Annotated in this window: 57 protein-coding genes and 2 pseudogenes (1 of these 59 running past the window's edge); 12 read left to right on the top strand and 47 right to left on the bottom strand. The window is 43.5% G+C overall.

Annotated elements, in window-relative coordinates; all coding sequences use genetic code 11:
- A protein-coding gene (hisG, locus tag QF06_RS15840; protein ID WP_015251138.1) for an ATP phosphoribosyltransferase crosses the window boundary here: on the bottom strand, positions 1–557 show its 5' portion. 85 nt of this gene lie to the left of the window's left edge; only the first 557 of its 642 coding nucleotides appear in the window; it begins with the start codon at positions 555–557; the stop codon falls past the left edge of the window.
- Complete coding sequence (locus QF06_RS15845; protein ID WP_041850485.1) at positions 550–1,725, bottom strand: ATP phosphoribosyltransferase regulatory subunit; 1,176 nt, start codon at positions 1,723–1,725, stop codon at positions 550–552. The genes hisG and QF06_RS15845 overlap by 8 nt, the downstream gene beginning before the upstream one ends.
- Before the next feature lie 250 nt (positions 1,726–1,975).
- On the opposite strand from QF06_RS15845, the gene QF06_RS15850 reads away from it, so the two are divergent.
- Together QF06_RS15850 and pelC are read left to right on the top strand one after the other, a co-directional pair.
- Complete coding sequence (locus QF06_RS15850) at positions 1,976–2,728, top strand: C39 family peptidase (protein WP_015251136.1); 753 nt, start codon at positions 1,976–1,978, stop codon at positions 2,726–2,728.
- A gap of 239 nt (positions 2,729–2,967) precedes the next feature.
- Complete coding sequence (gene pelC / locus QF06_RS15855; RefSeq protein ID WP_015251135.1) at positions 2,968–3,633, top strand: pectate/pectin lyase PelC; 666 nt, start codon at positions 2,968–2,970, stop codon at positions 3,631–3,633.
- A gap of 19 nt (positions 3,634–3,652) precedes the next feature.
- Here the strand turns inward: pelC and hprF are convergent, their stop codons facing one another.
- From hprF to hprK, 5 genes are read right to left on the bottom strand one after another with little or no spacing between them, the layout of a single operon-like run.
- Positions 3,653–4,171 (bottom strand): heptaprenylglyceryl phosphate O-acetyltransferase, encoded by a 519-nt coding sequence (gene hprF, locus QF06_RS15860; protein WP_003228107.1) that lies wholly within the window; start codon positions 4,169–4,171, stop codon positions 3,653–3,655.
- A gap of 3 nt (positions 4,172–4,174) precedes the next feature.
- On the bottom strand, positions 4,175–4,825 hold the full coding sequence (gene ppaX, locus QF06_RS15865) for a pyrophosphatase PpaX (protein ID WP_029318337.1): 651 nt from the start codon (positions 4,823–4,825) through the stop codon (positions 4,175–4,177).
- Positions 4,822–5,760 carry a nucleoside recognition domain-containing protein gene (locus tag QF06_RS15870; protein WP_017695286.1) on the bottom strand — a complete coding sequence of 313 codons (939 nt, stop codon included), beginning with the start codon at positions 5,758–5,760 and terminating at the stop codon, positions 4,822–4,824. The genes ppaX and QF06_RS15870 overlap by 4 nt, the downstream gene beginning before the upstream one ends.
- A 23-nt stretch (positions 5,761–5,783) precedes the next feature.
- Positions 5,784–6,593, bottom strand: a complete 810-nt coding sequence (lgt, locus tag QF06_RS15875; RefSeq protein ID WP_041850484.1) for a prolipoprotein diacylglyceryl transferase — start codon at positions 6,591–6,593, stop codon at positions 5,784–5,786.
- 13 nt (positions 6,594–6,606) lie between these two features.
- Positions 6,607–7,539, bottom strand: a complete 933-nt coding sequence (hprK, locus tag QF06_RS15880; protein ID WP_003228097.1) for an HPr(Ser) kinase/phosphatase — start codon at positions 7,537–7,539, stop codon at positions 6,607–6,609.
- Between the two features lie 181 nt (positions 7,540–7,720).
- Here hprK and nagA point away from each other — a divergent pair, with 181 nt between their 5' ends.
- The 3 genes from nagA to nagR are packed head-to-tail and all read left to right on the top strand — an operon-like array spanning position 7,721 to position 10,385.
- Positions 7,721–8,911 (top strand): N-acetylglucosamine-6-phosphate deacetylase, encoded by a 1,191-nt coding sequence (gene nagA / locus QF06_RS15885; RefSeq protein WP_041850483.1) that lies wholly within the window; start codon positions 7,721–7,723, stop codon positions 8,909–8,911.
- Positions 8,908–9,636 carry a glucosamine-6-phosphate deaminase gene (nagB, locus tag QF06_RS15890; protein WP_038829909.1) on the top strand — a complete coding sequence of 243 codons (729 nt, stop codon included), beginning with the start codon at positions 8,908–8,910 and terminating at the stop codon, positions 9,634–9,636. Before nagA ends, nagB begins: the two co-directional genes overlap by 4 nt.
- Before the next feature lie 17 nt (positions 9,637–9,653).
- Positions 9,654–10,385 (top strand): N-acetylglucosamine utilization transcriptional regulator NagR, encoded by a 732-nt coding sequence (gene nagR, locus QF06_RS15895; RefSeq protein ID WP_043940203.1) that lies wholly within the window; start codon positions 9,654–9,656, stop codon positions 10,383–10,385.
- A 19-nt stretch (positions 10,386–10,404) separates the two neighbouring features.
- Here nagR and QF06_RS15900 read toward each other — a convergent pair whose 3' ends face one another.
- The gene (locus QF06_RS15900) at positions 10,405–14,274 is read right to left on the bottom strand and encodes a lamin tail domain-containing metallophosphoesterase family protein (RefSeq protein ID WP_041850482.1); all 3,870 of its coding nucleotides are present in this window, start codon (positions 14,272–14,274) and stop codon (positions 10,405–10,407) included.
- Between the two features lie 164 nt (positions 14,275–14,438).
- Here QF06_RS15900 and QF06_RS15905 point away from each other — a divergent pair, with 164 nt between their 5' ends.
- Positions 14,439–14,900 (top strand): MarR family transcriptional regulator, encoded by a 462-nt coding sequence (locus tag QF06_RS15905; RefSeq protein WP_021480697.1) that lies wholly within the window; start codon positions 14,439–14,441, stop codon positions 14,898–14,900.
- Between the two features lie 38 nt (positions 14,901–14,938).
- On the opposite strand, the pseudogene cypX reads toward QF06_RS15905, so the two are convergent.
- Both cypX and pchC read right to left on the bottom strand, forming a co-directional pair.
- A pseudogene (gene cypX, locus QF06_RS15910) lies at positions 14,939–16,155 on the bottom strand (pulcherriminic acid synthase).
- A gap of 15 nt (positions 16,156–16,170) precedes the next feature.
- The gene (pchC, locus tag QF06_RS15915) at positions 16,171–16,917 is read right to left on the bottom strand and encodes a cyclo(L-leucyl-L-leucyl) synthase (RefSeq protein WP_021480699.1); all 747 of its coding nucleotides are present in this window, start codon (positions 16,915–16,917) and stop codon (positions 16,171–16,173) included.
- Positions 16,918–17,342: 425 nt separating this feature from the next.
- On the opposite strand from pchC, the gene pchR reads away from it, so the two are divergent.
- Complete coding sequence (pchR, locus tag QF06_RS15920) at positions 17,343–17,852, top strand: pulcherriminic acid biosynthesis transcriptional regulator PchR (RefSeq protein ID WP_041850480.1); 510 nt, start codon at positions 17,343–17,345, stop codon at positions 17,850–17,852.
- A 20-nt stretch (positions 17,853–17,872) separates the two neighbouring features.
- Positions 17,873–19,084: an MFS transporter gene (locus QF06_RS15925; protein ID WP_003228068.1), complete on the top strand. Its 1,212-nt coding sequence runs from the start codon at positions 17,873–17,875 to the stop codon at positions 19,082–19,084.
- A 27-nt stretch (positions 19,085–19,111) separates the two neighbouring features.
- Here the strand turns inward: QF06_RS15925 and QF06_RS15930 are convergent, their stop codons facing one another.
- Genes QF06_RS15930 through yvlA form a run of 4 tightly spaced genes read right to left on the bottom strand, consistent with a single transcriptional unit; the run spans position 19,112 to position 21,123 of the window.
- Positions 19,112–19,471, bottom strand: coding sequence for a phage holin family protein (locus tag QF06_RS15930; protein ID WP_003228066.1), 360 nt, complete (start codon positions 19,469–19,471; stop codon positions 19,112–19,114).
- A gap of 1 nt (position 19,472) precedes the next feature.
- Positions 19,473–19,670 (bottom strand): PspC domain-containing protein, encoded by a 198-nt coding sequence (locus tag QF06_RS15935; RefSeq protein WP_003228065.1) that lies wholly within the window; start codon positions 19,668–19,670, stop codon positions 19,473–19,475.
- A gap of 4 nt (positions 19,671–19,674) precedes the next feature.
- On the bottom strand, positions 19,675–20,772 hold the full coding sequence (locus QF06_RS15940) for a DUF4097 family beta strand repeat-containing protein (protein WP_014478112.1): 1,098 nt from the start codon (positions 20,770–20,772) through the stop codon (positions 19,675–19,677).
- A 24-nt stretch (positions 20,773–20,796) separates the two neighbouring features.
- A complete protein-coding gene (gene yvlA / locus QF06_RS15945) occupies positions 20,797–21,123 on the bottom strand; it encodes a protein YvlA (RefSeq protein ID WP_032726939.1) in 327 nt (108 codons plus the stop codon).
- A gap of 217 nt (positions 21,124–21,340) precedes the next feature.
- Between yvlA and QF06_RS15950 the strand changes: the two genes are divergently transcribed.
- Complete coding sequence (locus QF06_RS15950; RefSeq protein WP_003235419.1) at positions 21,341–21,571, top strand: hypothetical protein; 231 nt, start codon at positions 21,341–21,343, stop codon at positions 21,569–21,571.
- A gap of 198 nt (positions 21,572–21,769) precedes the next feature.
- On the opposite strand, the pseudogene QF06_RS15955 reads toward QF06_RS15950, so the two are convergent.
- The 4 genes and pseudogenes from QF06_RS15955 to QF06_RS15970 form a co-directional block, all read right to left on the bottom strand.
- A pseudogene (locus QF06_RS15955) lies at positions 21,770–22,321 on the bottom strand (flagellin); the annotation flags it as partial.
- Positions 22,322–22,413: 92 nt separating this feature from the next.
- Positions 22,414–25,287, bottom strand: a complete 2,874-nt coding sequence (gene uvrA / locus QF06_RS15960) for an excinuclease ABC subunit UvrA (RefSeq protein ID WP_003228057.1) — start codon at positions 25,285–25,287, stop codon at positions 22,414–22,416.
- Between the two features lie 7 nt (positions 25,288–25,294).
- Positions 25,295–27,280, bottom strand: coding sequence for an excinuclease ABC subunit UvrB (uvrB, locus tag QF06_RS15965; RefSeq protein WP_003228054.1), 1,986 nt, complete (start codon positions 27,278–27,280; stop codon positions 25,295–25,297).
- A 185-nt stretch (positions 27,281–27,465) separates the two neighbouring features.
- The gene (locus QF06_RS15970; protein ID WP_003228053.1) at positions 27,466–27,696 is read right to left on the bottom strand and encodes a CsbA family protein; all 231 of its coding nucleotides are present in this window, start codon (positions 27,694–27,696) and stop codon (positions 27,466–27,468) included.
- A gap of 445 nt (positions 27,697–28,141) precedes the next feature.
- Between QF06_RS15970 and QF06_RS15975 the strand changes: the two genes are divergently transcribed.
- From QF06_RS15975 to QF06_RS15985, 3 genes are all read left to right on the top strand, one after another.
- Positions 28,142–30,637: a PEP/pyruvate-binding domain-containing protein gene (locus tag QF06_RS15975; RefSeq protein WP_014481032.1), complete on the top strand. Its 2,496-nt coding sequence runs from the start codon at positions 28,142–28,144 to the stop codon at positions 30,635–30,637.
- A 75-nt stretch (positions 30,638–30,712) separates the two neighbouring features.
- Positions 30,713–31,282, top strand: coding sequence for a TetR/AcrR family transcriptional regulator (locus QF06_RS15980; RefSeq protein ID WP_003244088.1), 570 nt, complete (start codon positions 30,713–30,715; stop codon positions 31,280–31,282).
- A gap of 30 nt (positions 31,283–31,312) precedes the next feature.
- On the top strand, positions 31,313–32,647 hold the full coding sequence (locus QF06_RS15985) for an MFS transporter (protein WP_041850479.1): 1,335 nt from the start codon (positions 31,313–31,315) through the stop codon (positions 32,645–32,647).
- A 47-nt stretch (positions 32,648–32,694) separates the two neighbouring features.
- Here QF06_RS15985 and minJ read toward each other — a convergent pair whose 3' ends face one another.
- The 29 genes from minJ to degU all read right to left on the bottom strand — a co-directional run bounded on the left by minJ (position 32,695) and on the right by degU (position 57,645).
- On the bottom strand, positions 32,695–33,888 hold the full coding sequence (minJ, locus tag QF06_RS15990) for a cell division topological determinant MinJ (protein WP_041850478.1): 1,194 nt from the start codon (positions 33,886–33,888) through the stop codon (positions 32,695–32,697).
- Positions 33,889–33,966: 78 nt separating this feature from the next.
- Positions 33,967–34,320, bottom strand: a complete 354-nt coding sequence (swrA, locus tag QF06_RS15995; RefSeq protein ID WP_015251121.1) for a swarming motility protein SwrAA — start codon at positions 34,318–34,320, stop codon at positions 33,967–33,969.
- A 383-nt stretch (positions 34,321–34,703) separates the two neighbouring features.
- Positions 34,704–36,146, bottom strand: a complete 1,443-nt coding sequence (ctpB, locus tag QF06_RS16000; protein WP_043940205.1) for a carboxy-terminal processing protease CtpB — start codon at positions 36,144–36,146, stop codon at positions 34,704–34,706.
- Positions 36,147–36,285: 139 nt separating this feature from the next.
- Complete coding sequence (gene ftsX / locus QF06_RS16005; RefSeq protein ID WP_009968247.1) at positions 36,286–37,176, bottom strand: permease-like cell division protein FtsX; 891 nt, start codon at positions 37,174–37,176, stop codon at positions 36,286–36,288.
- The gene (ftsE, locus tag QF06_RS16010) at positions 37,169–37,855 is read right to left on the bottom strand and encodes a cell division ATP-binding protein FtsE (protein WP_003228039.1); all 687 of its coding nucleotides are present in this window, start codon (positions 37,853–37,855) and stop codon (positions 37,169–37,171) included. The genes ftsX and ftsE overlap by 8 nt, the downstream gene beginning before the upstream one ends.
- A gap of 233 nt (positions 37,856–38,088) precedes the next feature.
- A complete protein-coding gene (gene cccB, locus QF06_RS16015) occupies positions 38,089–38,427 on the bottom strand; it encodes a cytochrome c551 (RefSeq protein WP_021480707.1) in 339 nt (112 codons plus the stop codon).
- A gap of 48 nt (positions 38,428–38,475) precedes the next feature.
- Entirely contained in the window at positions 38,476–39,321 is an 846-nt protein-coding gene (locus QF06_RS16020; protein ID WP_041850477.1) for a YitT family protein, read from the bottom strand.
- A gap of 166 nt (positions 39,322–39,487) precedes the next feature.
- A protein-coding gene (gene prfB, locus QF06_RS16025) for a peptide chain release factor 2 (RefSeq protein WP_010886623.1) occupies positions 39,488–40,589 on the bottom strand; the annotation gives its coding sequence in 2 pieces (ribosomal slippage) (positions 39,488–40,516 and positions 40,518–40,589; 1,101 coding nt in all).
- A 69-nt stretch (positions 40,590–40,658) separates the two neighbouring features.
- Entirely contained in the window at positions 40,659–43,184 is a 2,526-nt protein-coding gene (gene secA / locus QF06_RS16030) for a preprotein translocase subunit SecA (protein WP_003228033.1), read from the bottom strand.
- 167 nt (positions 43,185–43,351) lie between these two features.
- The gene (hpf, locus tag QF06_RS16035; RefSeq protein WP_003228031.1) at positions 43,352–43,921 is read right to left on the bottom strand and encodes a ribosome hibernation promotion factor; all 570 of its coding nucleotides are present in this window, start codon (positions 43,919–43,921) and stop codon (positions 43,352–43,354) included.
- A 190-nt stretch (positions 43,922–44,111) separates the two neighbouring features.
- Positions 44,112–44,489, bottom strand: a complete 378-nt coding sequence (locus tag QF06_RS16040; RefSeq protein ID WP_032726950.1) for a DUF8042 domain-containing protein — start codon at positions 44,487–44,489, stop codon at positions 44,112–44,114.
- A gap of 9 nt (positions 44,490–44,498) precedes the next feature.
- The gene (gene fliT / locus QF06_RS16045) at positions 44,499–44,840 is read right to left on the bottom strand and encodes a flagella biosynthesis regulatory protein FliT (RefSeq protein ID WP_003242603.1); all 342 of its coding nucleotides are present in this window, start codon (positions 44,838–44,840) and stop codon (positions 44,499–44,501) included.
- Positions 44,837–45,238 carry a flagellar export chaperone FliS gene (gene fliS, locus QF06_RS16050; RefSeq protein ID WP_003243747.1) on the bottom strand — a complete coding sequence of 134 codons (402 nt, stop codon included), beginning with the start codon at positions 45,236–45,238 and terminating at the stop codon, positions 44,837–44,839. The genes fliT and fliS overlap by 4 nt, the downstream gene beginning before the upstream one ends.
- Before the next feature lie 21 nt (positions 45,239–45,259).
- A complete protein-coding gene (locus QF06_RS16055) occupies positions 45,260–46,756 on the bottom strand; it encodes a flagellar hook-associated protein 2 (RefSeq protein WP_014478123.1) in 1,497 nt (498 codons plus the stop codon).
- A gap of 17 nt (positions 46,757–46,773) precedes the next feature.
- The gene (flaG, locus tag QF06_RS16060) at positions 46,774–47,103 is read right to left on the bottom strand and encodes a flagellar protein FlaG (protein ID WP_009968250.1); all 330 of its coding nucleotides are present in this window, start codon (positions 47,101–47,103) and stop codon (positions 46,774–46,776) included.
- Between the two features lie 232 nt (positions 47,104–47,335).
- Complete coding sequence (gene hag, locus QF06_RS16065; protein ID WP_003228021.1) at positions 47,336–48,250, bottom strand: flagellin Hag; 915 nt, start codon at positions 48,248–48,250, stop codon at positions 47,336–47,338.
- A gap of 144 nt (positions 48,251–48,394) precedes the next feature.
- On the bottom strand, positions 48,395–48,619 hold the full coding sequence (csrA, locus tag QF06_RS16070; protein ID WP_033884178.1) for a carbon storage regulator CsrA: 225 nt from the start codon (positions 48,617–48,619) through the stop codon (positions 48,395–48,397).
- Positions 48,613–49,044 (bottom strand): flagellar assembly protein FliW, encoded by a 432-nt coding sequence (gene fliW / locus QF06_RS16075; protein WP_003228007.1) that lies wholly within the window; start codon positions 49,042–49,044, stop codon positions 48,613–48,615. The genes csrA and fliW overlap by 7 nt, the downstream gene beginning before the upstream one ends.
- A 20-nt stretch (positions 49,045–49,064) precedes the next feature.
- Positions 49,065–49,640 (bottom strand): DUF6470 family protein, encoded by a 576-nt coding sequence (locus tag QF06_RS16080; protein ID WP_041850476.1) that lies wholly within the window; start codon positions 49,638–49,640, stop codon positions 49,065–49,067.
- A 46-nt stretch (positions 49,641–49,686) separates the two neighbouring features.
- On the bottom strand, positions 49,687–50,583 hold the full coding sequence (gene flgL, locus QF06_RS16085; RefSeq protein ID WP_015714797.1) for a flagellar hook-associated protein FlgL: 897 nt from the start codon (positions 50,581–50,583) through the stop codon (positions 49,687–49,689).
- A 10-nt stretch (positions 50,584–50,593) separates the two neighbouring features.
- Positions 50,594–52,117, bottom strand: coding sequence for a flagellar hook-associated protein FlgK (flgK, locus tag QF06_RS16090; protein ID WP_003228001.1), 1,524 nt, complete (start codon positions 52,115–52,117; stop codon positions 50,594–50,596).
- Positions 52,118–52,135: 18 nt separating this feature from the next.
- Positions 52,136–52,618, bottom strand: a complete 483-nt coding sequence (gene flgN, locus QF06_RS16095) for a flagellar protein FlgN (RefSeq protein WP_014481048.1) — start codon at positions 52,616–52,618, stop codon at positions 52,136–52,138.
- 15 nt (positions 52,619–52,633) lie between these two features.
- A complete protein-coding gene (gene flgM / locus QF06_RS16100) occupies positions 52,634–52,900 on the bottom strand; it encodes a flagellar biosynthesis anti-sigma factor FlgM (RefSeq protein WP_014481049.1) in 267 nt (88 codons plus the stop codon).
- 80 nt (positions 52,901–52,980) lie between these two features.
- Positions 52,981–53,400 (bottom strand): TIGR03826 family flagellar region protein, encoded by a 420-nt coding sequence (locus QF06_RS16105; RefSeq protein ID WP_003227995.1) that lies wholly within the window; start codon positions 53,398–53,400, stop codon positions 52,981–52,983.
- Positions 53,401–53,473: 73 nt separating this feature from the next.
- Complete coding sequence (comFC, locus tag QF06_RS16110) at positions 53,474–54,196, bottom strand: comF operon protein ComFC (RefSeq protein ID WP_014481051.1); 723 nt, start codon at positions 54,194–54,196, stop codon at positions 53,474–53,476.
- Positions 54,160–54,456, bottom strand: a complete 297-nt coding sequence (gene comFB / locus QF06_RS16115; protein WP_003227989.1) for a late competence protein ComFB — start codon at positions 54,454–54,456, stop codon at positions 54,160–54,162. The genes comFC and comFB overlap by 37 nt, the downstream gene beginning before the upstream one ends.
- A gap of 59 nt (positions 54,457–54,515) precedes the next feature.
- Entirely contained in the window at positions 54,516–55,907 is a 1,392-nt protein-coding gene (comFA, locus tag QF06_RS16120; protein WP_041850475.1) for an ATP-dependent helicase ComFA, read from the bottom strand.
- A gap of 105 nt (positions 55,908–56,012) precedes the next feature.
- Complete coding sequence (locus tag QF06_RS16125; RefSeq protein WP_003227986.1) at positions 56,013–56,858, bottom strand: DegV family protein; 846 nt, start codon at positions 56,856–56,858, stop codon at positions 56,013–56,015.
- 97 nt (positions 56,859–56,955) lie between these two features.
- On the bottom strand, positions 56,956–57,645 hold the full coding sequence (gene degU, locus QF06_RS16130) for a two-component system response regulator DegU (protein ID WP_003219701.1): 690 nt from the start codon (positions 57,643–57,645) through the stop codon (positions 56,956–56,958).
- Between the last annotated feature and the right edge of the window lie 26 nt (positions 57,646–57,671).

The following is a 57,671-nucleotide window of genomic DNA, read 5'->3' on the forward strand; positions in this document are numbered from 1 at the left end:
GGGTTGACAATAAAGCGAGAGGTAATGTCACAAATGTGCTCCGTTTCAACAAGCCCATTTTCTTTCAGCGTCTGTCCTGTGGAAACAATGTCCACTATCCGATCTGCAAGCCCAATGAGCGGAGCCAGTTCAATTGAACCGTTGAGCTTAATAATCTCGACTTGTTCTCCCTGCTCTCTGAAATAACTGGAAGCCACATTCGGATACTTTGTCGCGATTCTTGGCGCTACGCCGCTCCAGTCTGTATTCGGAAGTCCGGCGACAGCTAAGTGGCATTTGCTGATTTTTAAATCCAGTACCTCATACACATCGCGTTCCTCCTCCAGCATGACATCCTTGCCCGCAATTCCGACGTCTGCCACGCCATGCTCCACATACGTAGTTACGTCCATCGGCTTCGCTAATATGAAACGAAGATTTTCCTCCGGCACATCGATGATCAGTTTTCTCGAATCTTCAAACTCCTCAGGGAGCCTGTAGCCTGCCTGCCTCAGCAGCCCTGCCGCTTCTTCAAATATCCGGCCCTTTGGCATCGCCATTGTGAGTAACTTACCCATTTTGCTCTTCCTTTCTGGCACCGATAAAATAATTGACGTTTGCAAAAGATTTTGTCATCTGGTCGATATTTTCTATTCCCGATAAATCTTGAAGAACCACTTTGTTCCCTTTCATGCGTTCTTCATTCGCATAAGCGATGGCTTGCGCCCGCTGCTCTTTGCTGAAAATAACAGCGTCTATATCACAAGATTCTTCTTTCATATGAAGGGCTTCAATCAGCCGGTCGATCCGAAGCCCGAAGCCTGTTGCCGGTGCAGGTGAATCAAAATGGCCCAGCAGCTTGTTGTAACGGCCGCCGCTTCCAATGACAAAACCGACATTCTCGGCGTACACTTCAAATAAAATCCCTGTGTAATAGCTCATGTGGCTGACCATATTCAGATCCAGGCGGACATTTTCCGTACATCCGTAATCCTCAAGAATGTCCCACAGCGCCTTCAGCTCATCAACCACGCTTTTTCCTTGCGCAGAATCGACGATTTCTTCGGCACGTCCGCATACTTCTATACCGCCCCGCAGTTCAAGGAGCTCAAGCAGCCGGCTTTTATCAATGGAGGAAAGCGGGAGAGACTTGACATGCTCTCTGTAGCCGACGTAGTTCTTTTCATATAAGAACCTCCGCAGCACATCAGCTCGTTCAACGTTTCCGAGCACCTCAACAAACAAAGCATCCGCAATGCCGGCATGGCCGATGGCAATTTTAAAGGATGCCAGCCCAGCGTTTTTCAATGCCCCGACGACTAAAGCAATGACCTCCGCATCCGCGCTCGTCGTGCCGTCACCGATTAACTCCACTCCAACCTGCTCGAACTCAGCCGGACGCCCGCCTTCACGCTCCTGAGCCCTGAATACATTTGCCGCATAGCCGACTCTTAGCGGATGACCGTGTTTCAGAAGCTTCGATGCCGCCACCCTTGCAATCGGCCCCGTCATATCCGGGCGAAGCACCAATGTCTTGCCGTCCTGATCAAGTAGCTTAAACAGCTGTTGCTCTTCAATTGCTGACTGGACGCCAACGGTATCGTAAAACTCCAGTGTCGGCGTTTCCATAAATTGATATCCCCATTTATCAATCAAATCGGTTAACGATCGTCTCACCTTGTTTTTCGTTTCGTATAAACCGGGCAGTGTATCTCTCATGCCGTGCGGTTTTTCAAACATAAACATCAACCCGAGCACCTCCGCTGTTATCTTATGAAGGAAAATTCCGAATCCTTTAGTTCGCTAATATGATAATATGTTAGCAGATGAAAGAATGAAAATCAACGCTTAACTTCAGTAAGGATATTTTTAGTTCAAATATCCTTCTCCTCATTATGAAAAAATCATGAATAATGTATTAAAGGTACGTAATATCTCAAATTCTTTATGTTTGGCATGCTATAATACAAATCAAATAGAGAACAAGGAGATAAAGATGAAAACACTGCGAACTCTATGTGTCCTGATGATTCTTTCAGGCGTTATTTTTTTCGGACTTAAAATAGATGCAAAAGATATAGATATTCCTTTTTTGAACAGCCTTAAAAAAGTGGTTTCTGATAGCGATACAGACTCAGCTGCGAATAGCAAAAAGGAGCTGAAGGGAAGCGCAAAACCGCTGGATGTCATCCTTTACAATCAAATGGACGCACCCCGGCTCTATAACGGCTGTGAAGTAACAAGCCTTGCGATGGTGCTGAATTATGCGGGATACGACGTGACAAAAAATACCCTGGCAAATCAGGTTGCCACAGTGCCTTTGACATACAGCAGCGGATTAAAGGGTGATCCGAATGACGGATTTGTCGGGGATATGGCGAATGGCCCTGGTCTCGGTGTCTACCATCGACCGATCTATCAGCTGGCGAAAACCTATGCGGGAGACAAAGTGTTTGACCTGACTGGAAAAAGCATTTCTGCTGTTTATGAACAGCTTGAAAAAGGCAATCCAGTTTGGGTTATTACGACAGCCAACTTTACGCCAGTTGACAACATGCAGACATGGAAAACGCCAAACGGAACGATAGAGATTACGTACAGCGAACACAGCGTCGCCGTTACGGGATATGATGATAAATATGTGTATCTCAATGATCCGTATGGCTATAAAAACAGAAAAACCGATAGAACAAGCTTTGAAAAAGCGTGGAAACAAATGGGCAGCCAGGCCGTAGTTATTCAAAAGTAAACACCTGAAGCCTCACTATGCTCTATCCTGAGCAAATACGACAATATTCATGCTTTTTGTTTCAATCGGTAAGATTGATTCATTTTCCATTTATCATCCAGAATTATCTTTACTTTCAGGCTATCTGTTTTTATGATTAAAGCAGATTCAGCCTTGCCCCGATCTATGCGAGAGAAGCCGGTGCAAGTCGCTGACGCTTCTCTTGCAAAAAATGAAAGATATCCGGGGAGGATTTATCATTGAAAAAATTCGTGTCTATCCTATTTATGTTCGGTTTGGTTATGGGGTTCAGCCAGTTTCAGTCATCAACCGCTTTTGCAGCAGACAAAGTGGTGCACGAAACAATTATCGTACCAAAAAATACAACATATGACGGGAAAGGACAGCGGTTTGTGGCAGGGAAAGAATTAGGCGACGGAAGCCAGTCAGAAAACCAAGACCCTGTTTTTCGTGTGGAGGATGGTGCAACCCTGAAAAATGTGGTGCTTGGCGCCCCTGCCGCTGATGGCGTACACACTTATGGAAACGTTAACATTCAGAATGTGAAATGGGAAGATGTTGGTGAGGATGCGTTAACGGTGAAGAAGGAAGGAAAAGTGACGATCGACGGCGGTTCTGCACAAAAAGCGTCAGATAAGATATTCCAAATCAATAAAGCCAGTACATTCACAGTGAAAAACTTCACGGCAGACAATGGCGGAAAGTTCATAAGACAGCTTGGCGGTTCAACCTTCCACGTTGATGTGATCATCGATAAGTGCACCATCACAAACATGAAGGAAGCGATATTCCGGACGGACAGCAAAACAAGCACGGTCAGAATGACAAATACACGCTACTCTAATGTCGGTCAAAAATGGATTGGTGTTCAGCATATTTACGAAAACAACAACACTCAATTTTAACCAAAAAAGTCCGCTGATGTTATTCAGCGGACTTTTTCAATCTTTCTTGCATTTCTTCCTTCGTATAGATGATCCTCATCGGATTTCCGCCGACAAATGCGCCGGCAGGCACGTCTTTATGGACAAGTGTTCCGGCGGACACAACTGCGCCATCTCCTATTTTCACCCCGGGCAGAATGGTCGTGTTGGCACCAATCATCACTTCGTCTCCGATCAGAACTGTGCCGATCCGGTATTCGTGAATCAAATACTCATGGGCCAGAATGGTCGTATTGTACCCGATGATTGTATTTGTTCCGACTGAGATCTTTTCCGGAAACATGATATCTGGCATCACCATGAGGGCAAAGGATGTCTGATTTCCAACCTTCATCCGCAGAAATGTACGGTACAGCCAGTTTTTCATCCCTATAAACGGCGTATATCTCGCAATTTGAATGACAATGAAATTTTTGACGACCTTTAAAAAAGGTACCGTTTGATAGACATGCCACAGTGAGTTGGCCCCCGAGACCGGATGACGATCTGTTTTTCTCACAGATTACTTCACTCCAACGATTTGTAATAGATCACTCATTTTCTCAAGCATAAAATCCGGCTCATGCTTCGCCAGCATTTCCGGCCCTTTAATCGTCCATGCGACTCCTGCCGTTTTTGTACCGGCGTTTTTGCCTGCCAGCACATCGTGGTAATTATCTCCGACCATAATGGCTTCCTCGGGCTTGCTTCCTAACTGTTTCAGCGCTAACAGCACAGGCTCGGGATCAGGCTTTGCATTCGTCACATCATCAAGGGTGACAACTGTTTCAAAGAATTCGCCGATTCCCGTGAGCTTGAGGCCCATATTGACAGTATCTCTTAATTTTGTTGTCACAATCCCTAATGTAAAGCCGGCTTTTTTTAATGCTTCCAGAGTCTCATATACCGTTTCATATTCAGTCACGAGTGAATCATGCATGTCATGATTGTATGCTCTGTACATGGCGATCATATCCTCGCATTTATCAGGGTCCATCGAAGAGAACGTTTCAAAAAGAGACGGCCCGATAAACGCAAGGACATCTTCTCGTTTATACTTGCTCGGATAATAATGCTCCAGTGTATGCAAAAAGGACGCGATAATTAATTCATTCGTATTAATAAGCGTTCCGTCTAAATCAAACAGAATCGTCGTTACTTGTTTGTCACTCATATTGCTTCCTTTCCAACCGCTGAGGGTTTCCATTTTTTCCACGTGTGCGCAATAGCCATTGTCAGCAGAACTGCTGTGGTGACACGAATCAAAAGAAGCGGCCAGACCGGTATGCCAAGCGGAATAAAGACAAGTGTATCTTCCACGACCGCGTGGCAGGCAACGAGAAATATAAATGCCAATGTCATATCCCGCTTGCTCACGCCGTCATCCTCGACAGCTTTGATCATGACACCCGCTCCGTAGGCCAGACCAATCGTCAGTCCCGCCACCATCGTCATAGACGTATTTTTATTCATGCCAAGCAGCTGCGTAAACGGCGACAGCCACCTGGAAAACCGATGCAGCCAGCCTAAATCTCTTAAAAACTGGATGATAATCATCAGCGGGATGACAATTGCCGCCAGCTGCAAAACACCAAGTCCGGCTTTCGTTAATGCTTCTGCCAACATTCCTAGCCAGCTGTCTGGCGCCGCGCTCTTCGCAGCGATAAAACCGTACTGCGCCGTTTCCTTTCCGCCATGCCAAATGAGGTTGATGACGATGGCTGACACAGCGGCCAAACCGATGCGCACGGCCAATATGACGCCAATTCTGATACCAACCTTTGCGGCAACTGTCGATTCGATAATCAAGTTATGACAGAAAGAAAGCATAACAGCTAAAATAAAGACTTCTTTCACAGATAAATCCAATGTTAAAATCCCGGCAATTCCCGCATACAGATTCAGCATATTTCCCAGTACAAGCGGAATGGCCGCTTCACCAGAAAGCCCGAAGAGACCCATTACCGGTGTAATCAGCCGTACAAGCCAATCCATGACAGGGGTATGCTGAAGCAAAGTGACCAATAGCGTTACCGGGAAAATCACTTTACCCAGCGTCCATGTTGTTTGAAAACCTGCTGCAAGACCGGCCAGAAAGATCTTCTTCATCCCTCATCCCCCTTTGTTGACGTCTACTCCGCGTACCGCTCCTTCGAATATCCCTTGACGCGTCTGAAGATGATGGCTGCCACAGCCAAAACAATCAATACGATTGAAATCACCTGAGCGATGCGAAGTGAATCAGTCAGCATTAAGCTGTCAGTCCGCATTCCTTCAATAAAGTATCTTCCGATTGAATACCAAATGATATAGATCAAGAACATCTCGCCTCTACGCAAATTCGCTCTGCGCAGCAGCAGTAAAACAATGACGCCGACAAAGCTCCATAGTGATTCATATAAAAAAGTAGGATGATAATATTGCCCATTGATATACATTTGATTGATGATAAATTCAGGCAGGTGCAGGTTTTCTAAAAAGGCTCTGCTGACAGCCTCGCCGTGCGCTTCCTGATTCATGAAGTTCCCCCAGCGCCCGATCGCCTGGCCGAGCAAAATGCTGGGCGCGGCAATGTCCGCAAGCTTCCAGAACGAAAGTTTTTTCACTCTCGAAAACACATAACCCGTTAAAATGGCGCCGATTAATCCGCCATGAATGGCAATGCCGCCCTTCCAAATCTTAATGATTTCTCCCGGATGTGCCGCATAATAGTCCCATTCAAAGGCAACGTAATAAATTCGCGCGCAAATAATCGCAATTGGAATGGCAAACAGGACAAGATCAATAAACGTATCTTTCTGCAGCCCCCGTTTTTCACTTTCCCTCATCGCAATCCACAGCCCGAGCAAAGCGCCGAGACCGATAATGATTCCGTACCAATGGACGGCTAACGGCCCCATCTGAAATGCTATCGGATTGAGTGGTTCTATGACTTCATTCATTTAACGCCAACTCCTATTCTTCTTGTTCACCGTCTTCAATGACGTCCGCCAGCTTGTTGGTAAATTGTTCAGCGGCATTCAGCCCCATCCGCTTCAATCTGAAGTTCATTGCTGCCACTTCGATGATGACTGCAAGATTTCGGCCTGGACGGACGGGGATCGTCAGTTTTGTAATTTCTGTATCAATGATTTTCATGGTCTCTTCCTCAAGTCCGAGCCGGTCGTATTGCTTGCCCTGCTCCCAGAGTTCAAGATTCATGACAATCGTGATTCGTTTATTGCTTCTGACCGCGCCAGCGCCAAATAGCGTCATTACATTGATAATGCCAAGGCCCCTGATCTCAAGAAGGTGCTCAATTAATTCCGGAGCGTTTCCCACAAGAGTATCCTGATCCTCCTGCCGTATTTCAACGCAATCATCGGCAACAAGGCGATGCCCTCTTTTCACAAGCTCCAGCGCTGTTTCGCTTTTTCCGACGCCGCTCTTTCCTGTGATCAGCACGCCGACACCATATATATCAACAAGAACGCCATGAATTGCTGTGGTAGGCGCCAGCCTGCTCTCAAGGAAGTTGGTTAAACGGCTTGACAGTCTTGTCGTTTTCAGCGGCGATCTGAGGACAGGCACCCCATTTTTCTCGGATGCGTCAATCAGCTCCTGCGGGATGGGCATATCTCTAGAAAGAATAATAGCTGGTGTTACATCAGTGCACAGAGAATCCATTCGCTGTTTTTTCTCCTCTTCAGGAAGCTGTTCAAAGAAAGAAAGCTCTGTCTTTCCGAGAAGCTGCACGCGCTCTCTCGGGTAATATGTAAAATATCCGGCAATTTCAATGCCTGGTCTTGATAGGTCACTCATTGTAATCGGGCGGTTAATTCCTTCTTCTCCGCTGATTAATTCCAAATTGAACTGTTCCATTACGTCTTTTGTGCGAACCTTTGCCACGATATGTTCCTCCTGTTCCGGGCTGCCCCGAGCTTGCTCACAATACTTTCATTTTATCACTTTCAGGCTTGAACCTAAAACAGATTTTATAAAAGGCGGGAAAACACCTCAGCTGGTCTAGATCACTAGTCTGAAAAAGAGTAAAATAAAGGTATTCAAATTCCAGAAAGGCGGATCATCTATGGCAGAGAGTCTTCTTATCAAAGACATTGCGATCGTGACAGAAAATGAAGTAATCAAAAACGGCTATGTCGGAATCAATGACGGAAAAATCAGCACAGTCTCAACAGAACGGCCCAAGGAGTCATATTCAAAAGAGATTCAAGCACCTGCGGATTCCGTTTTGCTTCCCGGCATGATTGACATTCATATCCACGGCGGCTATGGCGCAGATACAATGGATGCTAGCTTTTCCACGCTCGACATCATGTCGTCAAAACTGCCCGAAGAAGGCACGACGAGCTTTTTAGCCACAACGATTACCCAAGAGCATGGGAACATTTCTCAAGCTTTGGTGAACGCAAGAGAGTGGAAAGCGGCTGAAGAGTCCTCTTTATTAGGTGCAGAACTGCTCGGCATTCATTTAGAGGGCCCCTTTGTTTCGCCTAAAAGAGCCGGAGCGCAGCCAAAAGAGTGGATTAGGCCTTCGGATGTTGCGCTTTTCAAAAAGTGGCAGCAGGAGGCGGGCGGACTGATCAAAATTGTTACACTTGCGCCGGAGGAGGATCAGCATTTTGAACTGATCCGCCATTTGAAAGACGAATCGATTATCGCGTCCATGGGGCACACGGATGCCGATTCCGCATTGCTGTCGGATGCCGCAAAAGCAGGGGCGAGCCAAATGACTCATCTGTACAACGCGATGAGCCCGTTTCATCACCGAGAGCCCGGAGTGATCGGAACGGCGCTGGCCCATGATGGGTTTGTGACAGAGCTTATCGCCGATGGCATTCACTCCCATCCTTTAGCTGCAAAGCTTGCTTTTTTGGCGAAAGGCAGCAGCAAGCTCATTTTAATTACCGATTCCATGAGGGCAAAAGGCCTGAAAGACGGCGTATATGAGTTTGGCGGCCAAAGTGTGACGGTAAGAGGACGAACAGCTCTTCTTTCAGACGGAACCCTTGCCGGTTCGATCCTCAAAATGAACGAAGGCGCACGGCATATGCGTGAGTTTACAAATTGCTCTTGGACGGATATAGCTAATATAACTTCTGCAAACGCGGCCAAACAGCTGGGCATCTTTGACCGAAAAGGCAGTGTGACTGTGGGAAAAGATGCAGATTTGGTGATTGTCAGCAGTGATTGCGAGGTGATTCTCACCATTTGCCGCGGAAACATTGCATTTATATCCAAGGAGGCTGACCAGATATGAAAGTAATGGAATGTCAAACGTATGAAGAGCTAAGCCAAAAAGCAGCCAGAATAACGGCAGATACAATCAAGGAAAAACCTGATGCCGTTCTCGGTTTAGCAACAGGCGGCACACCGGAAGGCACGTATCGCGAGCTGATCCGCCTGCACCAAACTGAGAATCTCTCATTTCAAAACGTCACTACAGTTAATTTGGATGAGTACGCCGGACTTTCAAGCGATGACCCGAACAGCTATCACTTCTATATGAACGACCGTTTTTTTCAGCATATCGACAGCAAGCCTAGCCGGCATTTTATTCCGAATGGAAATGCAGACGATTTGGAGGCCGAATGCAGACGGTATGAACAGCTAGTCGAGTCCCTCGGCGGCACTGACATTCAGCTTCTCGGCATCGGCCGAAACGGACACATCGGCTTTAACGAACCGGGAACGTCTTTCAAGTCGCGAACTCATGTTGTGACTTTAAATGAACAAACTCGCCAGGCAAATGCCAGATATTTTCCCTCCATAGACAGCGTGCCGAAAAAAGCACTCACAATGGGAATTCAAACGATACTCTCAAGCAAGCGCATTCTGCTGCTCATTTCTGGAAAAAGCAAAGCGGAAGCTGTTCGTAAGCTGTTAGAAGGAAACATAAGCGAAGATTTTCCCGCATCTGCTTTGCACCTGCATTCCGATGTTACGGTTTTGATTGATCGTGAAGCCGCGTCATTAAGACCTTGAAAGGAACATGCTGACTTATGAATATCAATAAACAATCGGCTATTCCGATTTATTATCAGATTATGGAGCAATTAAAAAACCAAATTAAGAGCGGAGAGCTGCAGCCGGATATGCCTCTTCCTTCTGAGCGCGAATATGCCGAACAATTCGGGATCAGCCGGATGACAGTTCGCCAGGCGCTTTCTAATTTAGTTAATGAAGGCTTGCTCTATCGCCTGAAGGGGCGGGGCACCTTTGTCAGCAAGCCAAAAATGGAACAAGCACTTCAAGGGCTGACAAGCTTTACCGAGGATATGAAAAGCCGCGGGATGACACCGGGCAGCAGGCTCATTGATTATCAGCTTATTGATTCGACTGAGGAACTCGCGGCTATATTAGGCTGCGGGCACCCCTCCTCTATCCATAAAATCACTCGGGTGCGGCTGGCAAATGATATTCCGATGGCGATTGAGTCCTCACATATTCCGTTTGAGCTTGCGGGTGAATTAAACGAATCGCATTTTCAGTCGTCGATCTATGATCATATTGAAAGGTACAACAGCATACCGATTTCCCGTGCAAAACAGGAGCTTGAGCCAAGCGCTGCCACCACGGAAGAAGCGAACATTCTTGGTATTCAAAAGGGAGCGCCGGTCCTATTAATCAAACGAACAACATATCTGCAGAACGGAACTGCTTTTGAGCATGCAAAATCCGTATACAGAGGCGACCGTTATACATTTGTCCACTATATGGATCGTCTTTCATAAAAAAAGCCTCCAACCCTTTTTAAGGATTGGAGACATGGCGAAAATCAAACTGGTCTGGTGCCGGACGATATGTTTCTTTTTTCGTCTTGAACTTCCAGATCGGTGATTTCGTTTTGCCGTTAAAACTGTCTTCCACTATAATGTACCAATAATAAACAGACTGCGGTTCAAGATGATCCCAGCGGAATTCAGCTGTATCCCCGCTCTTCACTTGCTCCCGTTTTCCGAGCTCTTCATTGGTATATACGTTACATTCAAAATAATCGGTTTCCACCTTTTTGATTCTTGGCTTCAAATCAAGCGAAAGGGAAAATTCATCCTTGTTGCCATAGGTATCCGTATCATAGTAGTTCTTATCCTTTACATACGGAGAGTACGTCGATACGTGCACCATGTCATTGGCTTGGTCAAATTGAAGCAAACGCAAATACCCTTGGCCGCCTTCTGGCCCGCCCTGATAATCGGCCAGCATTTGATGCACAAGACGATCCGGTTTCCCATCACCATCATCATCCAGCTCATCTGTTTTTCTCATCGCACTATGATAATGCCCGCTCAACACCATCACGACATTCGGGTTCGGCTTTACGATTTCTTTGAATATTTTCTCTCCGATTGGGCTTCTGTTTCCGCTGACCAGCAAATACTCATGAAAAGCTAAAATGGCCATCCGGTCAGGATGCTTCTTCAGCACCTGATTCATCCACGCGATGTCTTCATCCGTAATGCCCCATCCCATGTACAGCATGATATAATCATTGCCGTTGCTAGAAATAAAGTCATAATGTCCGCGGTTGTTTTTATAGGAACCGCCATAATGCAATTTTTTATCAAAACGATCGCTGCCAAAATATTTGCCAAACGCCCTGTAGGAGCCGTCCTTATGCCCGACATCGTGGTTGCCGGCCAGCACGCCGTAAGGAATTCCGCTCTTATCCAGAACGGACATTGACCGATCAGCGTTTTTCCACTGTCTGATATCGGCGGAATCATCTACAATATCACCCGTGTGGAACACATATTTGATATTGAGCTGCTTTTGGTTATCTTTTATCCATTCGGTCTGTTTATCAAAAATATGCGGATAGCTTTCGGCGTAATACTGTGTATCAGACATCCAGACAAATGTGTACATATCCTTCGCAGGGGGAATTTCATCCTGTACAATCACATTCATTTTCGACTCCCGTACAAAATCGGCGGCAATCACAGACGCTTTCAGCGTAAACGGTTTGTCATCCTTCGCGACGAAGCTGTCAACAGGCTGCCATTCGTTTGTCCGATAATTCCAAGCATACATCGTCACCTTTCTCCCCGGCAAAGAACTGCCCTTCCAGACTGCTTCTGCCAGATCATTCTCATCAATTGATGGATCAACCGTCACTTCAAAGCGATGATAAGGGAAAAGCTCTTTGTTTTCTGTCGATACTGTTTTTCCATCAGCAGCAGATACCCGCTCCAATTCTTTATTCGTAAATGGGGTCTCCCTTTCCGGCACAAAGCTTTTCGGCGGTTCAGTCAGTGACGCGTGCTTAAATATTTTTACATGATTGCGCGCTGTATATTGAAATCCCCTATAAAAACCAACATCCATGGCGTCATTCGTCGGATCTTTCACCCGTACAGAAAGCTTAGCCTTATGCGTGTCGGCTTCGCTGTCTATAACCTCCGGCTGGTCCGGATGCTCTCGTTCGGTTTTAAACGTCCTCTCAATCACTGTTTTATTGCCCGCGAGATCCGTTGCTGTCACTTTTAGAGAATGTTTTCCCGGCAAAAGTTCAGAAGATGATGTATGATATGGGAGTGTAATGCTTTCTCCATCTAAAGACGCCTTCGCTTCCTCAATTTTGCTCCATTTATCATACATATCCGCCTGCAGGATAAGGTTTCCTTTATACGTTTGCCCCTCGGTGATATTCGGCTCAATGTGAGGTCCTGAATTATCTACCCGTACAACCAGGCTAACATTTTCCTTGCCGTCGCTTGCTTGAATATGGTGAGCGCCTTCAGAAAGCTTTGATGTATCCCACTCCAGCAGCTGTGATGTAAACAGTCCGTCAGGCAGATTGAACTGAAATTGCCAGCTTTTATTCGAGCGCTGATTATCGCCAATAAAGAGTTCCTTCTCAGGGGACACCCTCTGATCCCTGATCACCGTTCCATCCGATAACACCAATCGGGCGTTTTTGACTAAGAAGTCATCACGGTTTTCAGCCGTATCAAACGGTGACACCTTCGAACCCGATCGTATCGTAATACGCTGCAGCTGCTTCCCTTTCCGAAGCAGTGTCTCTGGCAATGGAACAGAATAGGTGCGGTATTTATTTGTTGTATCATCGAACACCTTTAGCACTTTGCCTTCCATCGTTACCGCGTTTTTAAAATAAAGGTTCGTTTTCCTCGTATCGAATGCAAAATATACTTCTTTTTCCATCGCGGGCTCTGTCACTTGTTTTTTCCCGTCAATCCATAGCTTAATGCGGTCAGCTCGCCCTTCTGTCGTGGCTTTGAGAAATTGAGTTCCCGACAGCGTGTCTCTGTTTTCAATATTCATCCGCAGACCGTGCGACTTGCTTGTTTGTTTAATATCAATCATTTTGACCGGCGTTCTCGCTTCATTGATCCCGTCCCCGGCCGCCACATAATACTCTAGCTGATCCTTCCCGATCAATTCAGGCGAATACACAATATAATGGTAGAGATTATCGTTGCGGTCTTTTTCAGCAAGAATTCGCTTAAACGGTTTGTTCTCATCCGTCCGGTAGTAAAAGGCCGCTGTTTTCACTAGACTTCGGTCCCGTATGTCAGCCCGCAGCTCAATGCTTTCAGCAGGGCGGACAGGCTTGCGGTCAGTCAAATCCTCAATAACCGGCTTTTCTTTATCGAGCTTGATTTTCCGTTTCTGCTCGGGCACCTGTGCCTGTAATACCGTTCCGGGAGACGGATTCTTTTCCCCGATTGAAATGTTCAGAAGTTCTGCGGTTCCGTTCAACGGATACTTATAAAGCACTGATGACAGCCGGCGCAGCGCATGTTTCCGATAATGCGCAACCGAAATGTCCTTTCCTGTATTCGTTGATATCACAACAGCCCGCGGCCTCGTATTGGCCATACCCTCTGTCTCGTCTATCACCGCGAGATTTTTTCCTTCTTTTAGTTGTGTCTGATAATAACGATTGAAATCCTCTGACGTCAATTCTGGATGCCCGGCAGGCTTCAGCCAGACGACAAACGTTTCGCCGGATGGTATCAAGATCCTTTCATCAGGTCTCCAAATCAGATCGGAGTCAGGCCCTTCTTTTGGGTAGCGGTAACGGAAATGGTAGTCTTTAAAATCAATCGTTCTGTCAGTCGTATTAAAAATCTCAATAAATTCATAACCGTCTGCACGTCCTATATTCTTCGTATCAACCGCCAGCTCTGTGATCAGAAGCTCCGGAATATGGGCAAGGTCAGCCTGGTATCCTTCAAGCTTCAGTTTCTTCGTCTCCGACTCCACCCGCTGCTTCCCATTCGACATCACAATGTAATACTCAAGCTCGCTGTTCCAAATCAAACGTTTCGGAATTTGTGCCAAAAACTTGCGGACCGCTCCGGGGGTCGGGTCCATCGGCACCATTTTGTAGCCCAGCTCATTACTTTGTTTATAAAAAAGAAAGGCGGAAAATGCTTGATACGAATTATCGCGAACTTGAGCCTCAATCATTAGATTGTTTCTCATTTCAGCTTTCACATCAATTTGAGGAGGATTTTCAAGCAAGGGTATGTAATGAGGCGTTTGAAATAGTTCCTGCTGTACAACAGGAAAAGCTTTTGATTCATGATGGCCGCCAGACAAAACGGAAAGAAAAGACAGTAATATAGAAGCAATAACCGTGTATTTCCTCATCAAATCACCTCCCTTTTCATGTATTTTGCGTCTGAACAGGGAAGCTTATGAGTTCATTTTTGTGCATAAAGAACAAAAAAACGTCTGCCTCTTGAAAATTCCACTATTCCCCAGTAAACTAAGGATAGTTAACCAGTTAACAATTAAATCAGAGAGGCAAATTGATGAACAACAGCATTCATGATGAATTATTTCAAGCTATACAACAATTCGCATTAAAAAGAGATAAACGCGTCTGGCAAAAGGTGCAGATTCCGTCCTCACAACATCTCGACCACCTCAAAAAAGACTGGACATTGACCCAGCTTCACATTGTTTCCTGTTTACATACCAGCAAAAATGTGAATAACAGCTTCTTAGCATCCCGCTTACATATCTCAAAAGCAGCTGTTTCAAAAGCAATTCAAGCTTTGTTGAAACATAACATCATTACAGTGACAAAAAAGCCGGGCAACAAAAAAGAAATTTTTTATACGTTAACTGAAAGCGGCAAAGAACTGGCGGGGTTACATGAACGGCTTCATCAAAAAGCAAAGGAGCAATACAAACAGCTCTTCAATGAATTTTCAATTGATGAGTTGAAAACAGTGACTGCGTTTATTAACTTGTGGATCAAGCATATGTAAAAAAGCCTCACCCGCACGGGAGAGACCTTTCCATATTATTAAGCCCTGTCAAATACAATATGAAGTGAGACGGGTCCGCGTGTATACAGACCGGACTCAGCATAACAAAAATCTTCCTCTAATCTGATATTCCGCATCTTATCCAGCACAATATTAGCTACAATTTCGATTTCGGTTTTGGCAAAAGCTGCTCCTACACAGTTATGAATGCCGGATCCGAAAGCGAGATGCCGGGCGGCGCCGCTAAAAGCGCTCTTGATGCCAAGATCTTCCCGATGAATATTAAACACGTCAGGCTGTTCAAATGCTTCAGGGTCCCGGTTAGCCGCACCGATCATACAAAAAACAATCGTATCTTTTTTGATTTCCATACCGCCGACCACTGTATCTTGGGACAGCTGCCGCGGAATCAGCTGAACCGGCGGTTTATAACGCAATGTCTCCGCAATGGCTCTCGGAACTAACGAACGGTCAGCCAAAACATCATTCATCTGCTCAGGATTGTTGAGCAAATGGTAGATCATCAGTGCCAGCGTCTTATCAGCCGGTTCCGTTGCGGCTAACAGCACATTAAGAATCAGTGCGAGTATATCCTTGTCCGACATCGCCATGCCTTCATATTCAGAAGTACATAGGATGGAAATTAAATCTGATCCCGGATTGACGCGACGTTCTTCAATGACCGGCATCAAGTATTGGGAAAGCTGTTCGCTGCACCATAACGAATGTGCCCGCGCTTCAGGAGATTGAGAGATACTCGTGATAAAATCGGCAACTCCGCTGTGCCACTCAGAGATTTTTTCATGGTCTCTTTTATCCAGCCCGAGCATGTCCATCGTGACGCACACCGCAAACGTCTTTCCAAAATCATTGACGAGATCAATTTTCCCTCTTTCAAGATAGGGCGCTAACAAGTTTTCTGCATTTTGTTTAATCAATGGAGACAGATGATCCAGTGCGTCACCGATGAAGCTTCTCACTACAATTCTTCTTTTGGCAGAGTGTTCTTTTCCATGCATTTGGGCCAGTACAGGCCTCGCATTACTGGTTCGGCACGCTCAACAAGTGATTTCGTCGTGAAAATATCCGGATGCTGAAGGATATAGCGGACATCATGATAGCGGCTGATAAAATAACTGTCTATCGACTCTTCATAATGAACCGGATCTTCCTCCCGCAGTTGTGAAAAATAAGCATATGGATTGTTTTGAAATTGATCAGAAAGCACACTAAACAATTTAATCGATTGGCTCATGTTTTACTCCCCCTATCATCCTTCACATGTGATCCGTTTCTCAGAAAGCATCTGCGCCATTTCCTGTACAATGAGATACCCTTGATTCGGCCGCATACAAATAGAAAATTCATGGTTACTGATCTTCTCACCGAGCTTCCACGGACGATGATAAGCAAGGAGCGTCTCTTCCACCTCTAAAATATCCGGAGCTCCGATAAAAAACGGCAGCTCAGCTATGACATATTCCACAGCCAAATTCAGCATATCCTCACTGACTTCTTCCATCATCAAACTGACGCCCCGTGCACGCCCGATTATCGCTTCACGAGACATGTCCAAACAAGCATGTCGAAAATGAGGCTGCTCAAAAAAAGCATGTTCAACTTCTTGTCTCAACAGCTGGTAGGCTTTGTTATCCATAAAATCAGAAAATGTATGAATCGCCTTCGGATCCCCGCCATGAGCCACAAGAGCTCTTTCTGCAAATCTCCTGTTTCGTGATACCTCTTTCCTTACTTTTCGTTCAGCCTTTCCTCTCGGAGTTCCAAGCGCTTCTAGAAGATTAGCGGCCTCATGCCCCGCAAGTAAAACAGAAACGCTTTTAAATTGAGCTTTCGCCCATCCAATTAATCTGTAAATATAATCCTCTGAAAACCTGCTGTTAAATGGGCTGATCCCCACCAAAACATGCCTGCGCCGTTCAAATATTTCTCTGCAGTTTTCCGTTAATGGCTCAGCAATAAAATGCACAGACCTTCTTTCCGTTACCATTCCGGTCATCTCATTCACCCCTAAAACTTATCCCGCTTTAAGTCATCACCCTCAAATACAAGATGGAATAGCTAGAACAACTGAACAAGACGAATGGCAGGCATCACTTAAAGTTTCCAAATGTTTTTTAAGATTTTAATAATCATTTTCAATACCCATATCATGATAAATGTTTACTAGTAAACATTAGTCATTTTATCCCTTTTCCTTCCAAACGTCAATATGATCTGTGCCCAAATATTTGAAAATAAATGTAAACATCACATTTTCCACACACTTTTTACACGCATATTCAGCATGACATATCAACAAATAGTCTAAACACCAACAATTGACAACGAAAACAAGAAAAGATAAAATAAAATTGTTCACCAGTAAACGATTTGTTTTATTGTTTCATCGTAAACTATTATTCCTAAGAAAGAAGGTAGCCTATGTCTGATTTGACAAAACAGATGATATACGACATATACGTGAGACTGCTGCACCTTAATGAACAAAAAGCGAACACTTTACTTCAGCAATTTTTTAAGGAGGCCGCAGAAGAAGATGTAGCTGAAATTCCCAAAAATATGACAAGCATTCACGTCATTGACTGCATCGGCCAGCATGAACCCATTAACAATGCGGGGATTGCCAGAAAAATGAACTTATCGAAAGCGAATGTAACGAAAATCAGCACAAAACTGATCAAGGAAGAATTCATTAACAGCTATCAGCTGACAGATAACAAAAAAGAAGTTTATTTTAAATTAACCCGTAAAGGCAGACGGATTTTCGACTTACATGAGAAACTGCATAAAAAAAAGGAGCTGGCTTTTTACCAATTCCTCGATTCATTTTCACAAGAAGAACAAAAGGCTGTATTGAAGTTTCTAGAGCAGTTGACGTCAACACTTGAAGCAGAACAAACCGATGGGACTCCGGACAAACCTGTAAAGTAAACAAAAAGGCGGTGTACACTTTGGCTCATACAAAATCAAAGGCAGTATTGATCTTATACACTGTTTGCTTCAGTGCATTTTTTGCATCTTTAAGCCAGAACATTTATTCACCTATTCTTCCGATCATTAAAGAATCATTCCATGTTTCCACAGCTATGGTGAACCTGTCAGTCTCAGTTTTTATGATTGTGACAGCAATAATGCAAATTATATTAGGAGCGATCATTGATTTTAAAGGCGCTCGGATCGTCTTGATTACCGGTATTCTGGCAACGGCAGCAGCCAGCATCGGCTGTGCGGTGACTACTGACTTTACTTTGTTTCTGATATTCAGAATGATACAGGCAGCCGGTTCCGCAGCACTGCCTCTTATTGCTGCCACAACGATCGGACAGCTGTTTACAGGCAATGAACGCGGGAGTGCAATGGGAACGTATCAAATGCTCCTGTCTGTCGCACCGGCTATTGCCCCAGTTCTAGGAGGATTCATAGGCGGAGCAGCCGGATACGAAGGGATTTTTTGGATACTTGCGGCCATCTCGATCGTTTTGCTGGTGACAAACAGCATCACCTTTCCTAAAGATTCTCCAACTGAATCTATGCAGCAAGCCAAAGGCAATGTGTTCGCTCATTATAAATCAATATTTACAAATCGAACAGGGAACGTCATTTTGACTTTAAGTTTTGTTCTCTTTTTCATTTATTTTGCAGTAATTGTCTACCTCCCAATATTGCTGACAGAGCATTACCATATAGATGTGGGTATAGCAGGACTGTTATATTTGCCGCTGGCGCTGAGCACGATTGCAGGTACGTTTCTGTTTAAAAGAATACAGGCAAAAATCGGGCTGCACACCTTGTTTATCGGAAGCAATGTGATTGCCGCCTGCAGCATCATTTTATTTGCTGTTACACATTCCGTTTCTCTCGTTCTCATGGCTCTGACGCTGGCACTGTTTGGCATCTCGATGGGGGTTATTCCTCCCTTGTACTCTACAATGATTACTAATGAATTTGAGCACAACAGAGGGAGTGCAATCGGAATGTTTAACTTTATCCGATATACAGGCATGGCAGCAGGTCCGATGGTATCTGCCTACTTGCTCACAATGATGCCGTCTGCCATGTCCTTTAGCCTCCTAGGCCTTGGATTTGCCGCATTGAGCTTTTGCCTTCTTCCGCCAATGTTTTCGCCGCAGAAGCGCACGAAACAAAAAAAGCACCACATGTAAAAAAGCTGCCTTTGCGGGCAGCTTTTTTTATTTTTTTCTAAGCGGCTCTAAAATGCCTTTTTGAATCAGCAAATGGAAGACCGACAGGATAACGGATGCCCATATCGCTGTGCCGAAGCCGTCGATTTGAAAGCTGTCACCCATAATGGACGCGGTCATCATAAGCGTGATGGCGTTAATCACAAACAAGAAGAGTCCAAGCGTCACCATGGTGACCGGCAGTGTAAAGATAATTAAAAGCGGTTTAATCAGCACGTTTAAGATCGATAAAATGAGGCTGGCGATAATCGCTGCCCCAATGCTGCTGATATGGATGGAGTCAATATATCCATCAATGACGATTAATAACAATGCATTGACTAAAATGCTGACTGCCCATTTTACCATGTCATTTCATATCCCTTTCTGACGGGACGATAAAAATCCAAATGATATAAATGAGCAAAACCGGCAAGACACTTGTCATAATGGCTAAGATGACAGTTATGACTCTGAGGAGTGATGCGTCCCAATTGAAATATTCCGCGAGACCTCCGATAACACCGGCGATTTTCTTATTTTTTTCTGAGCGATAAAGCTTATTCATTCGATCACCTCTGTGAGTACTTTAGTTTGATGGCGCCTGTTAGTGATTCTGAGAAGACGGTGATGTTTTGATCATGTGCCTGATTTGAAGTGAACATCATTTCTTTTTGAATGGTATCATTTTTTTCCTTCAGCATCTCAACATCCATTAATTCATGGGACAGCGAACCAAGATTGCTTTTCAGCTCTGCCTTCACTGCGAGATCGTCCGGAATCGCAAGCTCCACACTTCCAGTCGTTGTTTTTGCATAAATGGAGCGGCAGTCTGATTCTGTTACGTTAATCGCAATATTTCCGTTAAAGCTTTGAACGTCAATGGATTCGCTTTTCCCTCTGAGATCGATCAATCCGTTAATGGTTTCCGCTTCTATCGTTCCGCAGCTGTGGCTGGCGAGCTTAATTTGCCCGTTGGCCGTTTCAGCTATGGCTTTTTCGGCTGTTAAGTGCGAGAACGACAGCACGCCGTTTGTCGTTTTCGCTGAGAACTCTTTTACATGTAAATGTTCCCCTCTGACCGGACCGTTAAACAGCTTCACTCGAATCTTATCATACTCCTTCTGAGGAATATACAAAGTGACATTCGTTTTCATCGTCTTTTTCTCAGTACGGATAAAAAACTTATTTCCTTTGATTTCACATTCAATATGCTGAAGAAATGCGTGTCTCGCCGCATCCTGGCTATCAGCGCGATATACCTTCGCCTGGCATTCCGCTCTGATATCGTCATCTTCCCAAGGAACGATATTCACGCTGCCATTGGCAATTTGTAGCTCAACACTGGAAAAGTCAGTATCTTTAAATTGAAAAATGTGCTGAACATCATACGCATGGCCAAAGTTTAAATCAAGGTCAACTTCCTTGACCTTTTTTACAGCAGAATCAATCCAGTCAAACAGCTTGGCTCCTAAAGACGGCTTGCCGCTTTCTTTTTTTGCCGTTGTAAATGGCTCTTCCTCGTCATGAACGTGAACTGAGAGCGCTGTGATTTTCTCTTCTTTTTCCTTGTAGTCGCTGTCAAGCTTTTCAATCAGTGTCAAAGCTTCTTGTGCTGTAAGCTTTCCTTCCTCAACAAGCTTAAGGATTCGTTCCTTTTCTTGCTTCATTACGATCTCCTCCCCATTTTCTACTTATGCTTCACGCAGGACCTTAATGCCCTGAATCACATTCCAAATGATAATGCCAATGACAACTAAGAAATAAATAACCGCTCCCCCGATGATTACAAATACAGGAAGCAAGCTGTCTCCATCAATCGCAACGGCTCCGCCAAGTAAAGCAATAAAAAGGAACAGCCAGCCGACAAACGGAACTATGTGAGAAATAAGAGAGCGTATCGCATGGCGTTTTGTTTCTTTCTCATTTACAACAAAATAAGCGACAATCGGCACAATGATTGGCGCAATAAACACACTGAAATAACAAAGTGATGCAATAATAGCTTGATTACGGTTCAATTCATTCCACACTCCTATTGTGAATTGTCCATGACAAAAGATCAGGGACGTTTTACTTATTTATACGTTTAAAATCTCTTCAGGTTTCAAATTCATTCTTTAGACATGCTCCGATTTACGGAAATTGGATTTTAAAAAGTTTTAGAAGTAGAATCTTCCGGCTATACCGATTACAATATGTAAAAAGCTTACGGCAACCAAGGAGGCTGGACAAGCAATGGAGAAAGATCCCAGTGACTATACAGTAACACAAGAATCAGTGTTAAAGCTGATTCATGAACAAAAAAGAATGAATCGTGAAATGATCGCCGAGCTTGAGCAGATTCACGGACCCTTCCCGATCTCTCACGATATCCAATATATAAAAGTGCTGCTCGACAGCAGCAACACGCATATTGTTCAAGATTTAATGAGTGTAAGTAAGCAGCTGTATAAGAAGACTTTGTAATTGCGGAAAACATATCATTCATTATAACTGAAACAAAGTTAAAGGTTAGATGACAATATCTTGCCTTTTTTGTTTTGAAAAAACAAGTGATTCCCTGGCTGTCACAAAATGATTGTAACAAAAAAAGCCTGCCGGCACATCCAGTTAATGGACTCTGTCGGCAAGCTGTAACTATCAGAAAGAGATAGCCGTTCAAAATTAACGTAACAATTGAAGCACGTTTTGCGGCTGTTGGTTTGCTTGAGCAAGCATAGCTTGAGAAGCCTGAGAAAGAATGTTGTTCTTTGTGAATTCGCTCATTTCTTTCGCCATGTCAACGTCACGGATGCGAGACTCAGCAGCTGTTAAGTTTTCAGAAGAAGCACCAAGGTTGTTGATTGTGTGCTCTAGACGGTTTTGTACCGCACCAAGTTTAGCACGTTGGTTTGAGACATTGTTGATTGCAGTATCAATACTTTCAAGTTGAGTATCAAAAGGAGTATTAGCAAAATCTGTTACATTAAGTGCGTTTACTCCTAAAGCAGTTGATGACATGCTGTCAATGTTAACTGTAAGCTGCTGGCCAGCATTTGCTCCAATTTGGAAAGTGAAACCATCAGTTTCAGTACCATCTAATAACTTTTTGCCGTTGAATTCAGTACGATTTGAAATGCCATCAACTTCCTCAATAAGCGCATCCATTTCATCTTTAATTGCACCAAGATCTTCTGCTTGTTGTGTACCTGTGTTTCCTGCTTGAACAGTAAGTTCACTTCTAAACCTATTATGCCGTAAAGAAAAAGCTTGCCTGCTAAGCCCAAGGATGGACTTGCTGACAAGCTGTCCCCTCTTAACAGAGGGTTTTAAGATGTAGCTGTTTCTTTCGCTTTCAAGAGCGATTTCATGCGTGTTTTGTCACGTTCGATAACAGGCTTCAAATAACGGCCTGTATATGATTCTTCCACTTCAGTGATTTCCTCAGGCGTTCCTGACGCGACAATGGTTCCGCCCCCGGCTCCGCCTTCCGGGCCCAAATCCACAATGTAATCGGCTGTCTTAATGATATCAAGGTTGTGCTCAATAACAAGTACAGTGTCTCCGTTGTCTACCAACCGTTGCAGCACGACAAGAAGCCTGGCGATATCGTCGACATGCAAACCTGTCGTTGGCTCATCTAAAATGTAGAGCGTGCGTCCGGTCGAGCGTTTGTGCAGCTCTGACGCGAGCTTCACGCGCTGCGCTTCTCCGCCTGACAAGGTCGTCGCCGGCTGGCCGAGCGTAATATAACCTAAACCAACATCATAAAGGGTTTGGAGCTTGCGTTTGATTTTCGGGATATTTTCAAAGAAAGAAAGAGCATCTTCAACCGTCATATCAAGCACATCAGAGATGCTTTTTCCTTTGTACGTCACTTCAAGCGTTTCACGGTTATAGCGTTTGCCGTGACACACCTCGCATGGAACGTATACGTCAGGAAGGAAGTGCATTTCAATTTTAATAATCCCGTCTCCGCGGCAGGCTTCACATCGTCCGCCCTTCACGTTGAAGCTGAAACGGCCTTTTTTATAGCCGCGGACCTTCGCTTCATTTGTCTGCGCGAATACATCACGAATGTCATCAAATACACCGGTGTATGTCGCAGGGTTGGATCTCGGCGTTCTTCCAATTGGCGCCTGGTCAATGTCAATGACTTTGTCTAAATGATCCAAACCTTTAATCTCTTTATGGCTGCCGGGCTTCGCTTTCGCTTTATGAAGCTTTTGCGCCAGCGCCTTATGCAAAATTTCATTAACGAGTGTACTCTTTCCTGAACCGGAAACACCTGTAACTGCTGTAAACGTCCCAAGCGGGAACTTGGCATTCACTTTTTTCAGGTTGTTTTCTGAAGCACCTTTAATTTCAATGTAACGTCCGTCCGGCTTTCTTCTTTCAGGAGGCAATGGGATAAACTTTTTCCCTGATAAATAGCTGCCCGTTAATGAGTTTGGATCTTCCATCACTTCTTCCGGCGTACCCGCAGATATCACCTGTCCGCCGTGAATGCCGGCTCCCGGTCCAATATCTATTAAATAATCTGCTGCCATCATCGTGTCCTCATCATGTTCGACAACAATCAGCGTGTTCCCGAGGTCTCTCATATTTTTCAGAGCGCTGATCAAGCGGTCGTTATCACGCTGATGCAGACCGATAGACGGCTCATCTAAAATATAAAGCACACCGGATAAACGCGAGCCAATTTGAGTCGCCAGCCTGATGCGCTGTGCCTCTCCCCCGGACAATGTACCCGCTGCCCTGCTCAATGTCAGGTAATCGAGGCCGACTTTGTCCAGAAAGCTTAAGCGCTCCACAATTTCGCGCAAAATCAAATTGGCGATCTGCATATCCTTCTCAGAAAGGGTAAGGTCTTTAAAGAAGGCAAGTGCGTCGGCGACAGACAGCTCGGTAATTTTTCCAATGTGGCGGCCGTCAATCAGTACGGCAAGCGCCTCTTTCTTTAACCGATAGCCTTTGCACGTCGGACAAGACTTCTGAGACATATACTGCTCCATTTGCTCACGTATGAAATCGGAGCCTGTCTCCTTATAGCGTCTTTCAATGTTGCGCAATACGCCTTCAAATTGAATTTCACCTTCGCGGATTTGTCCAAAATCATTTTCATATCGGAAATAAATCAGGTCATCTCCGCTGCCGTACAGCACTTTATCCAGTTGATGCTTCGGCAAATCTTTGACCGGCACATCCATATCAATCCCGTAGTGGGTGCAGACTGCCTCAAGCAGCTGAGGATAATATTGTGAGCTGATCGGTGTCCAAGGGGCGACCGCATTCTCCTTCAATGACAAATCTTGATTGGGAATGACAAGATCGGCATCCACTTCAAGCTTCATTCCGAGACCGTCACACGTCGGACACGCCCCGAACGGACTGTTAAACGAAAACAGACGCGGCTCAAGCTCACCAATTGAAAATCCGCAGTGCGGACAGGCATGATGCTCGCTGAACATCAGCTCTTCCTCACCGATGACATCGATCATAACCCGTCCTTCACCTAAACGGAGCGCCGTTTCCAATGAATCAGACAGCCGGGCTGCCACGCCTTCTTTCACGACAATCCGGTCAATGACTACCTCAATGGAATGCTTCTTGTTCTTTTCTAATTCGATATCGTCGGAAAGCTCAGCCATCTCGCCGTCAATTCTGACTCTGACATAGCCTTGTTTTCTAATCTGTTCAAGCACTTTGACATGAGCGCCTTTTCGGCCCGAGACAATCGGCGCCAGCACCTGAAGCTTCGTCCGTTCCGGGTATTCCAGAATTCTGTCCACCATTTGCTCGATGGTCTGGGATGTAATCTCAATTCCGTGCTCCGGACAATGAGGCTTCCCTACTCTCGCATATAAAAGACGCAGATAATCATAAATCTCAGTTACCGTACCGACAGTAGACCTCGGATTACGGCTTGTTGTTTTCTGATCAATGCTGATGGCGGGAGAGAGCCCCTCAATTGCATCCACATCAGGCTTATCCATTTGCCCTAAAAACTGGCGGGCATAAGCAGACAGCGACTCGACATACCGTCTCTGTCCTTCAGCATATATCGTGTCAAAGGCAAGGGAGGATTTACCTGATCCGGACAAACCCGTGACAACGACAAGCTGATCTCTCGGAATCGTTACATCTATATTTTTCAGGTTATGCGCCCTGGCTCCCTTCACCTCTATCCGATCCATAGCCATTTGTTCATCATCCTTCCGCTTTTAGCTCTAAAAGTAAATCGCGAAGCTCCGCGGCTCTCTCAAAGTCAAGCGCCTTGGCGGCTTCCTTCATTTCATGCTCCATCTGTTCAACGACTTTCTGGCGTTCTTTCTTCGTCATTTTCGACAGCTTCGGCGCGGCTTTTGTTTTGTATTCCGCTTTATCCTCAGCTGCTACTGTGGCACGAATGACATCGCGAATTTCTTTATTTATCGTTTTCGGCGTAATGCCGTGCTCTTCATTAAACCGCTCCTGCTGCTCGCGGCGGCGTTTTGTTTCATTAATCGCAATTTCCATAGACTTCGTTATTTTATCGGCGTACATAATGACGCGGCCTTCCGCATTTCTCGCTGCCCGTCCGATGGTCTGGATCAGCGACCGCTCCGAACGAAGGAAACCTTCCTTATCCGCATCCAAAATCGCAACAAGGGATACTTCGGGAATGTCCAAACCTTCCCTCAGCAGGTTGATGCCGACAAGCACATCGTACTTGCCAAGGCGCAGGTCGCGGATAATTTCAATCCGTTCAAGCGTCTTGATTTCAGAATGCAGATAGTTTACTTTAATGCCGATTTCCTTTAAATAATCGGTCAGATCCTCTGACATCTTCTTCGTCAAAGTTGTCACAAGCACCCGTTCATTTCGCTCGATTCTTGCTTGAATTTCGCCGATCAAGTCGTCAATCTGACCTTCGATTGGACGGACGTCAATAAGCGGGTCAAGAAGCCCCGTCGGACGAATGATCTGTTCGACCATTTCATCTGTATGTTCAATCTCGTACGGCCCTGGTGTTGCTGATACATACACGATATTGTGCATATGCTTTTCAAATTCCTCAAAACGAAGCGGACGGTTATCAAGCGCTGATGGAAGCCGGAAGCCGTGATCCACGAGCACCTGTTTCCGCGCCTGGTCTCCGTTAAACATGCCGCGCACCTGGGGAATTGTCACATGCGACTCATCCACCACGATCATAAAATCGTCTGGGAAATAATCAAGAAGCGTATACGGCGTTGAACCTGGAGGCCGCAGAGTCAAATGTCTTGAATAGTTCTCGATGCCGGAGCAGAAACCCATTTCACGCATCATTTCAAGATCATATCTTGTCCGCTGCTCTAAACGCTGCGCTTCAAGGAGCTTTCCGTTTTCGTGCATGACCTTCAGCTGCTCCTCAAGCTCCTTCTCGATATTTTGAATCGCCTTCTCCATTTTCTCGGCCCGCGTTACGAAGTGGGATGCCGGGAAAATCGCAACATGATCTCGGTCGCCGAGAATTTCTCCTGTCAGCGCATCCACTTCCCGAATCCGTTCGATTTCGTCACCGAAAAATTCAACTCTGATACAATGCTCATCACGGGATGCCGGAAAGATTTCCACTACATCCCCGCGCACACGAAATGTACCGCGCTGAAAGTCGATATCGTTGCGGGCATATTGGATGTCTACAAGTTTTCTGAGCAGCTCATTGCGCTCAATTTCCATTTCAGTCCGCAGTGACACGACCATTTCCCGGTATTCCTCAGGCGAACCGAGGCCGTATATACAAGACACACTCGCAATAATAATGACATCTCTGCGCTCAAACAAAGCTGATGTGGCGGAGTGTCTCAGTTTATCAATTTCATCATTAATACTAGCGTCTTTCTCTATAAATGTATCCGTTTGAGGCACATACGCCTCCGGCTGATAATAATCATAGTAGCTGACAAAATACTCGACAGCATTGTTCGGAAAAAATTCCTTGAACTCACTGTAAAGCTGTCCAGCAAGGGTTTTGTTATGGGCAATCACGAGAGTCGGCTTATTGACTTCTTTAATCAAATTAGACACCGTAAATGTTTTCCCAGTTCCTGTCGCACCCAGCAGAGTCTGATGCTTCTTGCCCTCCTGAATTCCTTTCACAAGCTTTTCAATGGCTTTCGGCTGATCTCCCTGGGGCTGATATTTCGAGACTAACTCAAAGCGATCTTTCACAAAAATAAGCCTCCGTTTCTTTAACGAAATCTGTCTATAGATATAGTAACACAATGGAAAGCAAAATCACTAAAAATACGAACTAAAGTTCGGTGGTTTTTTATTTCCAGCTGTTTTTGTGTATAAAAAACCTGCTTTTAAATCGTAAAAGCAGGTATTCAGTCTTTATATTCATTATGTCCGATTTATTCTTCTTTTTTCTCTGCAGCTTTTTTGGCCATGTACAGTCCGCCAGCCACAAGAGACACAACATCCAATCCTACAATAAAATACGTTTCTGTATAGCCTTTTAAATAAGAGGCAAACAGCAATGCAGCTGTTAAAGCGATCGCCACATAATGATTAAAGGTGACTCTAGTAAATAGAACAACAAGCATAAAAGGGAAAAACAATGCAAAAACGGCTTTTGTAATCAACAAAAACCCTCCTCAGGGATTCTTCATCTGATCTGATTATAGTAAAAAATGAAGAATCGGACAATCGTGCATTCGCTCCCTCTCCTACACCATACCCCTTTTCAGCCAAAATCAATCACCATATTTGCATTTTGGTGCCGGTCAAAACTTATTCCATGGTGCCGCTGTTCTAATCAGCGGCACTTTTTTTATTACATCATCAAGTCCGCCGCCAGATTCCGAGAATAAAAGAAAATAGGCATACAGTACCAGTACGGCCGCATTTTCCAGGATAATATAACCAACTTAACTATTCATTTTATTTAGGACTTTCTGCGTTTGACAGCATTTTCCTGAAAACCTACAATTGAATGATAGTGTTTACTATCATTTTTTAAACACAGGCTCCGCAATAAAAAGACTAGAGAGAAAAACAAAATGAATGAAGAAAAGAGGGGTTTCAAATATGTATTCTGTTTTATTTCGCCAGGCAGAAGAGTCCAGCCAGCTGGCTGGAGCAAAAGGAATGAATTTGATTAAATTGACCAAACACGGTCTTCCTGTTCCGGACGGGTTTATTATTCAAACGAATGCGCTCGCACGTTTTATGGAGGACAACCAGCTTCAAGAGACTAGTGAAAACGTCGAAAGCGGGATCATTTCTGGAACATTTTCGGATGAGCTGAAAGATGAGCTGACTAGTTCCTTTTATAAGCTTAGAGAATCATATCGATCCGTAGCCGTGCGTTCTTCGTCTGCTTCGGAAGATTTAGAAGGCGCCTCATTCGCGGGTCAATATGAAACCTACTTAAATATCAAAACAGAGGAAGAGTTTCTGGCTAAAGTGAAAGAATGCTGGGCCTCATTTTTTTCTGGGCGGGTCAGCAGCTATAAGAAAAAAATGAACAATCAAATCGCAGAGCCGTTAATGGGAATAGTCGTTCAGGGGCTGATCGATTCAGAAATGTCAGGTGTTATCTTCAGCCGCAACCCTGTTACCCATGATGATAGAGAGCTTTTAATCAGCGCCAGCTACGGGCTGGGTGAAGCTGTTGTTTCAGGAAGTGTTACCCCAGACACGTTCATTGTTAATAAATCTTCGTTTGAGATTCAGAAAGAAATAGGTGCAAAGGAAATCTACATGGAGTCTGCGGCAGAAGGAATTGCTGAAAAAGAAACGAGTGAAGACATGCGCAGCCGTTTTTGCCTTACAGATGAACAAGTGATTGAATTGGCTGAAATCACAAAAAAAACCGAAGACCTGTACGGATATCCTGTCGATATAGAATTTGGAATTGCTGATCATCAAATATACCTTCTGCAAGCTCGCCCGATTACAACCATTGATCAGGACAAAAAGGCGGCAGAAGAAAAACGCAGCTTCATGATTACCGACACTGATATGAATGATTTCTGGCTTAACATGGAATCTAATATTGAAGGTCCGGTGAGTCCGTTATTTTCATCCTTCATCGTGCCGGCATTGGAATATGGCTTGAAGAAGAGCATGCAAAAGTTTCCGATTGGTGTAGTTGTTGATGAAGTAAAACTTTATCGCGGACATATTTATTCCAAAAACCAAGGTGGACAGCAGCCTCCTTCTGAAGACTGCGGCAAAGAGCTTTTCCCGATTTTATCGGAGCATATGTATGACATCATCAATCACACATACCTCCCTTTTTACCGGACACTGGACCAGCTCGCACAAACTGAGCATACCGCAGAAAGCGCACTGGATGCTTTTCAAAAACTAAAGGCCTTTTATCTCACGGCTTATGAAGAGCACTTCAATATCGTTTTCCCGCAAATCCTTTTAACAAACAAACTGCAAGCGATGTATCAGGACATTCAAGGAGAGTCCGAAAACGCTCATTTTTATGAGATGCTGACAGGAAAAATGAACAAATCACTGGAAACGGACCGTTGCTTATGGCTATTTTCTATGGAAGTTCAGGAGAACCCGAACCTTCTGACCATTTTTGAAAACAACAAGCCTGAACAGCTCCAGGAGAAATTAGAACAAACAGATGAGGGAAGACACTTCCTGAAGAACGTCCATGAATTCTTGCAAGAATACGGATGGAGATCTGTTAAAAGTCATGATCTGATTGAACAAATCTGGGTGGAAAATCCGTATTTCGCTCTGGCCAATATTCAAAATTATGTCCGTAATGGCTATCATTTTGACAATGAATTTCAGAAAACGAAAGAAAAACGAGAGAAATTATACAATGAATTCTTGGAAAACATAGAAGATCCCGGTTTGCGCACCGAATTTGACCGCTATTATCAATGGACACTGAACTCTGCAAATATAAAAGATGATCACCACTTTTATATTGACGCCATGCTGGATGCCAAGGCGAGAATCTTTCTGCTGAAGATAGGTGAATTGCTGGCGGAAAACGGTGTCATTCAAGATCGTGAGGACCTTTGGTTTTTATATGACGACGAAGTGGAACAAGCGCTTCTTCACCCTGTATCCCTGCAAGAAAAGGCTGAAAAACGCAGACAGATTTTTCATGAGTATGAGCTGGCCCAAGCCCCTGCCTACCTCGGCACCCCGACAAAAGAACAGCTCAAAGCAGCTGAAGAAATTGTCGGCGCTGTGATAGAGGATGAAAAAAACACAGAGAATCATATTTTTGGCATTGCGGCATCAAGCGGCATTGCGACAGGTCCGGTGAAAATTATTCGGGACGCCAATGAATTTTCTCAATTCGCGCCTGGGGACGTACTCGTTTGCAAGATGACCACACCGCTATGGACCAGCCTGTTTCAAGACGCCAAAGCGATTATTACAGACACAGGCGGCATTTTGTCTCACGCTGCGATTATTGCCCGTGAATACGGCATTCCAGCCGTTCTCGGCACACGCACGGCAACCGAAAGACTGCGAGACGGTGACATCATCACTGTTGACGGAAGCAGCGGCAAAATCACAGTTGTCAGCCGGTCCTGATGCGTCCCCCTCTTTCTTATACAAGCGGGGCGGGTGTATACTTGTCCTGCCAGTATACTCGTGAGGTGAAACGTATTGAGACCGACAAACAAGAGAATCCTTGACGCTGCCATGCAGCTGCTCGTCAAAAAAGGATATCGCGCAACAACTACAAAAGAAATTGCAGAAAAAGCAAATGTAAGTGAAGCGACGATTTTCAGGAACTTTAAAAACAAACAAGGACTGGTTGAGGCTTTGCTTTCTCAGCATTCTTCAAACAGAGGCAGCATTTTGGAACAAACAGAAGGGGATTTGTACAAAGACCTGCTTCATATCGGAACCTGTCTCTTGGAGGAGCTCGAACATAGAAAAGATATCATTAAAATCAGCTTTCGTGAACCGGCCATGTTTCAGGATGTCATTAACCACGTCACTGAATATCCCCAATCTATGAAACAGCTATTGGTTGATTATCTCAAAACAATGGGTGAGAAAGGGGTTATTCAGACAGGAAATGAAGCGGAGCATGCCGACGTGTTCATGTCGATTATCTTCGGTTATTTCATTCACCGTCTCCACTTAGGAGACCGGGTCATATCAATGCCCCAGGAAAAAATGCTGGAGCACAGCACAGCTCTATTTGTCAAAGGAATTTCTGCTGATTAACTCCTTGGCATAATAAAAAGGAGGATCCCAATGAGCTCAAGAAAAGAATGGGCGCTGATCGTCTCGCTATTATTGGGGGCCATTCTGGCTCCCATTAATTCAACGATGATCGCGGTCGCGCTCTCATCTATTTCCCATACGTATAACGAGTCCATCGCAAGCATCACTTGGGTGGTTACCGTTTATTTAATCGTGATGGCAGTCACACAGCCGATTGCAGGAAAGCTCGGTGACATGTACGGCAATAAAACAATGTACTTATGGGGAGTCGGCCTTTTTCTAATCGCATCTCTGGGCTGCGCCCTTTCACCGAGTCTGCTCCTGTTAATTGTTTTTCGGGCATTGCAGGCTGTCGGCGGGGCATTGCTTACGCCAAACAGCATTGCCATTATCCGGCATGTTGTTTCTGAAAAACGCCTACCGAAAGTGTTTGGATTTTTCGGACTGGGCGCGGGACTTGGTGCAGCACTCGGGCCTTTTATCGGCTCTATACTGATTGACAGCTTCAGCTGGCATTCGATTTTTTGGGTCAACATCCCGTTCCTTGCTATTGCTTTATTTACGGCATTAACGATGTTTCCTCAATATAAAGAAAATAAATCTGACGCGCCGCTGGATATCATCGGCTCTCTCTTGCTTGCAGGCAGCATCGTTTCCATTATCCTGCTGACGAAAAATGAGGCTCCATGGGGATATGCGGTATACAGTGTATTGATACTTCTTTTTGTTCCGCTTTTTTTCAGAAGAGAAAAACGTACCAAGCACCCTATCATTGACTTTGCACTGTTTAAAAGCTCAACCTTTACAAATGCGAATCTATCAGTCTTGTTAAGCAATTTGATGATGTATGCCGTCTTATTGATTATGCCGTTATTTATGACGAACCAATTTGGGCTTAATACGTCTAACAGCGGGATGGCGCTTTCTGTATTTTCGATCTTCATGTCAGCCAGCAACTGGGTGGGCGCGCAGCTCCACCACAAATGGGGAGCCAAAAAAATCATTTTTCTTTCATTTGCCATGATGGCTGGTGCGAATCTATTATTTTTGCTGTTAAGCAGCTCGCATTCTGTCTTGTTCCTCATGGTCTCTCTTATCCTTGGCGGGCTCGCTTCCGGAGTCGGTCTGACCAGCATGCAGGTTTCATCCCTTGCCACAGTAGACCCCGGAATGTCAGGAGTGGCATCCGGGATTTTCTCGACCTTCCGTTATTTCGGAAGCATCATTTCATCAGCCTTAATTGGCCTGATTTCGGGATATCACACCCTATTTATGATTCTCTTTGCTGTAGCCATCATCGGCGTTTTTGTTTCATTGGGCATCAAATCTGATGAAACAGCACGGATAGAAAAAAACTCAGCGTAACACAAAACAGCCCGGCATCGCATCTTCCTGCGGTGCCGGGCTGCCTTTTATGATCCAGAAGCGGCTGCTTCGTCTTCACGGTCATCCTTTACGAAGAGGATGCCCAATTCATGATGTTCTCCTTCATAAGAAGCTCGCTGGTCAAAACGAATTTCTCCATTCAAACCGATAATTTCAAGCTTTACATATGCACGGTTATGCTGAAGCGCTTCATAGAAATCAGAAACGTTCTTAACCGGTATGCCATTGACTTTCGTTATGATTTCCCCGATTTTCAATTCCAGATCCTCAGCCGGCGTATTGGGGATAATCCCAAGCACCATTAAGCCCTGATCCCTTTTCGAGAAATAAAACGGAGCCGCGTTATCATTCACTCTTTGCTTTATGGACAGAAAAATGCGCCCTAACAAAGCAGTACAGACCGCTGCACCCGCAAGCGGCGTCCACAGTAAGCTCGCTGCACCGAGAACTGCGACGGCAAGACCGAGAATACAAACGCGTTTCGCTGTGATCCTTATACTCGTTTCAGGCAGCGATCCCTGTACCCTTTGTCCAAATCCGACAAAGTAAGGAATCCATAGAAAATGGAATGAGCCGCCGGGAACAGTAAACACGGGCCACCAGCTAAGGTGCGATTCTAAACCATTACCGGGCACGAGAAGGAACAGCGGCAAAAGCCAAACCCGGTTTGCCAGCTGCTGTCCGATCGGCAAACCGCGGCTGCTTACGACAAGTGCCGGTGATGTTCTCACATGCGCAGAACGATAAGCAACCGCTCCTTCAGTGATAATCAGCAAACCTAGAAACACAGCTACAGCCGGCCAAACAACTGCAAATCCTTGCGGAAATCTCTCCAGAAAGGGCTCCGCCTGATATATTTGCAGTCCAAAACCTATCAGCATACTCACACTGACGATATATGCAGCAGACATCCAGTTTGCGCGAAGAGTGAACGCTGCCGCTGCAGTGATAACGGCAATAATCGCAAGTAAACCGAGAGGAATCGATAATCCGAGTCCACCTAAAATAACTGACAAAAGAAGACCTGGAATCAGTCCCTTTGTATATGTAAATTTCAGATCATCATAAATATCTGCTATTCTTGTATGAAAGGTTTTTCGTTCCCGTTTGATTCTTACATAGCCGAAAGCCAAGGTTATGATGATAAAAAACCAGAAAAGCGGGTGTAAGAAGAACAGGCCCGCGCTTTTTAACAGTTCAATTCCCCATTGAACAGACACTATCTCTCACCGCCTCAAGCCAAACATGTTACTCATATTCTATCAAATATTAAATGGCTTGGATATCCTCAGGAGAGTTTATCTCTCTTGCGTCATCCACAGCGTGACATTCGATAGTGAAAAATCCTTTAAATAGTGGTTTACATCCACATCCAATAACCCGCTGATTAGATGCATCGACCTTTTTATATCTGTCAGATTAATTCCTAATCGCTTATGATTTTTCATTAAGTAGTTAAAATAATGTTTGGCGCATTCCTCATTAATGTCATTTACTGATTCGACATTGGTGTAATTGACCAAATATCTGCTGAACAGCATAAGAAGACTTAGTGCTTTTGTAGCTGAAAATGTTACGTCTTGTGTTCTGTCTTTTAATTGTTCCACTAATTCATAATATTTTTTTTCACGCACAATACTTGCCCTCTTCAATTGTGAACCCCCATTTTCTTTATACAGATAAGCACGGGCCAGTATAAGCAGCAGTACTGGAGTGCTAACAAGCATTCTCGCTAACGTTACTCTTTAAATACCTGTCGTTCAGCTGCCATTAACCTGATTACTGTTCTTTTTAGAACCTTCTTATATTGTATGAAGTAAACAAAGACTAGGCAACTTGCAAAAGTTTCATTTTAAATGCATATTAACTCGTTAGAAAGTCTCTCTCATATATTGATATCGGGTAATAACAGTCCTTTATAAATGTTTATTTGTGAAAATTTTTTTAATTTCTTGTCAAAAACTCATTTTTTATGTGACTTATGATCCATAATCTCTTTAAGCACAAAGAAACAGGAGATGGAATACCATCTCCTTTAATTGACAAATAATGATTTCAATGCTGTTTGAAGCTGCAAATCATTTTTTTCATCTGATTTTTTCTTTTCTATCTGCCGGTTTAATGTCTCTGCAGTGCGAGTGTCGATCACACCGGTTTTATTCAGCTTGTTTTGATCCTGAAAAGCCATAACCGCTTTTTTCATGTCTTTGCTGAAATAGCCATCCTCACGTCCCGGATCAAAGCTGAGACCTTTTAACAATACCTGCGCATGCTTGACGTCTTCATTGTTCATGTCCACTTTAAGCGGCTCTTTCAGCTGTAAAGGCCCGGCGGAAAAATAATCGGGCTGCTTAATCGCAATGGTCGGTTCAATTCCTTTCTTATGAATCCAGTTTCCATTTGGCGTCAGCCACTTGTAAAGCGTTAATTTGATGTTGCTGCCGTCCCCCATTGGCACAGCCTGTTGAACCGTTCCCTTTCCAAAAGACGTATCGCCTACAACATCATAATGGCCAGCTTCCTTTAATGCACCGGCAAGAATTTCTGATGCAGAGGCACTTCCTTTATCCGTAATCACATTGACAGGGTACGCTTTTTTATGGGTCAATGTTGAAAAATAACGTTTTTTATCCCCATTGCGTTCAGCAATCTGAATATACGGCTGATCCTTTGTAACGAAATGCTTAAGAATTTCTTCCACACTTTGAAGATATCCGCCCGGGTTGCCGCGTACATCAATGACAAGTCCTTCTATTTCTTTTTTCTCAAGCTCCCTCAGCGCTTTTGCAAAATCCTCTGCGGTGTGCTCAGAAAAAGTAGAGATGGCAATATATCCAACAGAATGCCCCTGTACTTTTTTCTCTGATGCAAAAACCGTTTCGAGTGGAATCTCAGCTCTCTTGATCCGGAATGACAGCTGCTTCTTCGTTCCAGGCCGCTGAATCTTCATTGAAACGCTGGACCCTTTTTTTCCTCTTATTTTTAACACAGCGTGGTTTAAATCCTTGCCGGCCATCGATTCTCCATTGATGCTGATAATTTCATCATTACGCTTCAACCCGGCTTTTTCCGCTGGCGATTTCTTGAATGGAGAAACAATAATAATTTTGCCGTCTTCCATGCCAACCTCAGCCCCGATGCCTTCAAATGAGGAATCAAGAGAATCAGAAAATTGCTTAGCTGTCTGCTTATCCATGTAAACAGAATAAGGATCATTTAGCGTAGACAGCATTCCCTGGATGGCTCCCTCGAGCAGCTTTTCTCTATCTACTTTTTCTACGTACTCATTCGAAATTAACTCATACGCTTTTTCGATTTTGTCCATAGCTTTATCCCGTTCAGAGTCAGCTTGTGCCGTCGCGGGAACTGCTGCAGTCTGGGGCTTATCCATCTCAAGCAGGTTGATTCCCGCATATACACCGGCGCCTCCGAACAGCATGCTCCCTGCTGCTATCACAGCCATTATTTTTTGATTCATCCTTTACTCCTCCTGTATGCCAGACTGTCTTTACCAAAACCTAGAGATAGTATATGTAAAGGATGGAGATTTCATGTAATCATAGAAGAAAAAGAAGGCAAATGAAAAGCCGTCCCGAAAGCGGAACGGCTTTTTCACTTTATACTCGCAAAAACTTGCGGATGGAAGTCAGACTTCCCCATACTCCAATTACTGCGCCGATTGCAATCAGCACTAGCGAAACTTGGAATACAAATGGATTATAAGGAAGAAGAGAGACAAATGATCCTTGAACCTTTGGAACGACCCATCCGATGACGTATTGGTAAGTGCTCAGCACCAGTGCAATCGGAATCACAGAACCGAATACGCCTAGCAGCAATCCTTCAAGGAAAAACGGCCAGCGGATAAACCAGTTTGTCGCGCCGACAAGCTTCATGATTTCAATTTCTTTTCTTCTTGCGAAAATTGTAATTTTAATGGTGTTGGAAATTAAGAACATCGCCGTAAATACCAGGCCGATAATTAACGCGATTCCAATGTTGCGGGAAACGCCGACCACTTTAAACAAACGGCTGACCTCTTCTTTTCCATAAGTGACTTTATAAACATGATCCATTTTTTCGATCTTTTTCGCCACGTTCGGCGTATCATGCGGATCTGTCGTTTTGACGACAAACGCATCATTAAGCGGGTTTTCCTGATCCTTCATTGTCAGAGATTTTCCGCTGTCACCAAAACTGTCAACCAGCTGGTCAAGCTCTTTTTCTTTAGATGAAAAAGTAACACTCTGAATGCCCTTCAGTTCCTTAATATCGTTCTGAAGCTTGTCCTGTGCCTTCTGATCTGCAGTCAGATCAATCAGCACTTTGATTTCAACTTGTTTTTCAGCATTCGTGGCCATGTTATTCAAATTCAGCATAATCACTAAAAACACGCCGACTAAAATCAGCGTAACGGTTACAGCACTAATGGATGCAAATGTCATCCATGTGTTTCTACCGAGAGATTTAAAACTCTCACGCAAGTGGCGCCCGAGAATTTTAATCATATGAACCATACTCCCCTCTTGACTCATCACGCACAATGATACCATCTTCGATTGCAATGACACGTTTCTTCATGGTGTTTACGATTTCTTTATTATGTGTCGCCATCACGACTGTTGTCCCGCGGTTGTTAATTTCCTCCAGCGTCTTCATGACTTCCCAAGACGTATCCGGATCAAGGTTTCCTGTCGGTTCATCAGCAATGACAACATCAGGATTGTTCACAATTGATCTTGCAATAGATACACGCTGCTGCTCCCCGCCTGAAAGCTGGTCAGGAAATTGTCGCGCTTTATGCTTCAACTGCACGAGATCAAGCACTTCAAGCACCCGTTTCTTAATGACAGACGGCTGTTCTCCAATCACTTCAAGGGCAAATGCCACATTTTCAAAAACAGTAAGTTTCGGAAGAAGCTTGAAATCCTGAAAGACAACGCCTATTTTGCGGCGCACGAAAGGAATCTCTTTTTCTTTAATTGTCGCGAGATCTTTATGATTGATTAAAATTTGTCCTTTTGTCGGTTTTTCTTCTCTGTAAATCATTTTAATAAAAGTAGATTTACCTGCTCCGCTCGGACCAACAACATACACAAACTCGCCGGGATGAATGGTAACAGAAATCCCATTGAGCGCTTTTACGCCGTTCGGATAGGCTTTATATACTTCCTTCATCTCTATCATGAAATCACCTAATCTTTTATATCATTTTATCTATCACACGGTCATACTCTTCGAATGCATTCGACAATTTATGACCCATTCATTTGTAAAAAGATGAAAAATCTGAAAGTTCCCTTTTTCAATACACTTCATTATACGTCAAATTTAGACATAATACTATTACAGTTTCTTTTCATTCATATTGTCAAGGCATAAAAACATCCTTGCCGGCACTCGGCAAGGATGTTTTTATCTTACTTTTTTTCTGACAGCCATTTGGCAATAACAGCGGCTTCGTTATCCTCTACAAGCCCCTTTGGCATATTGCCGCGGCCGTTTTTAATAATGCTTTCAATTTTGTGTTCATCGTATTTGCCTCCGACCTCTTGGAGATTAGGCCCTGACACACCTTCTAAATCCTTGCCGTGGCAGCCTACGCAGCTTTGCTGATATAACTCTTCCCCTTCAGATGCAGTGGCTTCCGTCTTGCTGCCGGTGTCTGCCTTCTCTTCTTTTGCATCGTTTGATCCGCAGGCAGCCAACAGAACAGAAAGCGCAAATCCAATCATTAGTATCGATAACTTTGATTTCATGTTGAGAAGCACAACTCCTTTACGATCTCTTCCATATTATAACCTCGTTTAAGCGCGTTTGAAACCCTCGCCCAGCACCTCGCTCGCGTCTGCTACAATCACAAAAGCTGACTCATCAATCTGTTTAACGATTTGTTTCAATTTGGTGAATTCAGTTTGCCCAACCACGCACATTAAAATCGGACGGTCATCGTCAGTATATCCGCCGACTGCAGAAATTTTTGTCACGCCTCTGTCAATCTTCTGTAAGACAGCCTCCTTGACAGCCTGCTCCTGCTTTGTAATGATGAGTGCCATTTTTGAACGATTAAAGCCGACTTGCACAACATCAATGGTTTTGCTGGACACATAGACGCCAAGCATGGCATATAAGCCTTGCTCAATATTAAATACGATCATAGCCGTAACAACAATCATTCCGTCAATGATGGCGAGGCACTTCCCCAATGACAGACCGGAGTACTTATGAATGATCTGTGCAGCCAAGGCTGTACCTCCCGTCGAACCTTTCCCTAAGTACACAATACCAATTCCGATACCTATCCCGACACCGCCAAAAATCGCCGCCAAGAGTTCATGATGAGTGGCGGGCTGAATATCCCTTGTCAGAAACACTACTAGCGGCAAAAACACAGAACCTGCAAGCGTCTTTAGTCCAAATTTCCCGCCGAGCAAAATGACGCCAGCAATAAATAAAGGGATATTAATAATCCACTGTACATACGCTGCTTCAAAACCATATGATTGTAAAATCGTACTGATCCCGCTGACACCGCCGGCGGCAATCTTGTTCGGAAGCAAAAATAAATTAAAGGACACGGCCGTAATAGCTGCTCCTAACAATATGTATACATAATCCCGCAAAATCCACAATGCTTTATTCCGTACGTCCATCATATATCCTCCGTTTCTTCCAATGCTCTCCGATAGCATTTTAATCCTTCCCTGATTAGATGTAAATAACACCCAAATACAGTGGTAATATGCTAAAGCAGCAGTGAAATCAAGGATATAAGGAATAAAAAAAACACACCCGTATGCATCAGGTGTGTTTTTCAGCTTATGAAAGCTTAGAACGCAGGTAGGCATCAATGAACGTATCAATGTCACCATCCATTACAGCTTGAACGTTCCCCATTTCTGTATTGGTCCGATGGTCTTTTACCATGGAATACGGATGGAATACATAAGAACGGATTTGGCTGCCCCAGCCGATTTCTTTTTGTTCACCGCGAATTTCATCCAGCTCTGCCTGCTGCTCTTCAATTCTGCGCTGATACAGCTTGGCCTTCAGCATTTTCATGGCTCTTTCACGGTTTTTAATTTGTGAGCGCTCCGTTTGGCATGTCACAACTACGTTCGTCGGCAAGTGAGTAATCCGAACGGCTGAATCCGTCGTATTGACGTGCTGTCCGCCCGCGCCGCTTGCACGGTACGTGTCAACTTTAATATCCTCCGTACGAATATCAATATCAATTTCATCGTTAAATTCAGGCATGACTTCACATGAAACGAAAGATGTGTGGCGGCGGCCTGATGAATCAAATGGTGAGATCCGCACAAGACGATGGACACCTTTTTCTGCTTTGAGATACCCGTAAGCGTTATGTCCTTTGATGAGCAATGTCACTGACTTGATTCCCGCCTCGTCACCTGGAAGGTAATCGAGTGTTTCTACTTTAAAGCCGCGGCGCTCTCCCCATCTTGTATACATTCTAAGAAGCATAGAGCCCCAGTCCTGTGACTCTGTACCGCCAGCACCAGGGTGCAGTTCTAAAATCGCGTTATTTTTATCATACGGCTCGCTGAGAAGAAGCTGAAGCTCAAACTCATTGAACTCTTTTGTTAATGATTTTAGTTCTTTTTCAAGCTCAAGCTGGAGATCAGTGTCCGGCTCTTCTTTCAAAAGATCATGAGTCATTTGTAATTCTTCGTGGGATTCATTCAATTTTTTATACGAATTGACATAATCCTTTAAACCGTTTGCTTCATTTATAACCGTTTGAGCTTTTTGCTGATCATTCCAGAATTCCGGATCAGCCATTTGTTCATCTAGCTCAGCAATGCGGGCCTCCTTTGATTCGAGGTCAAAGAGACCCCCTAAAGTCCGCTAAACGAGAAGCCATATTTTCGAGCTCTGCTCTGATTTCTGATAATTCCATTTCATTCACCTCATTAAAAGATCCGCAGGCGCCTGCAGGCGCCGCGGTCAGTAAACTTGCCGGGGCGAACTATTCAGTACGGCCGCAGCAATTTTTATATTTTTTCCCGCTTCCGCAGTGGCATGGGGCATTTCGTCCGATATCAACCACTTTGCGAACCGGTGCTTTCTTTGCTTTTTTGTTGTCGTCGCCTTCTTGCGGCTGATGAGCTGTTGTTTGGCCTTGTACAACCTCTTCACGCTCCAGATTGTTTTCAATCTCAGCTTTCATCACAAATTTTGCGACTTCGTCCTCAATTGATTCAATCATATGCTCAAACATCGCAAAGCCTTCCATTTGATACTCACGAAGCGGGTTCGTCTGCGCGTAAGCACGAAGGTGAATCCCTTGGCGGAGCTGATCCATCGCATCAATATGATCCATCCATTTAGAATCAACGGCACGAAGAACGATAACTTTTTCGAATTCGCGCATTTGCTCTTTGCCGAATTGCTCTTCCTTCTCATTATATTTTGTGATGATGCGGTCCATAATGAGCTCAAGCATTTCATCCGGTTCTTTGCCGAAGATATCGCTCTTCTCAAGCGCACCTTCATCAAGATAAGTTGTGTTGATAAGATCAACTAGACCGTCAAGCTTCCACTCCTCAGGAAGCTCTTCTCTTGGCGTATAGGCTGCAATTGCGCGTTCGAGAGAAGACTTGATCATATTTTCAACGATTTCACGCAGGTTTTCAGAGTCAATGACTTCAAAGCGCTGCTTATAAATGACCTCACGCTGCTGGCGGAGAACATCATCATATTGCAGAAGCTGTTTACGCGAATCGAAGTTATTGCCTTCGACACGTTTTTGTGACGATTCAACCGCGCGAGATACCATTTTGCTTTGGATTGGAGTAGAGTCGTCCATGCCGAAGCGGTCCAGCATCGCCATTGTCCGCTCAGCTCCGAATCTGCGCATCAATTCATCTTCCATAGAAAGATAAAATTGAGTAATCCCCGGGTCTCCCTGACGTCCGGAACGACCTCGAAGCTGATTGTCAATCCGGCGTGATTCATGTCGTTCTGTTCCGACAACAGCGAGTCCGCCAAGCTCTTTTACACCTTCGCCAAGCTTAATGTCCGTTCCGCGCCCCGCCATGTTAGTCGCAATCGTAACTGCGCCTTTTTGGCCGGCCTCTTCAATGATCTGCGCTTCACGTTCATGGTTTTTGGCATTTAACACTTGATGCGGAATTCCTTTGTTTTTAAGCAGCTTAGAAATCAATTCAGATGTTTCAACGGCAACCGTACCGACTAAAACAGGCTGTCCCGTCATATAACGCTGTGCGACATCCTCCGCAACTGCCTTAAACTTTCCTTCCATCGTGCGGTAAATTAAATCCGGGCGGTCATCACGGACAACAGGCCTGTTGGTAGGGATCGTGACAACCTGCATGTTGTAGATGTTGCGGAATTCTTCTTCCTCTGTCTTAGCTGTACCCGTCATACCGGCAAGTTTTTCGTACATTCGGAAGTAGTTTTGGAACGTAATCGTCGCCAAGGTCATGCTTTCGTTTTGAATCTCAAGCCCTTCCTTCGCTTCAATCGCTTGGTGAAGCCCCTCACTGTAGCGGCGGCCTTTCATCAGACGTCCCGTGAAGGAATCAACAATAACAACCTGTCCGTCTTCCACTACATAGTCAACGTCCTTTTGCATCGCAACGTGAGCTTTTAAGGCCTGGTTGATATGGTGGTTGAGCGCGACATGCTTCACATCAAAGAGGTTATCGATGCCGAACGCTTTTTCCGCCTTCGTCATTCCTTCTTCAGTAAGCTGTACAGCTTTTGTTTTGATATCGTACGTGTAATCCTTCTCCGCTTTTAACGTACGGACAAAAGCATTTGCCTGTACGTACAGCTTAGTGGATTTGGCAGCTTGTCCAGAAATGATAAGAGGTGTTCTCGCTTCATCAATTAAAATAGAGTCAACTTCATCTATTACCGCAAAATGAAGCGGGCGCTGAACCATCTGCTCTTTATAAAGAACCATATTGTCACGCAAATAGTCGAAGCCAAGCTCATTGTTTGTAGAGTAAGTAATGTCAGCTGCATAAGCTTCCCGTTTTTCGTCTTTTGACATTGAGTTTAAATTCAAGCCGACAGTCAGACCGAGAAACTCGAAAATTTTCCCCATTTGTTCAGCGTCACGGCTTGCCAAGTATTCGTTGACAGTCACGACGTGTACGCCTTTACCTGTTAACGCATTTAAATAAACAGGCAGAGTAGACGTTAATGTTTTCCCTTCCCCTGTTTTCATTTCCGCGATATTTCCGTCATGAAGCGCTACGCCCCCCATGAGCTGGACTTTAAACGGAAACATACCTGTTACGCGGCGTGAAGCTTCTCGAACAACAGCGAAAGCTTCAACAAGAAGATCATCTGTTGTCGCCCCTTTTTCAAGACGCTCTTTAAATTCAATTGTTTTATGTTTCAACGCGTCGTCAGAGAGATTTTCATAGTCTCCGCGAATCGCATCAATATCGTTAGCAATTTTTTCGTATCTATTCAGCGTACGTTTTGTTGGATCAAACATTTTATTTAAAATTCCAAGCATTTATAACGCTCCTCTATCATCACATGCCTATTTTAAAGGCATGTATAAATAATTTACTAGTCCATGTATACCTCTCATTATCATATCATACCTTTTGTTATTTCCAAAGAATTTGCAAATAAGAAAAACAAAAACCTTCCGCGGACATCACGGAAGGCTTCTCTTCATTATTCAGTCGGTTCAATTAAGCCATATTTCCCGTCATTTCTGCGGTACACGACATTTGTAAGGTTTGTTTCCGCATTTGTGAAAACAAAGAAATTATGGCCGAGCATATTCATTTGCAGGATCGCTTCTTCACTATCCATCGGCTTTAAATTAAAGCGTTTCTGACGGACGATATCCAAGCTCTCCTCCTCTTCTATGTCATCCTGAACCGCAATATCTGTATCAGAGCCAAGACCGTTTGCCAATAAATATTTTGGAGAGCCCTGCTCACGGAATTTACGGTTTACTTTCGTTTTATGCTTACGGATTTGACGTTCCAGTTTGTTTGTTGCGAGATCAATTGCGTTGTACATATCCTCGTTATGCACCTCGGACCGAAGCGCCAGATCTGTCATCGGAATCGTAACCTCAACCTTAGACTCCTTGTCATTGTAAAACTTCAAGTTGACGTTCACATCAGCATCCACGCTATGGTCAAAATAGCGCTCCAGCTTGCCGATCTTCCTCTCGACATGATCCTTTAACGCGGGTGTCACTTCAATATTTTCTCCTCTGATGTTATAGTTCATCAAAGAACGCCTCCCTTTTATTAAGGATATGTATCTATTTCTCTTTTACCCTTTACAATTCCTGCTGAAACATAAATCTTTTGTGAAAATTCAGTGAACTTTGTCGAATTTTGTTTGTATTTGCTCTGTTATTGGCGGTTCGGAGGTATATGTATATGCTGATTGAACGAAACAAATACCTCACACACGCCTAATTGATTAAAAAGGGTTCCATACATTGATGAATAGACAGCATCCATTTTCTATACTGAATCAGAAAATGTTCCTTTAAATACTCACAGAACTCATGAGAGGGAAAAGAGAAAGAGACCAATTGATCAAACTCCGCAAAAATTTGGTCAAATGCTTTCACACAAATTTCAGCACACCGCGAATCCATAATGAAGAGAAGTGTTGAATGTGTTGAATCCAAATAAAAAAAGGCTTGGATCAGATCTTGGTAGATCCGATCCCCTTCTGTTTTTGATAAATTCTCTTCAGCCTCTATCAAATAACACAACCCCTCTTCGATGGTAAAAAGAAGATGATAATAAGCTGATAAAAGCGTATAATCTTCAATGCTCTTCAAGGCACTCACCTATTTACGCTTGTCATAATATGTGCCGTCAATCGTAATGTTGTTATAAGGGTTTAAATACGTCGTATGCATCACACGTTTTCTTTTCATCTGCTGAAGTTCTGTTGCGATTGACTGCTTCAGTCTTTCCATTTCCTTCACAATCAGCTGATCCCATGTCAAAATAAGTTTCATCTGCTTTCGCTCTTCTTCTGAAAGCGGCAGAGATATCTCCTGAATCAGTTCAGACCGTGTAGCCACAAAGTCTTCAATTTGCTTTAAAAGTTCATCGCTTTCCGGCGTATTTTGTATGTGTGACAGCATACTCTTCGTCTCAGTGTATAGTTGATCTATATTATTCATGCGATCCCGCCTGATCCGTGCCGGTCCTTCCGTTCACTTTGAATGGCTTGTTTCCAAGCATCGCGAAAATCTGTTACATAACCTTCAACCTCAGCCAGCATGCCCGTATCATTTTTGATATTTGCCTGTACCAATCTGCGATACATATAATCGTACATCGCACCCATAGAAGCGGAAAGCTCTATGTTACGGTTAAGTGTAAAATTTAATTCCTGAATAATATTTTGCGCTTTAATCAGATTTTCATTTTTACGTTCCATATCATCATTCTCAATGGCCTGAGCGGCAAGTCTTATAAATTTCAAACAGCCATTATACAGCATAAGCGTCAGTTCACCGGGTGTAGCCGTATTCACTGAATTTTGCTGATAGGCTGTATAAGGATTTTGGATCGCCATGTGTCATCCTCCAAATTACATTTATTGTACAAGAAGCTGTGATAAATAGGACGCTTGTTCGTTCATTTTTTGAATCGCAGAATCCATTGCACTGAATTTTGAATAATAGCGGTTTTCTATGGTATTCAATCTGTCCTGCATATCAGTTATTTCAGTACTTATCGAGTTTAAATTTTTTCCAATGGAATAGCTACTAGCTCCCATTGTCGAGTTCCCAGCTTTTGCTTCAATGCTTTTCACCGTACTTCTAAGTGTATTAGTAATCCGCTTCATAATACCTTTATCGCTATAGTTACTATCATTTGTTCCACTTGTAAAAAGATTAGCAACTCCTTGAGGATCTTCTGCTATTTTTGCTTTCAATTTCTCTTCGTTAATCTCTAAGTGCCCTCGCAGTTGGTAAGCACTTGAAGTTGTGATGCCAAATTCAGTTAATTGATAGGTTTTCCCATCAGCATTAACTTGAGTATAAAAGTCAGTCCGCATTTGGTTCGTGCCGGTGCTGATGCTGGAATCATTTCTAAGCAAACCGCTTTTCGCCTTCTCCTCCCATAGCTCTACCTCTTTATCGGACATGGCTTCTTTTTGTTCACTCGTGAGCGGCGTATAGTCTCGGTATTTTTCTTCTTTCAGCTTTTCATTCAGGCTGTCAACCAGTTCATTGTATTTATCTACAAACTCTTTGATTTGGTTATAAATTCCGTCAACATCAGTAGAAACAGATGTGGTAACAGGGCCTGTGGCTGCAGTTGTATTTTTAATCGAGTAGGTAACACCATTCACCGTGAAATTGTTTGTCAGCTTCTCCATTTCAAAGCCGTTGATTGTGACTTTGGCATTTGTGCCTTCTTTGTAAGCAGTGAGCTTATTATCAGCATCCAAAGAAAAACCAAGCTGACCGGACATAAAGTCCGCTGTAGCAGAGTCTGCCGCCTGTATACTGCCTCCTGCACCCGTTGCTTTAGAAGAAAACGCAATCGTTTCTACGTACTCTGTACCATTCCAAATTTTATCTTTAAATGCTGATACTCCTAGATCTGAGCTGTTAAGTTTAGAAATCACATTATCAATCGTATCGGCACTCGTCACACTAATGTTCACTGTTTTTGCCGTTGTTTCGCCAGGCGCAACAACGTTAAATGCCAAATTGTGATCGCCTTGTGTGTATCCCGTATAATTGTTTGCCTTATACGTTGCTGCGGTTGCCAAGCTCGCCACTTCAACAGTAGACGAAGAATTCGGCGCACTTACGCTTCCTGTAGCAGTTAACACAGACTCATTAGAGCTTGTCACAGTTTTGCTCTGATACGTGCTCGGATATGTCAACGTATTTTTAGACATATAATCTTGCAATTCTTTTATTTTTGAGTTTACTTCACGATAGCTGTCACGCTGCCATTCAAGAGTCTGCTTTTTTTGTGTTAGCTTATCAAGCGGCGCTCTTTCTGTCTGCATCAGCTTTGATACGATATCATCTATATCCATTCCTGACGCCAGACCTGTTATTCTCGTGACCATTTCAAACCACTCCTATTCTACTTTTTTTCATCTACAAATAACCCAAGAAATTCAGTCATAGCCGCATAAAAATCAAGCCACCGTTTTGGTGGAATTTCGCGGATCACTTCATTTGTAGAGTCTTCTATTACCTTTACATAGTATTCATTTAACTTGTCATGAAGCTCGAACTTCAGATGAACTTGCGAAGGTTCCAAAAGCTTGTTCATTTCCCCCACCATTTCAGCAAGATTGGTATATGAAACTTGATGAACAGGAACCTCGTTATCATTATCTTTCTGATTATGTATTTGAGTATCATAACGATCCCAAACAGGTTGTAACGTAGTGAGCCTTTCAATGTTCAATTGATCATCCCCTATGCCCCAATCTATCGTTTATATCGACTAAGTCGAGATAAGATTACACATATTTTTGGAAAAAAACTGATCTGTTTTAGATTTCTTGTTCGGAAATATACTTAATAAATTTGCGGAGAATCCGATTATTATACCACGAGTTAGAGACAGCAAGGGGGAAGTATTCGGAGCTAGAAATATTAAATAAAAGACCTTGGCGTTGCCAAGGTCTTTTTTACAATTAACGTAATAATTGAAGTACGTTTTGCGGCTGTTGGTTTGCTTGAGCAAGCATAGCTTGAGAAGCCTGAGAAAGAATGTTGTTCTTTGTGAATTCGCTCATCTCTTTAGCCATGTCAACGTCACGGATACGAGACTCAGCAGCTGTCAAGTTTTCACCAGAAGCGCTTAAGTTGTTAATTGTGTGCTCTAGACGATTTTGTACCGCACCAAGCTTAGCGCGTTGAGAAGAAACTTGGTTGATAGCTTCATCAACAACTTTCAATTGAGCATCGAAACCGATATCAGCTGTATCTGCTGCATTATCTGCGAATTTTGTTACGTCAAGATCATTAACTGAATGAAGAGCTGCAATTGAACCATCAGCTTCTTTAATTCCAAGAGCGTCAGCACCCATATCCTCAATATTTACAGAGATTTGCTGTGTAGCATTTGCTCCGATTTGGAATACCAAGTTCTTTTGATTTGCAGGAGTAGCTGTGTCAACTTTGTAAGTGCCATCGAGCAATTTCTTACCATTGAATTCTGTACGATTTGAAATACCATCGATTTCATCTGTTAAAGCTGAAATTTCATCTTGAATAGATTGCAAATCAGTTGCTTTGTCCTGAGTTCCAGTGTTTCCAGCTTGAACAACTAGCTCACGAACACGTTGAAGGATCGCATGAGTTTCAGTTAATGCACCCTCAGCTGTTTGGATAAGAGAGATTCCGTCTTGAGAGTTTTTAGAAGCCATTTCAAGACCTCTGATTTGTCCTCTCATTTTTTCAGAGATCGCAAGACCAGCTGCGTCATCTCCCGCACGGTTGATACGAAGACCTGAAGAAAGTTTCTCCATGTTCTTTTGGCTCGCACTGTTGTTTGAAGACAAACGGTTTAGTGTGTTAAGTGCTGCGATATTGTGGTTAATTCTCATTGTTTTGTTCCTCCTTGAATATGTTGTTAAGGCACGTCCTTGTGCCCTTATTTTGTAACTGGCGGAGTCTTTTGCGCCTCCTCCCGGCTACATCATTAATATCGGATTGTCTCTGATTTTGTTAATACAAAAATAAAAAAATCCTCACTTTTTTTGTGAGGATAATGCCGAGATCACATCGCTGGATAACGCTGCTGCACGGTTATTTTCTTCCTGAATGGTCAAGTAAATTTCTTTCCTGTGAATATCAATATGCTTTGGGGCGTCAATTCCAAGCTTCACTTGATCCCCCTCAACCGCAATCACTTTTACTTCAATATCAGCACCTATTTGAATCGCTTCGCTTATTTTCCGCGATAAAACTAGCATGATTCTCCTCCAATCGGATGCTTTGTCGTATATGAGGAGTCGTGTAAAACGACTTGCTTAGCCATCATGTTCTTGCGATTCACAATAATGGGAGCCAATAAATTAGCAGTAGATTTTTCGAATGGCTCTGCCATGGTCAATATTGTCATGACTTCTACGTCTTGAATATTATCGATATCCAAAAGTTCAGCAGTTGATTCATCAAGGTCAAATTCATAATTCTTAAAAAAGATAAACGGACTTACAACGATGAACGCAAGATTTTCTGAAGTGACGGACTGCAGTGCCACGAATGGAGAGTCTTCTGAAAGCGGAAGTATGACAAATTGTTTTTCTTCTAAAAAGCCTGGAATCCCGCTTTCAAAAAGAATGATTTGTTCTTCTTTTATGTTCATTTGGCCATGGTACTTCGTATGAATGATCATTGTTCACGATCCTTTTCTTTTTACTTTTCGGGTGATTCTTTCGGGTATTCTACATCTATATTTAAATCAGGGTATTGGAGCATGTCAACCTTAACATTTCCTGGCGTATATTCAACAATTGGCTTATGCGGCTCAGCCTGAATAACAGGCTTTCGCGGCGTAATCTGAACGTCAAGCTGTGACGGAGTATATTGTATTTTCACCCTAGATAGAGAAGGAGCATAATTTTCACCTAATTGAATTTGGTGCATTTCAGAGTTCCTCCTTGCTTGTGAAGCGATTGGGTTCCCTTTAGTTTCAATTCTCATAAGCTCGTCGCCTTCTTCTGCAGTGCGCGCTATTCCCTCCATTACATCCTCATGCCCTTGTTGGGCGGCTTCTTCAATTCTCTTGAAAACATGCTTTCTGTCTAATTCTTCCCATGCTTGTGTCTGGTCAATCGTGAGTTTTCCAGGTGTCACCGATATTTCCATTTCCGCACTCGGCTGTTCGATCTCTAGATCAGCTTGAGGCTGCTCCATTTTTAAGCTGGCAGGCGTCGTTGTTAAACCAATTTTTCCTTGAACACTATGCATAATCAATCTGGGAATCTGCATCACTCTACCTCCTGAACTATAAAAAAAGCGAACTCCTAAGAGCCGCTTACTTTAAAAAGTCAATCAATGTAGGCTGAACAATTTGCGCATTAACGGCCAGAGTAGCCCTGTGCACACTTTGCTGCGCAATAAATTCAGTTATTACTTCTTCCAGTTCTACATCTTCATTGTCTGATAACACTTTGGTAGCTGTTTCTTCTTGCGCTGACAGTCTTGTATTAACCAGTTCAAGACGATTATATCTCGCTCCAAGATCAGATCGTTCAGCACTCATGCCGTCAGAAAAATGATCAATATCATCTAAAACACTGTCCATGCCATCTAGCGAACCAGAATTTAGTGCTTTCTCAAAAGAATCAAGCATTTCAAATACATTCTGCCCGCTTTCAGAAGTGCCTCCAAAAGCTGACTTTGGATCTGAATTCACTTTCAATGACATATTATTTGATATATTGACTACGACATCAGCTGTATCAGAAATTGTATAAGTTCCGTCTCCGTTATCTGTAACCGGAGGCTTATCTGAATTTGTGCCATTAAAGATATATCTGCCGTTCACTTGTGTATTCGCAATATTTAAAAGCTGTTCCTTTAACTGCTTTACCTCTACGCCAATCGCTTGCCGCTCCGACTCGCCGTTTGTATCATTTTGAGCTTCAACCGCTAATTCTCTGACCTTTGACAGGATGTCAATTCCTTCTGTAATGTTTGTTTCTGTGTTTTCGAGCCAGGTAAAGGCTTGAGAAGCATTGCTTTTGTACTGCTGCACTTGAGACAGTTGCGTATTATACTTTAAGCTTTTCATTGCTACTACAGGATCGTCGGAAGCTTTTGAGATTTTTTTCCCTGAAGAAATCTGCGACTGGAGTTTATCCAGCTTCGAGTAGCTCGAACCGATATATCTCAGTGAGTTTTGCTGTATCATGCCTTGTGTTACTCTCATGTGACTCTACCTACCTTCCTCCAACACCCATGCCGTTGATCACTTTATCAAGTAATTCGTCTTGTAAAGTCACCATTCTTGCAGCTGCATTGTATGCGTGTTGGAATTGAATCATATTCGTCATTTCTTCGTCTAAAGAAACTGCGCTCATTTGCTGACGGTTTATGTCAGCATCATTTAGCTGTGTTTCTGTATTAGACGCCAGTCGATTAGCCTCTTGAGCTTCGATCCCTAGCTCGCCAATCAGACCCGCATAATAATCTAAAACACTAGTTTCTTTACCGTTAATGGTTATTTTACCTGTTAAAACATTTGCTAATTTTGTAGCATTTGCGTTATCGTTGGCTGCACCAGTAAGTGAGAAAGCAATGTTTGCGCCTTTTGAATCTATTATGCTGTCAGCCACTTTGATCTTGCCCGCCGCGCCCTTGGCAGGTTCAGTTTCACCGCCAGTAAAATCAAAAAAGTCTCCGCCTTGTTCACCGCTCTTTGTCACACCATTTCTGTGCACTTCATTGAAAGCTTTCGCGAATTCAAGCGCCATATTGTCAAGATCAGAAAGCATTTCCGGGTATACGCCCTTTTCTTGGCCATCTGCTGTTATATACCCATAAGACTCTATAAATCCTAAAAGGGATCCCTTGCTGCTAAAGGACTCCGCCTGCACAGCTGTATCCCCGATTGAAATACTTGATACTAACCCAGTTTCATTATCATAGTTGGCTGCAAGTTCTGAAACCTCGTAATTTTTACCGTCCAAAACAGTTCCTAGCGACTGTTTATTTTTATCAAGGATTTCAATTGATACAGTTCCTTCAGCAGATGCAAGTGCATTCCCGCCTGATTTGTTGTAGCTGACTTTGATATCAACCATTGAGGATAATTTATCGATCAGCAAATCTCGCTGGTCATATAAGCCATTCGGAAGAAGCCCGACCGGCTCTACCTGTGCAATTTGCTTATTTAAACTGTTTAATTGAGAAAGCAGAGAATTGACATCCAACACAGTTGTATTTAGCTCTGCTTTTAAATTCGATTGGACATTTGTAAGTGATTCAGAAATATAATTAAACGTTTCAGCTACAGCTTGTCCTTTTCGAGCAACAACAGAACGTGCACTTTCTTCATTTGTATTATTCGATAATTCCTGCAGGGAATTCCAAAACGAATTGAGCACACTGTTCAAGCCGCTGTCATCCGTTTCATTTAAAACGCCTTCCATTTGGGACAGCGCTTTTGCCTTCGTGTCATAGTATCCGGCACTGTTGTTTTGAAGACGGTATTGGTAGTCAAGAAAGATATCTCTTATTCTCTCAACTGATTTTCCTTGAACGCCCGTACCCATTTGTCCCGCTGTTTTTTCTGCATTTTTAGATACAGCAGGGAAATAGTCAGTTGCCTCCAATGAGACCCGCTGTCTTGTATAACCATCAGTATTGGCATTTGCCACGTTATTTGCAGTAGTGCTTAACGCTGCCTGCTGAGCGCTTAACGCCCGCCTTGCAGTTTCAAGCCCCATAAAGGTAGATGTCATTTTCTGAATTCCTTTCTGCTAAGCTTTTGAATCAAACAGTTTCATTTGGCTGCTTTTCGGCAGCTCAGCTTTAATTGATTTGCTGTAATTGAAGTTATTTTCCTTAGGAACCAGCATATCGTACGAAATAGAGATGAATTGCAGCGCGTCTCTTGTCAGCTGCCTATTCATCTCATTTACTTTTTTCAGACGTCCGAGAACTTGAGAAAGAGATTCGTATAATTGTTCCAGCTCTTCCTTTTCACTGCCTGAGGTTTTGGCGATACATGCGGAAATAGTATTATTTTCGCTATATCCGAGAAAGGCCGAAGTTGTTTTGATCCGGTCATCTTCTGTCTGCGTGATTGCTTGAATATATTTTTGCTCTTTTGTCAAAATGTTAGAAAGCTCTTTTGTTTTGCCGGCTTTGAGCGCTTCCGTCTTTTCTTCAGACAGCGTGAGCAGGTGCTCATGCAGAACGCAAAGTCGCTTCAATTGTTCAATAATTGCCTTCGCTGACATGGGCTTTCTCCTTTTTTACTGCTTTTTATAAAAATTAATTATATTTTTCGCGATATGATTTGCGTCTACTTTGTATGACCCGTTTTCAATTTGCGCTTTAAGCTGCGCAATTTTTTCCTGTCGTGAACCAGTGACTGCGTCGGATGCATGTTGCATTTCTTTAGCCTGTGATGAAATTTCAATTTTATCTTGAGGCTGTGCAGCAGTTTTTTGCACCGCTTGCTTATCATAATTTTTTTGATATGGATTAACGGATTGTGTTCCAAATTGATTGATTTTCATAGGATTCCTCTCGCTTTCCGTTGCAGTCTTTAAACAATCTTAACCCTTTTATCGACTGCGTTTTCAGTTAGTTTAGGGAATCAGCTGTTTTTGGTATTATAGGCATAGTATGTGTCTTTTTTACTATTTTCTTTCTCGATTTTCAGAGCATCTTCGTGGTTCAAATGATCCATTTGATCCTTAATATCGGACTGGCAAGCCTTGCAGAACTTGCCTTCTCTAATCGATGTCCCGCACCTTTCACAAGGGTATGCCAAATTAGGAAGATGAGTGATCTGAATTCGCTTCTGCCTGATGAATTTCAATATCAGCTCTTCTTCCACACCTGTTTCCTCAGTTATCCGGCTCAAAGTTGATTGCCGGTTTTCCTGTTTTCTTAAAAATTTATAGACAGTCTCAAATGATTTTTCTTCTTCCTTAATACACGCCTGACATACGGTTTGCAGCTTTGTTTTTAAAAATAAAGCATTGCATTTCGGACAATTAGCCAGTTCTCCCATCTTTTTTTCTCCTTATTAGATAATATGCCTGTGTCAATTTCTAGTGATTATATCGGCATAAAAACAGAATCATTTAGCTTCTGATCAAGGTAAAAGATGACACTGAAGCGGCTTTTCCTTTTTCTAATAAGCAGCGGGCTGCGAAGTGCAAGGTGGCGCCTGTTGTATAAAGATCGTCTATTAAAATGATATTCATACCTTCTGCTGAATTATTTTTTGTATCAAAAATGCGCTCTGACAGCAGGCGTTCTGTTTTCTTTTTCTTTGACTGTTTCTCATTATTCAGGCGAATGAGGGGATGGTGGGAAGGCCGGTCTAAACATTCTGCCAAGAGCTGTGCCTGGTTAAATCCGCGCTCTTCTTCCCGTTCCTTGCTCAGCGGAATAGGTACAAGAACAAAATGCTTATCGGGGTAAACCTTAGAAAAGGTTGAAGAAAAATCACTTTTAAATGCATTTATGATTTCTGCATCTCCTCTAAATTTAAAACGGGAGAGCGTTTCTTTCATCATATCATTATATGTGTAAACTGAACGGTTTTGACGCAATAGCAAACTGTCTCTGATCCTTGTTCTCCACACCTCGCAATCCCTGCATACGGCATGAACAGATTGAGGTCTGCCGCACAGGGGGCAGATATGTCCTGTGATTTTCTTTAATTTGCTTCTGCAAGAATAACAAACCTTTTCATCAGGCTTTAGTAAAAAAAGGGCTCTCCATGTAACATCTTGAGAAAATTGCGAATCACATAATAAACAGATCAGTTTATGAATGCCTCCTCCTGCTTCGTTTGACATAAATCGCTTGGACTCTCTGAAACTACGGCAGCAGATTCAGCCAAAATGACAAGCATTGCTGTGTTTTTTTGTTTATCTACCAGCTCAGCTTTCGTATATGCGATCTTTTTAAAATCAGTAACGTAGGATGGACTCACTTTGTTTAAAGAAAGTGCCAATACATCGTTTTGGCATACTTGGCAAGTACAGGCCATATGAAGCTGGTCCATATATCGGTCGAGCAGTTCTTTCATTACGATTTCTTTTGAATTGACAAGCATTTTTACAGCTCCTCATCATCGGTTATATGAGTATACTGTACCACGTTTTCAAATAATGGCTAGTCTGTACATTCAACTTTTGCTGCCAATTCATTCATTTCTTTTATATGCTTTCTTGCATCGAGCATACTCTTTGTTTTGCCGAAGTGAAAGAAAATGACATCGCCGTCCGCATATTCTTTATGCCGGCCGGTTCTTCCTGCAATTTGAACAAGTGCACTTTCCGTAAAGATAGGTGATTCCGCTCCTAGTACACCCGTTTGCACCTTGGGGACTGTGACGCCTCTTTCCAGTATTGTTGTTGTGATTAATAGATCGAGCTGACCATCTCTGAATTGCTGCACTTTCTCCTTTCTATGCTTGTCTTCCGCGTGCACAGATGCGGTTCGGCAATGAACACCTCTAAAGCACGCAGCAGCCTTTTCCAGAATAGAAACGGAAGGAACGAATAAAAAAACAGGCCTCCCTTCTTTTACATGAAACTCTATCCATCTTTTCACCGCTGGCGGAATTTTATTTCGGTTTAATTTCTTCTTCCAGTTTCCACACCATACAAAGCGCGGTTCGGGTAAAGGTTTCCGGTGGTGTCTTGCGGGGATGCGAACTGAATGTAACTGTCCGTTCAGTGCTTTTCTTTTTAATTCTTTAGGAGGTGTTGCACTTAAATAAACGATGGTGCTGTTTTTCTTTCTTGCTTTTTGAACAGCGAATTGAAGGGTTTGATCAGCAGAATATGGAAAAGCGTCAACTTCATCAATGATCATAACATCGATTGCATCTTTATATCGCAAAAGCTGATGCGTAGTGGAAATCATAAGCGGAGATAGCCGCCCTTTGTCATCGCTTCCTCCGTAAAGCGCTGAAATGTCAGCACCCTGAAAGGCAGCCTTGAGCCTTGGAGCAAGCTCTAATACAACATCGGTGCGAGGTGTTGCAATACATACACGCAGTCCTTGATTTAACGCTGATTCTATACCAGGAAACAGCATTTCTGTTTTGCCAGCGCCGCAAACCGCCCAGATGAGGAGCTCTTCTTTTTTTGATATTGCTTCAATTAAAACATTGGCGGCTTTTTGCTGTCCGCTTGAAAGCTTGCCGTCCCATGTCAGTTTAATTGACTTCCAGTTTGGTGCATTTTCCTCTTCCCATGAATATAAAGGAACCTCCTCACTCACTCTGCCCATCATGACACAGGAACGGCAATACAGCTTATTCTTTCCAGATGAGTGATAAAAAGAATAATACCGCTGATCAGTTTGGCCGCACCTATTACATCTATATCCCCGTTTATTTATGGATATAGAATTTTCAGCAGTGATATATCCATTCTTGATATGCCATTCAATCATCTCATCGGAAAATGAGAGCTCAGTTCTGAGCAAATGACGGCTTCGAAGCGTCTGCTGCAATTCTCTAGAAAAGGAACTGTTTTTTTCAACTGGCACATTCACATAGCACGCCTCCTTTCGAGACAGTATGCCTGAATGAATATTTTCTGTCCAACTATTAAAATAAGAATATAAAAAAATCTCCGCTCTAAAAACGGAGATTTGGCCTTATTTAAAACACCAGCAAATTCCTAACGCACCTTCACCCAAATGAGTGCCGATTACCGCGCCAAAATAGCTGTTATAAAATTCAACATGAGGATATTTTGCAGAAAGCTCTTCAATGATTTTCGCTGCTTCTTCCTCTCGATTAGCGTGGATAACAGCAGCTCGCATAGGCAACCCTTTACTCGCATCTTCGTCTAAAAGCTCATAAATTCGCGAAATTGCTTTTTTACGTGTGCGAATCTTCTCAAAAGGCACAATTACCTTATTGTCAAAATGAAGGATAGGCTTTACCTTTAGAAGACTACCAATGAAGGCTTGGGCGCTGCTTAATCGCCCGCCGCGCTGAAGATGAGCTAAGTCATCTACCATAAAATAAGCACGAACTGTTTTTTTCATTTCTTCCAGTTCTTTTATAATATCTTCCGGCGATGATGCTCCGTTTTTGATTAATTCAGCAGCTTTAAGGGCATAAAAGCCTTGAGCCAAGCAACTGATCTCTGAGTCAAATGGATACACATCAATATTGTCGACCATCGAATCAGCCGCTGCTGCACTGCTGAATGTTCCGCTGATCCCGCTGGAAAGATGGATACTGATAACCGCATCATAAGACTTGCCAAGCTCTTCATATAGCGCAACCAACTCGCCGATTGGCGGCTGAGAAGTCGTCGGGAGCTCATTATGTTTTTTCACTTCTTCGTAAAAGCTTTTCCAGTCCAACTCAATTTCTTCACGGTAAGTCTCCTCCCCAAAAACAACCTGGAGAGGGATCATATGTATCTGATGTTGTTCACGCATTTCTTTCGGAATATATGCCGTGCTGTCTGTTACGACTGCAATATTCATAGCTTCGATACCTGCCTTATTGCTTTATAACTCTATTGTAAGGGAAACGGCAGCCTAAAAAAAGACCTGCCTAGAAAAAGGCAAGTCTCCTATTATACTATCTCATTTCTACCCAGCCATTTTTAATGGCGACCACAACGGCTTGCGTCCGGTCGTTTACATTCATTTTTTGTAAAATATTGCTGACATGGTTTTTAACGGTTTTCTCACTGATAAACAATGATTCACCAATTCCGCGGTTGCTTTTTCCGTCTGCAAGCATCTGCAGAACTTCACATTCCCGCCTAGTTAAAATATGTAATGGTCTGCGGATTTCAGGGTAAACCTCATGTTGAGGGTGTGCAGAAACTCCGCTTGTTGCAAGGCGGCGGAATTCGTTAACGAGGTTGTGAGTAACCTTCGGATGAAGGTAAGATCCGCCCTCAGCCACTACTTTAACCGCTTCAATTAATGTATCAGCATCCATCTCTTTCAGCAGATAACCTCTTGCACCTGTTTTCAGGGCATGTGTTACATAATTTTCGTCATCGTGAATTGATAGAATAATTACTTTAGATTCAGGATACAGCTCTACAAGCTGTTTTGTAGCTTCCACACCATTTACGTTTGGCATATTGATATCCATGATCACAACATCAGGATGATAGTGCTCAACAATACGAGCCGCTTCGTCTCCGTCATCACCTTCGGCTACCACTTCAAAGGTAGGTTCAAAATCCAATATCCGTTTAACACCTTCACGAAATAACTGATGGTCGTCGATAATAACAATGTTTACTTTAGTCACAAGCCACGCCTCCTTGTATTATTGTT

This window comes from Bacillus sp. YP1 (assembly GCF_000877815.1).
GTDB lineage: Bacteria > Bacillota > Bacilli > Bacillales > Bacillaceae > Bacillus > Bacillus subtilis.

Excerpts from the sequence above, each read along its gene's own strand:
- ctpB (WP_043940205.1), bottom strand. The coding sequence starts at position 36,146 with ATGAATCAAAAAATAATGGCTGTGATAGCAGCAGGGAGCATGCTGTTC.
- QF06_RS15985 (WP_041850479.1), top strand. The coding sequence starts at position 31,313 with ATGAGCTCAAGAAAAGAATGGGCGCTGATCGTCTCGCTATTATTGGGG.
- lgt (WP_041850484.1), bottom strand. The coding sequence starts at position 6,593 with ATGAATGAAGTCATAGAACCACTCAATCCGATAGCATTTCAGATGGGG.
- flgM (WP_014481049.1), bottom strand. The coding sequence starts at position 52,900 with ATGAAAATCAATCAATTTGGAACACAATCCGTTAATCCATATCAAAAA.
- pchC (WP_021480699.1), bottom strand. The coding sequence starts at position 16,917 with ATGACCGGAATGGTAACGGAAAGAAGGTCTGTGCATTTTATTGCTGAG.
- QF06_RS16105 (WP_003227995.1), bottom strand. The coding sequence starts at position 53,400 with ATGGGAGAACTGGCTAATTGTCCGAAATGCAATGCTTTATTTTTAAAA.
- uvrA (WP_003228057.1), bottom strand. The coding sequence starts at position 25,287 with ATGGCTATGGATCGGATAGAGGTGAAGGGAGCCAGGGCGCATAACCTG.
- csrA (WP_033884178.1), bottom strand. The coding sequence starts at position 48,619 with ATGCTAGTTTTATCGCGGAAAATAAGCGAAGCGATTCAAATAGGTGCT.
- QF06_RS15935 (WP_003228065.1), bottom strand. The coding sequence starts at position 19,670 with ATGAATAAGCTTTATCGCTCAGAAAAAAATAAGAAAATCGCCGGTGTT.
- QF06_RS16125 (WP_003227986.1), bottom strand. The coding sequence starts at position 56,858 with ATGAATATTGCAGTCGTAACAGACAGCACGGCATATATTCCGAAAGAA.
- hag (WP_003228021.1), bottom strand. The coding sequence starts at position 48,250 with ATGAGAATTAACCACAATATCGCAGCACTTAACACACTAAACCGTTTG.
- QF06_RS15975 (WP_014481032.1), top strand. The coding sequence starts at position 28,142 with ATGTATTCTGTTTTATTTCGCCAGGCAGAAGAGTCCAGCCAGCTGGCT.
- comFC (WP_014481051.1), bottom strand. The coding sequence starts at position 54,196 with ATGTCAAACGAAGCAGGAGGAGGCATTCATAAACTGATCTGTTTATTA.
- QF06_RS15850 (WP_015251136.1), top strand. The coding sequence starts at position 1,976 with ATGAAAACACTGCGAACTCTATGTGTCCTGATGATTCTTTCAGGCGTT.
- QF06_RS16080 (WP_041850476.1), bottom strand. The coding sequence starts at position 49,640 with ATGCAGATTCCCAGATTGATTATGCATAGTGTTCAAGGAAAAATTGGT.
- QF06_RS15845 (WP_041850485.1), bottom strand. The coding sequence starts at position 1,725 with ATGTTTATGTTTGAAAAACCGCACGGCATGAGAGATACACTGCCCGGT.
- QF06_RS15930 (WP_003228066.1), bottom strand. The coding sequence starts at position 19,471 with ATGGTAAAATGGGCAGTCAGCATTTTAGTCAATGCATTGTTATTAATC.
- fliT (WP_003242603.1), bottom strand. The coding sequence starts at position 44,840 with ATGAATAATATAGATCAACTATACACTGAGACGAAGAGTATGCTGTCA.
- QF06_RS16055 (WP_014478123.1), bottom strand. The coding sequence starts at position 46,756 with ATGGTCACGAGAATAACAGGTCTGGCGTCAGGAATGGATATAGATGAT.
- fliW (WP_003228007.1), bottom strand. The coding sequence starts at position 49,044 with ATGATCATTCATACGAAGTACCATGGCCAAATGAACATAAAAGAAGAA.
- flgN (WP_014481048.1), bottom strand. The coding sequence starts at position 52,618 with ATGTCAGCGAAGGCAATTATTGAACAATTGAAGCGACTTTGCGTTCTG.
- fliS (WP_003243747.1), bottom strand. The coding sequence starts at position 45,238 with ATGGCGATCCAAAATCCTTATACAGCCTATCAGCAAAATTCAGTGAAT.
- QF06_RS15940 (WP_014478112.1), bottom strand. The coding sequence starts at position 20,772 with ATGAAGCAAGAAAAGGAACGAATCCTTAAGCTTGTTGAGGAAGGAAAG.
- nagR (WP_043940203.1), top strand. The coding sequence starts at position 9,654 with ATGAATATCAATAAACAATCGGCTATTCCGATTTATTATCAGATTATG.
- flgL (WP_015714797.1), bottom strand. The coding sequence starts at position 50,583 with ATGAGAGTAACACAAGGCATGATACAGCAAAACTCACTGAGATATATC.
- cccB (WP_021480707.1), bottom strand. The coding sequence starts at position 38,427 with ATGAAATCAAAGTTATCGATACTAATGATTGGATTTGCGCTTTCTGTT.
- pchR (WP_041850480.1), top strand. The coding sequence starts at position 17,343 with ATGTCTGATTTGACAAAACAGATGATATACGACATATACGTGAGACTG.
- QF06_RS15905 (WP_021480697.1), top strand. The coding sequence starts at position 14,439 with ATGAACAACAGCATTCATGATGAATTATTTCAAGCTATACAACAATTC.
- hpf (WP_003228031.1), bottom strand. The coding sequence starts at position 43,921 with ATGAACTATAACATCAGAGGAGAAAATATTGAAGTGACACCCGCGTTA.
- ftsE (WP_003228039.1), bottom strand. The coding sequence starts at position 37,855 with ATGATAGAGATGAAGGAAGTATATAAAGCCTATCCGAACGGCGTAAAA.
- nagB (WP_038829909.1), top strand. The coding sequence starts at position 8,908 with ATGAAAGTAATGGAATGTCAAACGTATGAAGAGCTAAGCCAAAAAGCA.
- flgK (WP_003228001.1), bottom strand. The coding sequence starts at position 52,117 with ATGACATCTACCTTTATGGGGCTTGAAACTGCAAGGCGGGCGTTAAGC.
- QF06_RS15950 (WP_003235419.1), top strand. The coding sequence starts at position 21,341 with ATGGAGAAAGATCCCAGTGACTATACAGTAACACAAGAATCAGTGTTA.
- QF06_RS15900 (WP_041850482.1), bottom strand. The coding sequence starts at position 14,274 with ATGAGGAAATACACGGTTATTGCTTCTATATTACTGTCTTTTCTTTCC.
- comFB (WP_003227989.1), bottom strand. The coding sequence starts at position 54,456 with ATGCTTGTCAATTCAAAAGAAATCGTAATGAAAGAACTGCTCGACCGA.
- QF06_RS16020 (WP_041850477.1), bottom strand. The coding sequence starts at position 39,321 with ATGGACGTACGGAATAAAGCATTGTGGATTTTGCGGGATTATGTATAC.
- QF06_RS15870 (WP_017695286.1), bottom strand. The coding sequence starts at position 5,760 with ATGAAGAAGATCTTTCTGGCCGGTCTTGCAGCAGGTTTTCAAACAACA.
- secA (WP_003228033.1), bottom strand. The coding sequence starts at position 43,184 with ATGCTTGGAATTTTAAATAAAATGTTTGATCCAACAAAACGTACGCTG.
- ppaX (WP_029318337.1), bottom strand. The coding sequence starts at position 4,825 with ATGAGTGACAAACAAGTAACGACGATTCTGTTTGATTTAGACGGAACG.
- ftsX (WP_009968247.1), bottom strand. The coding sequence starts at position 37,176 with ATGATTAAAATTCTCGGGCGCCACTTGCGTGAGAGTTTTAAATCTCTC.
- nagA (WP_041850483.1), top strand. The coding sequence starts at position 7,721 with ATGGCAGAGAGTCTTCTTATCAAAGACATTGCGATCGTGACAGAAAAT.